The sequence below is a fragment of the Streptomyces umbrinus genome (assembly GCF_030817415.1).
Classification (GTDB): domain Bacteria; phylum Actinomycetota; class Actinomycetes; order Streptomycetales; family Streptomycetaceae; genus Streptomyces; species Streptomyces umbrinus_A.
In genome coordinates this window covers 6,246,750-6,304,420 of the sequence record NZ_JAUSZI010000002.1, presented here as the reverse complement: position 1 = coordinate 6,304,420, position 57,671 = coordinate 6,246,750, and the positions used below count along the sequence as shown (strand labels likewise).

Annotated in this window: 48 protein-coding genes and 2 pseudogenes (2 of these 50 cut by a window edge); 37 read left to right on the top strand and 13 right to left on the bottom strand. The window is 71.1% G+C overall.

The annotated features are described in order from the left end of the window. Both murJ and QF035_RS27655 read right to left on the bottom strand, forming a co-directional pair. Positions 1–22, bottom strand: the beginning of a protein-coding gene (gene murJ, locus QF035_RS27660; RefSeq protein WP_307523280.1) for a murein biosynthesis integral membrane protein MurJ. Its footprint begins 1,664 nt before the window's first position; 22 of the gene's 1,686 nt are visible here — the first part of the coding sequence; its start codon is at positions 20–22; its stop codon lies off the left edge, out of view. Beyond that, complete coding sequence (locus tag QF035_RS27655; protein ID WP_373466734.1) at positions 19–1,245, bottom strand: lipid II:glycine glycyltransferase FemX; 1,227 nt, start codon at positions 1,243–1,245, stop codon at positions 19–21. The genes murJ and QF035_RS27655 overlap by 4 nt, the downstream gene beginning before the upstream one ends. A gap of 242 nt (positions 1,246–1,487) precedes the next feature. On the opposite strand from QF035_RS27655, the gene QF035_RS27650 reads away from it, so the two are divergent. Further along, positions 1,488–2,723 (top strand): L,D-transpeptidase, encoded by a 1,236-nt coding sequence (locus tag QF035_RS27650; protein WP_373466980.1) that lies wholly within the window; start codon positions 1,488–1,490, stop codon positions 2,721–2,723. An 85-nt stretch (positions 2,724–2,808) separates the two neighbouring features. On the opposite strand, the gene QF035_RS27645 is transcribed toward QF035_RS27650, so the two are convergent. Further along, a complete protein-coding gene (locus tag QF035_RS27645) occupies positions 2,809–3,366 on the bottom strand; it encodes a hypothetical protein (protein WP_307523278.1) in 558 nt (185 codons plus the stop codon). A 35-nt stretch (positions 3,367–3,401) separates the two neighbouring features. Continuing rightward, a complete protein-coding gene (locus QF035_RS27640) occupies positions 3,402–3,848 on the bottom strand; it encodes a hypothetical protein (RefSeq protein ID WP_307523277.1) in 447 nt (148 codons plus the stop codon). Positions 3,849–4,092: 244 nt separating this feature from the next. Between QF035_RS27640 and QF035_RS27635 the strand changes: the two genes are divergently transcribed. Beyond that, complete coding sequence (locus QF035_RS27635) at positions 4,093–4,863, top strand: polysaccharide deacetylase family protein (RefSeq protein WP_307523276.1); 771 nt, start codon at positions 4,093–4,095, stop codon at positions 4,861–4,863. 781 nt (positions 4,864–5,644) lie between these two features. Here QF035_RS27635 and QF035_RS27625 read toward each other — a convergent pair. Next, positions 5,645–6,415, bottom strand: coding sequence for an SDR family NAD(P)-dependent oxidoreductase (locus tag QF035_RS27625; RefSeq protein ID WP_307523275.1), 771 nt, complete (start codon positions 6,413–6,415; stop codon positions 5,645–5,647). Between the two features lie 108 nt (positions 6,416–6,523). Here QF035_RS27625 and QF035_RS27620 point away from each other — a divergent pair, with 108 nt between their 5' ends. The 9 genes and pseudogenes from QF035_RS27620 to QF035_RS27580 all read left to right on the top strand — a co-directional run bounded on the left by QF035_RS27620 (position 6,524) and on the right by QF035_RS27580 (position 14,272). Further along, positions 6,524–7,174 carry a TetR/AcrR family transcriptional regulator gene (locus tag QF035_RS27620; protein WP_307523274.1) on the top strand — a complete coding sequence of 217 codons (651 nt, stop codon included), beginning with the start codon at positions 6,524–6,526 and terminating at the stop codon, positions 7,172–7,174. A gap of 246 nt (positions 7,175–7,420) precedes the next feature. Next, positions 7,421–8,563, top strand: a pseudogene (locus QF035_RS27615) (hypothetical protein); the annotation flags it as partial. 58 nt (positions 8,564–8,621) lie between these two features. After that, the gene (locus tag QF035_RS27610; protein WP_307532048.1) at positions 8,622–9,218 is read left to right on the top strand and encodes a hypothetical protein; all 597 of its coding nucleotides are present in this window, start codon (positions 8,622–8,624) and stop codon (positions 9,216–9,218) included. Positions 9,219–9,393: 175 nt separating this feature from the next. Next, a complete protein-coding gene (locus QF035_RS27605; protein WP_307523273.1) occupies positions 9,394–10,314 on the top strand; it encodes a helix-turn-helix domain-containing protein in 921 nt (306 codons plus the stop codon). Positions 10,315–10,725: 411 nt separating this feature from the next. Next, entirely contained in the window at positions 10,726–11,178 is a 453-nt protein-coding gene (locus tag QF035_RS27600; RefSeq protein WP_307523272.1) for a transposase family protein, read from the top strand. Positions 11,179–11,368: 190 nt separating this feature from the next. Next, positions 11,369–11,842, top strand: coding sequence for a nuclear transport factor 2 family protein (locus QF035_RS27595; RefSeq protein WP_307523271.1), 474 nt, complete (start codon positions 11,369–11,371; stop codon positions 11,840–11,842). A gap of 76 nt (positions 11,843–11,918) precedes the next feature. Next, complete coding sequence (locus QF035_RS27590; RefSeq protein WP_307523270.1) at positions 11,919–12,416, top strand: TetR/AcrR family transcriptional regulator; 498 nt, start codon at positions 11,919–11,921, stop codon at positions 12,414–12,416. A gap of 781 nt (positions 12,417–13,197) precedes the next feature. Beyond that, positions 13,198–13,524, top strand: a complete 327-nt coding sequence (locus QF035_RS27585; RefSeq protein ID WP_307523269.1) for a hypothetical protein — start codon at positions 13,198–13,200, stop codon at positions 13,522–13,524. Positions 13,525–14,005: 481 nt separating this feature from the next. Further along, positions 14,006–14,272: a hypothetical protein gene (locus QF035_RS27580; RefSeq protein WP_307523268.1), complete on the top strand. Its 267-nt coding sequence runs from the start codon at positions 14,006–14,008 to the stop codon at positions 14,270–14,272. Between the two features lie 223 nt (positions 14,273–14,495). Here QF035_RS27580 and QF035_RS27575 read toward each other — a convergent pair whose 3' ends face one another. Next, on the bottom strand, positions 14,496–15,530 hold the full coding sequence (locus tag QF035_RS27575; RefSeq protein ID WP_307523267.1) for a zinc-dependent alcohol dehydrogenase family protein: 1,035 nt from the start codon (positions 15,528–15,530) through the stop codon (positions 14,496–14,498). Positions 15,531–15,884: 354 nt separating this feature from the next. Between QF035_RS27575 and QF035_RS27570 the strand changes: the two genes are divergently transcribed. From QF035_RS27570 to QF035_RS27545, 6 genes and pseudogenes are all read left to right on the top strand, one after another. Continuing rightward, positions 15,885–16,502, top strand: coding sequence for a SigE family RNA polymerase sigma factor (locus QF035_RS27570; protein WP_373466733.1), 618 nt, complete (start codon positions 15,885–15,887; stop codon positions 16,500–16,502). Between the two features lie 2 nt (positions 16,503–16,504). Further along, positions 16,505–17,353 carry a hypothetical protein gene (locus QF035_RS27565; RefSeq protein WP_307523266.1) on the top strand — a complete coding sequence of 283 codons (849 nt, stop codon included), beginning with the start codon at positions 16,505–16,507 and terminating at the stop codon, positions 17,351–17,353. An 80-nt stretch (positions 17,354–17,433) separates the two neighbouring features. Continuing rightward, positions 17,434–18,381: a hypothetical protein gene (locus tag QF035_RS27560; RefSeq protein WP_307523265.1), complete on the top strand. Its 948-nt coding sequence runs from the start codon at positions 17,434–17,436 to the stop codon at positions 18,379–18,381. Continuing rightward, the gene (locus QF035_RS27555; RefSeq protein WP_307523264.1) at positions 18,378–19,979 is read left to right on the top strand and encodes a peptidoglycan-binding protein; all 1,602 of its coding nucleotides are present in this window, start codon (positions 18,378–18,380) and stop codon (positions 19,977–19,979) included. Before QF035_RS27560 ends, QF035_RS27555 begins: the two co-directional genes overlap by 4 nt. Then, positions 19,976–20,729: pseudogene (locus QF035_RS27550) on the top strand (ABC transporter ATP-binding protein). The gene QF035_RS27555 and the pseudogene QF035_RS27550 overlap by 4 nt, the downstream one beginning before the upstream one ends. Next, entirely contained in the window at positions 20,726–21,994 is a 1,269-nt protein-coding gene (locus QF035_RS27545) for an ABC transporter permease (RefSeq protein ID WP_307523263.1), read from the top strand. Before QF035_RS27550 ends, QF035_RS27545 begins: the two are co-directional and overlap by 4 nt. Before the next feature lie 148 nt (positions 21,995–22,142). Here the strand turns inward: QF035_RS27545 and QF035_RS27540 are convergent, their stop codons facing one another. The 3 genes from QF035_RS27540 to QF035_RS27530 form a co-directional block, all read right to left on the bottom strand. Beyond that, positions 22,143–24,083 carry a glycoside hydrolase family 5 protein gene (locus tag QF035_RS27540; RefSeq protein ID WP_307531459.1) on the bottom strand — a complete coding sequence of 647 codons (1,941 nt, stop codon included), beginning with the start codon at positions 24,081–24,083 and terminating at the stop codon, positions 22,143–22,145. A gap of 105 nt (positions 24,084–24,188) precedes the next feature. Then, entirely contained in the window at positions 24,189–26,834 is a 2,646-nt protein-coding gene (locus QF035_RS27535) for a SpoIIE family protein phosphatase (protein WP_307523262.1), read from the bottom strand. 224 nt (positions 26,835–27,058) lie between these two features. Continuing rightward, positions 27,059–30,532 carry a S8 family peptidase gene (locus tag QF035_RS27530; RefSeq protein ID WP_373466732.1) on the bottom strand — a complete coding sequence of 1,158 codons (3,474 nt, stop codon included), beginning with the start codon at positions 30,530–30,532 and terminating at the stop codon, positions 27,059–27,061. A 208-nt stretch (positions 30,533–30,740) separates the two neighbouring features. Between QF035_RS27530 and QF035_RS27525 the strand changes: the two genes are divergently transcribed. Next, on the top strand, positions 30,741–31,070 hold the full coding sequence (locus QF035_RS27525) for an antibiotic biosynthesis monooxygenase family protein (protein ID WP_307523260.1): 330 nt from the start codon (positions 30,741–30,743) through the stop codon (positions 31,068–31,070). Between the two features lie 539 nt (positions 31,071–31,609). On the opposite strand, the gene QF035_RS27520 is transcribed toward QF035_RS27525, so the two are convergent. Next, a complete protein-coding gene (locus tag QF035_RS27520) occupies positions 31,610–32,221 on the bottom strand; it encodes a phosphoribosylanthranilate isomerase (RefSeq protein ID WP_307523259.1) in 612 nt (203 codons plus the stop codon). Between the two features lie 371 nt (positions 32,222–32,592). Here QF035_RS27520 and QF035_RS27515 point away from each other — a divergent pair, with 371 nt between their 5' ends. The 5 genes from QF035_RS27515 to QF035_RS27495 all read left to right on the top strand — a co-directional run bounded on the left by QF035_RS27515 (position 32,593) and on the right by QF035_RS27495 (position 38,562). Then, the gene (locus QF035_RS27515) at positions 32,593–34,152 is read left to right on the top strand and encodes an alpha/beta hydrolase (protein ID WP_307531457.1); all 1,560 of its coding nucleotides are present in this window, start codon (positions 32,593–32,595) and stop codon (positions 34,150–34,152) included. A gap of 305 nt (positions 34,153–34,457) precedes the next feature. Continuing rightward, entirely contained in the window at positions 34,458–34,661 is a 204-nt protein-coding gene (locus QF035_RS27510) for a cold-shock protein (protein ID WP_055611897.1), read from the top strand. A 319-nt stretch (positions 34,662–34,980) separates the two neighbouring features. Then, entirely contained in the window at positions 34,981–36,495 is a 1,515-nt protein-coding gene (locus QF035_RS27505; RefSeq protein ID WP_307523258.1) for a DEAD/DEAH box helicase, read from the top strand. Between the two features lie 200 nt (positions 36,496–36,695). Beyond that, positions 36,696–37,031 carry an SCO5918 family protein gene (locus QF035_RS27500; protein WP_189843973.1) on the top strand — a complete coding sequence of 112 codons (336 nt, stop codon included), beginning with the start codon at positions 36,696–36,698 and terminating at the stop codon, positions 37,029–37,031. A 358-nt stretch (positions 37,032–37,389) separates the two neighbouring features. Next, on the top strand, positions 37,390–38,562 hold the full coding sequence (locus QF035_RS27495; RefSeq protein ID WP_307523257.1) for an RNA-guided endonuclease InsQ/TnpB family protein: 1,173 nt from the start codon (positions 37,390–37,392) through the stop codon (positions 38,560–38,562). Positions 38,563–38,622: 60 nt separating this feature from the next. Here QF035_RS27495 and QF035_RS27490 read toward each other — a convergent pair whose 3' ends face one another. Continuing rightward, positions 38,623–39,024, bottom strand: coding sequence for a hypothetical protein (locus QF035_RS27490; RefSeq protein WP_307523256.1), 402 nt, complete (start codon positions 39,022–39,024; stop codon positions 38,623–38,625). A gap of 514 nt (positions 39,025–39,538) precedes the next feature. Here QF035_RS27490 and QF035_RS27485 point away from each other — a divergent pair. After that, positions 39,539–39,877 carry a helix-turn-helix domain-containing protein gene (locus QF035_RS27485; protein WP_307523255.1) on the top strand — a complete coding sequence of 113 codons (339 nt, stop codon included), beginning with the start codon at positions 39,539–39,541 and terminating at the stop codon, positions 39,875–39,877. Here QF035_RS27485 and QF035_RS27480 read toward each other — a convergent pair. Then, on the bottom strand, positions 39,825–41,486 hold the full coding sequence (locus tag QF035_RS27480) for a PH domain-containing protein (protein ID WP_307523254.1): 1,662 nt from the start codon (positions 41,484–41,486) through the stop codon (positions 39,825–39,827). The two genes, QF035_RS27485 and QF035_RS27480, sit on opposite strands and share 53 nt — an antisense overlap. Positions 41,487–41,768: 282 nt before the next feature. On the opposite strand from QF035_RS27480, the gene QF035_RS27475 reads away from it, so the two are divergent. Further along, a complete protein-coding gene (locus tag QF035_RS27475) occupies positions 41,769–43,160 on the top strand; it encodes a S41 family peptidase (RefSeq protein ID WP_307523253.1) in 1,392 nt (463 codons plus the stop codon). A 61-nt stretch (positions 43,161–43,221) separates the two neighbouring features. Here QF035_RS27475 and QF035_RS27470 read toward each other — a convergent pair whose 3' ends face one another. After that, positions 43,222–44,628: an MFS transporter gene (locus tag QF035_RS27470; protein WP_307523252.1), complete on the bottom strand. Its 1,407-nt coding sequence runs from the start codon at positions 44,626–44,628 to the stop codon at positions 43,222–43,224. A 605-nt stretch (positions 44,629–45,233) separates the two neighbouring features. On the opposite strand from QF035_RS27470, the gene QF035_RS27465 reads away from it, so the two are divergent. The 12 genes from QF035_RS27465 to QF035_RS27410 form a co-directional block, all read left to right on the top strand. Next, positions 45,234–46,061, top strand: coding sequence for a 2-amino-3,7-dideoxy-D-threo-hept-6-ulosonate synthase (locus QF035_RS27465; RefSeq protein ID WP_307523251.1), 828 nt, complete (start codon positions 45,234–45,236; stop codon positions 46,059–46,061). Next, the gene (locus QF035_RS27460) at positions 46,058–47,332 is read left to right on the top strand and encodes a 3-dehydroquinate synthase II family protein (RefSeq protein ID WP_307523250.1); all 1,275 of its coding nucleotides are present in this window, start codon (positions 46,058–46,060) and stop codon (positions 47,330–47,332) included. The genes QF035_RS27465 and QF035_RS27460 overlap by 4 nt, the downstream gene beginning before the upstream one ends. Positions 47,333–47,433: 101 nt before the next feature. Beyond that, on the top strand, positions 47,434–48,798 hold the full coding sequence (locus tag QF035_RS27455) for a class I adenylate-forming enzyme family protein (RefSeq protein WP_307531456.1): 1,365 nt from the start codon (positions 47,434–47,436) through the stop codon (positions 48,796–48,798). A gap of 133 nt (positions 48,799–48,931) precedes the next feature. Further along, complete coding sequence (locus QF035_RS27450; RefSeq protein WP_189843965.1) at positions 48,932–49,207, top strand: acyl carrier protein; 276 nt, start codon at positions 48,932–48,934, stop codon at positions 49,205–49,207. Next, positions 49,204–49,533: an acyl carrier protein gene (locus QF035_RS27445; RefSeq protein ID WP_307523249.1), complete on the top strand. Its 330-nt coding sequence runs from the start codon at positions 49,204–49,206 to the stop codon at positions 49,531–49,533. Before QF035_RS27450 ends, QF035_RS27445 begins: the two co-directional genes overlap by 4 nt. Then, entirely contained in the window at positions 49,523–50,767 is a 1,245-nt protein-coding gene (locus tag QF035_RS27440) for a beta-ketoacyl-[acyl-carrier-protein] synthase family protein (protein WP_307523248.1), read from the top strand. The genes QF035_RS27445 and QF035_RS27440 overlap by 11 nt, the downstream gene beginning before the upstream one ends. Then, positions 50,764–51,648 carry a hypothetical protein gene (locus QF035_RS27435; RefSeq protein WP_307523247.1) on the top strand — a complete coding sequence of 295 codons (885 nt, stop codon included), beginning with the start codon at positions 50,764–50,766 and terminating at the stop codon, positions 51,646–51,648. The genes QF035_RS27440 and QF035_RS27435 overlap by 4 nt, the downstream gene beginning before the upstream one ends. Continuing rightward, a complete protein-coding gene (locus tag QF035_RS27430) occupies positions 51,635–53,314 on the top strand; it encodes a class I adenylate-forming enzyme family protein (RefSeq protein WP_307523246.1) in 1,680 nt (559 codons plus the stop codon). Before QF035_RS27435 ends, QF035_RS27430 begins: the two co-directional genes overlap by 14 nt. Next, on the top strand, positions 53,311–53,874 hold the full coding sequence (locus tag QF035_RS27425) for a hypothetical protein (RefSeq protein ID WP_307523245.1): 564 nt from the start codon (positions 53,311–53,313) through the stop codon (positions 53,872–53,874). Before QF035_RS27430 ends, QF035_RS27425 begins: the two co-directional genes overlap by 4 nt. 3 nt (positions 53,875–53,877) lie before the next feature. Further along, entirely contained in the window at positions 53,878–54,804 is a 927-nt protein-coding gene (locus QF035_RS27420) for an NAD-dependent epimerase/dehydratase family protein (RefSeq protein WP_307523244.1), read from the top strand. Then, positions 54,801–56,660 (top strand): FAD/NAD(P)-binding protein, encoded by a 1,860-nt coding sequence (locus QF035_RS27415; protein ID WP_307523243.1) that lies wholly within the window; start codon positions 54,801–54,803, stop codon positions 56,658–56,660. Before QF035_RS27420 ends, QF035_RS27415 begins: the two co-directional genes overlap by 4 nt. 5 nt (positions 56,661–56,665) lie before the next feature. Continuing rightward, positions 56,666–57,671, top strand: partial view of a class-II fumarase/aspartase family protein gene (locus QF035_RS27410; RefSeq protein WP_307523242.1) — the 5' portion only. It continues 476 nt past the right edge of the window; the window shows 1,006 of its 1,482 coding nt (coding positions 1–1,006); the start codon lies at positions 56,666–56,668; its stop codon lies off the right edge, out of view.

Here is a 57,671-nt window from a genome sequence, read left to right as displayed (position 1 = left end):
CCGTCGGTGTCGTCTGCTTCATCGGCGGTTCAGGTACGCCTGGAAGGCGCGGTGAAGCGCGTGGTTGGCACCGCCGCCCAATGCTCTCTCCCACTCCCCCAACGTCTCGACGACCTGCCCGCCGGTGCCGAGCTTCCACCGCAGCAGTCCGTACGTACGTTCCTCAGGATCGAGAGTGGAGGGTACCCCGCGCATGTCGTAGACGTCTGCGCCCAGAGCGTGGGCGTCCAGCAGCATCCGCCACTGCAGGGCATTGGAGGGCCGGACCTCGCGACGGTGGTCGGCCGAGGCACCGGTCTGGTACCAGACCCGGCGGCCCACCGTGATCATCGTGTGGGCGGCGAGGATCTCGCCCCGGTGCCGGGTGAGGTACAGCTTCATCCGGCCCGGTTCCTCGGCGTTGAGCACCGCGTACTGACGCTCGTAGTAAGCGAGCGAGCGGCCGAGCCGGAACCCGTCGCGTCGCTCGGTGATGCCCAACAGCCGGTAGAACTCCGGGAGTTCCGCCGCACTGCCCACCACCACCTCCACGCCCTCCTTCCGGGCCCGGCGCACATTGCGTCGCCACTCCTGGTTGAGCCCGGACCACAGGTCCTCGGCGGTGCGTCCGGCGAGTGGCACCTGGAAGACGTGCCGGGGCTGGGCGTCCCCGTCCCCACCGGTCCCGCCCCCTCTGGTCTCCTCCCCTCCGGTGCCGTCACCGCCGCAGCGGCGCCAGCCCCGGGCCCGCAGCCGCTCGGCGACGGCGGTGCCGAGCGGGTCGACCTCACTGGCGAGTACGTCGCCCAGGCGTCGGCCGGGGCCGGTGAGCGGCTTGAGCAGGGCGGCGTCCCAGCGCCGGTAGGCGGGCGACGGACCGATGCGCACGGCGAAGGCGCCCGCGCGGCGCAGGTGTTCGAGGAGCGGGCCGAGCCAGGCGTCGACGTCGGGGTCGTTCCAGTCGGCGACGGGCCCTTCGGGAAGGTAGGCGAAGTACTTCCGTGTGCCGGGAAACTGCCGCAGCAACACCAGGGCCACGCCGGTCAGTTGGCCCGCCTCTGGATCCGGCCCCCAGCCGAGCAGTTGGGCGCGCCAGCCCTCCTTGACGTCGGCCCAGGACGGGCACTGGAGGAATCCGGCGCCGAGGGCGGCGCCGGCGGGGGACGCGAGGAAGGCGCGGTACGTCTCCGCGGTGATGGTTCGCAGGGCCACGCCCGGGTTCCGTGGCTGGGGCACGCGGCTGGGCGGCACGAGCAGCGCTGACACAGTCCGTTCCTCTCCTTCTCCCCGGGCCTTTTCGCGGGCCTTTTCGCGGGGTCGCAAAGGATGCTCACAGCGGACCATGACCGCTCCGTCCGGCGAATGTGACCGGACCATGACCGTTCCTCACCAGTCGCCGTCACATAGCTCCATAGCGGCTGACCTCGGGTTTTCCGGCTCTAGAGTCACGACATCGCCGACTCTGGCCCACCTCGTTCCTGCCCTTCCCGGAGGTTCCGTTGTCCCGGTTGTCCCGGTTGTCCCGCACCCGCGTACTCGCCCATGCCCACGTCCGGGCCGCCGTCGTGGCCGCCGCCACGGCCGCGCTGCTGGCGCCGCTCGCCGCCTGCTCGTCGAGCGGCTCCGCCGACGGCCCGGACGCCAGGGCGGACAACAAGGTGAAGCCGGGCGCCGACGAACGCCCCGTCAAGGTCACCGTCACGCCCACGGGAGAGCGGGTCCCGGCGGGCGAGCCCGTGCGGGTAACGGCCGCGGGCGGCACACTCACCTCGGTGACGGTCACCGACGCCGAGGGCCGCAAACTCGCCGGGAAGGCCGCCTCCGACGGGCGGTCGTGGGTCTCCGACCGCAAGGCCGCACCCGGCGCGGCGTACACGGTGACGGCGGCGACCAGGACCGAGGGCGGAACCGCCAAGAACACCAGGGCCACCTTCACCACGGCCGAGGCGGACAAGGTCAACAAGGTCGACTGGCGGCCGGGCGCCGCCTCCACCGTCGGCGTCGCGCAGCCGATCTCCCTGGTCTTCGACAATCCGGTCAAGAACAAGACCGAGGTCGAGAAGCAGCTCAGGATCACCACCTCGAACGACACCGAGGGCTCCTGGGGCTGGCTGACCGACTGGTCGGGCCGGGACCGGGTGGACTGGCGGCCCAAGGAGTACTGGAAGCCCGGCACCAAGGTCACGCTCAAGGCCGACCTGAACGGCACCGACTCGGGCGCGGCCGGCGGCTGGTTCGTACGTGACTACACGACCACCTTCACCATCGGCGCCCGGCAGACGGTCAAGGTCGACCTCGACCGCCATCAACTCACGCTCGTACGCGACGGCAAGACGGTCCGGCGCATACCGGTCTCCGGTGGCACGCCCGGCGGTGACAAGCGGTCCTGGCGTGGAACCGCCGTGCTCATGGCCAAGGAGGGCACGATCAACATGAACTCCGAGACGGTGAACCTGGGCGACGCCTACAACAAGATGGTCGACTACTCGATGCGGCTGACCTGGTCGGGCATGTACGCGCACGCCGCCCCGTGGAACGCCCGCTACTTCGGCAACTCCAACCAGAGTTCCGGCTGCATAGGGATGAGCGACGCGAACGCCGCCTGGTTCTACGGGCAGGTGCGGCCCGGCGACCCGTTCGAGATCACCGGCAAGGACACCAAGGGCGTGGTCGCGCCCGGCAACGGCTTCGGCGCGTGGAACCTCTCGTGGACCGAGTGGCAGCGGAAGAGCGCGCTGCGCTGAGCCGTGGTCCGGGTACCTGCAGCAGCTTCCGCTCGACGGGGTGCGGGGGCCGGAATTACTCCGACCGGCCCCCGACCGCTCGGGGTTACTTCCTGACGTCCTTCACCGAGGTCGGCCCCAACTGCTTGGCGCTGGCGTACTCCGGCATCGACATGGGCTTGTCGAACAGGAAGAACGACTGGTTCGTGCCGACCGTGAACTCCATGTACGCGTTCGTCGTGGCGTCGAAGCCGTAGTAGGCGTTGCAGGTGGATCCCGTCGTGTACGTGCCGTCCATGCCTGGCTGCGCGAGAACCGCGACGCCGCTGTCGGAGTGCTCCACCTTCTCGGTCGGGGTGAGCATCTTGCAGCGCGGCACCGGCAGGCCCTTCATGATGAAGTACCCGTACTCACCATTGGCGTTCTGGATGTAGACGTACGAGAGTTTGCCCCGCTTCCCCCACGTCTTGACCCACTGGTTGATCGCCTCACGGGTCGGCGAGTACTCCATGCGGCCCGCCGGCTGCTGGGCCACCAGGTGGTCGTAGCCCTTCTGTTTGGCCTTGTTCTCCTTGTCCTGGCTGGAGTCGGTGCAGGACGTCAGGGCGAGGCCCACGACGAGCGCGACGACGGGAGCCAGGGCCATGCGTACGAACTTCCTCATGCGGTGCTGCCCTCTTCCCTGGGACGAGACGGGGATCAGTTGGTGCACGTCGTGCGCTCGGCACCGGCATCGAGCCGGTACGGCAGGTCCTTGTCACGGAAGGGCGCGCGGTGCTCCTGGGCGGCCTTCGAGTTGTATTCGTTGACCGACTCGATCCGCGTGGCCTTCAGCGCGGTGACCGACTGGTCGATCTGCGTCGTGCGGGTCTCCGAAGCGGCCTTCCGCTCCTCCTGGAGCACCTGGATCGTCCCTTCGGCGTTCTGCACGGACTCGCACAGATCGAAGAACTCCTCGTACGTGGTCTGCCGGAACTCGCCCGAGCCGACCGTGTTGTTGCGCTTGTCCGCCTCACCGCGGAACGGGGCGGTGATCCATCCCGCGCCACCGAAGGCGAACACCCCGATCACGTACACCACCGCCAGGCCGATGACTCCGACGACGGCCCAAGCCCCCAACCGTGCTCCCTCACGTACTTGCCCCATGGCCGGCCCCCTTCACAGGTGGATCCGCGGCATGGAACCACCCTCCGCCGAGGAGGACACGGCACCTGGCGAAACGGTTCCGCCGACTCAATTCCGGCCGTCTCCCGCTCAGTTGTCCGGGAACCACTCCGGGATTGTCCTTGATCGGTAACGGGCGGATCCGGTGGCCGCCGTTCCTCGTCCTTCCTGGTGGTCGCGAGTCGACCGGGGAAACGGCGAGGAACTGCGTGAAAGCGGGGCGGACATGGCGCGGCACAGCGGCGGGCGGGGCTGGTACGGCAAGGTGCTCGGCGCGGCGCTCGGGGTGGCGTTGGTCGCCGGCGGTGCCTCGACGTGGGCGGCGCAGGCCGGTGCCGTCGGCACCTCGTCGCCGAACGCGTCCTCGTCGGCCGAGCCGGGTGGTGCCAAGCCGGTCGCGGTGACCATCGCGCACGCCTCGGACAAGGGGGCGCGTGGCGTCAACATCACCATCGACGACGGCCCCGACCCCGTGTGGACCCCCCAAGTCCTCGACGTACTGCGGGAGTACGGGGTGAAGGCCACGTTCTGCATGGTGGGGACGCAGGCGCAGGCCCACCCGGACCTCGTGAAGAAGGTCGTCGCGGCCGGGCACCGGCTGTGCGACCACTCGGTGTCGCACGACACCGCCATGGACAAGAACTCCCAGGCCTACCAGTCGAAGCAGATCCTCGACGCCGAACGCATGATCACCAAGGCGTCCGGGGGCGTGCGCCCGATGTACTACCGGGCGCCCGGCGGGGCCTTCACCCCGTACAGCCGCAAGCTCGCCGCCTCGCACGGCATGCGCCCGCTGGGCTGGAACGTGGACAGCAAGGACTTCGAGCGGCCGGGCACGGACGCCATCGTCGCCACCGTCGAGCGGGAGGTGCCGAACGGGCCGACGCTCCTCTTCCACGACGCGGGAGGCGACCGCTCCCAGACCGTCGAGGCCCTGGGCCGGATCCTTCCCCGGCTCAAGGAGCAGGGCTACTCCTTCGGCTTCCCGGTGTGCTGACGTCCCGCGGTGTTCAGTCGACGGCCCTGACGAACTCGGGCCGCCCCATGCCGTGAAGGTTGCGGTAGGCCGCCCTGCGGGGTGAGGTCCAGCCGTCCAACAGGGCGGATTCGGCACGGTAGACCTCGATGCCGAGCGGGCGGCAGACGTCCAGCGGATCACGGGCGTCCGGGCCCAGAGGGGGACGGACAGATCGTCGAAGTCCTCGCCGGTGAGCATGCGGTTGACGTACGGGTCGCAGCGGGTGCCCAGCAGATCGTGGACGCGTCCGCCGTCGCCGTCCACACCGTAGTCGGCGAGGGTGTCGGCGGTGACGGTGAGCAGGGGCGGCAGCGCGGCGAGCTTCGGACAGGCGTCGACGCCGACCAGGTCGGCGCCATGCCGGCAGCCTGCTGTTTCTCCACGGTCCTGCGCTGGATCCGGGTGGAGCCCCGCCCCTATCGACCTGCGCGACCGCCTCGACAGCGCCCTCGACGGCATCCTCGCCCGGAACAGGGAGGGCGCACTTCCCGGGCGGCGAACCGGGCGGCCGGGGGGGGGAGTACGGGGTCGAAGCGGGCAGGTGGCAGCGGTCGGCCGGGCGCACGGTCACGGTCCGTCGCCCTCGCCCGAGCCCCGCGCCCGCCGTTGTGCGGACCGCGCCCACAGCGTGCCCGTACGGGCGGACGGCGAGGGTCGACGGCAACGCTGATCTGCGCTCCCTCGTTGTCCGGGCCGACGTTCAGGGCGGTCGCCACCGCCAGGGCGCACACGGGAGGATTCCGGCTACGCGCTCCGCGTCCTACGCCGCGATGACGGCGACGCCCGTCCTGCCCCCGTCGACATCCACGACGGTTCCGTGCACGAAGGCCGCCTCGTCGCCGGCCAGCCAGACCACGGCATGCGCGACGGCGTCCGGTGTGCCGACGCCGCCGGCCGGGGTGCCCTTCATCATGATCTCGCCCGGATGAGGCTCGCCGCCTTCCGGGGCCGGGGGAAGGATCACGCCCGGCGAGACGGCGTTCACGCGCACACCCATGGGGCCGAACTCCGCGGCCCATGCCCGCGTGAGCGTCTCCATGGCCCCCTTGGTGGAGCTGTAGAGCGCGCCGACGGGAACGCCCAGGCGCGCGATCCACGAGCCGAGGTTGATGACCACCCCGCCACCGGACTCCGCCATGGCCGGAACGACGGCAGCGGTGAGGAAGAACGGCGCCTTCACGTTCACTCCGAAGACCTGGTCGAAGGTCTTCTCGTCGGTGTCGACGGTTCCGGGGGCCGGGTAGATGCCGGCATTGTTCACCAGGATGTCGATCCGCCCGCCCAAGGTCTCACGGGCCCGATCGGCCAGGCCCTGGGAGGCCTCCGCGCTGCCGTCGAGGTCCGCCACCAGGAAATCCGCCCGGCCACCGGACACGCGGATACCTTCGACGACCCTTGTCCCCCGTTCCCGGTTCCGTCCGGACACGATGACGTGGGCCCCCTCGGCGGCGAACGCCTCGGCGATCGCCTGCCCGATATTGCTGGTCGACCCCGTGACCAGCGCCGTCTTGTTCCGCAGTCGTCCACCCATGACCTGATCTCCCTTGTCTCACGGTGTGCGGACCACTGTGCGTCGCAGAAAATGGACCAGCAAGTCCAGAATGGACGTACATTGTGATGCCCGATGAGAGGAGACCGGATGCCGCACGCTCCGACCCCACCGACCGCGCCGCATGCGCCGACCGCGCCGACCGCAAAGGGCCGTGCCACCCGCGCCCGCATCGTCGAGGGGGCGGCCGAGGTGCTGCGCGAGCAAGGCGTCGCCCTGACGACGCTCGACGACATCCGCGGCCGCACCGGCACGAGCAAGAGCCAGCTCTTCCACTACTTCCCCGACGGCAAGGACGAACTGCTGCTGGCGGTCGCCCAGTTCGAGGCGGACCGCGTCCTTGAGGACCAGCAGCCGCACCTCGGACGCCTGGACTCGTGGGAGTCCTGGCAGCGGTGGCGGGACGTGGTGGTGGAACGCTACGAACGCCAGGGCGACCACTGCCCGTTGGGGTCGCTGTTCCTCCAGGTCGGGCGGTCGCGCCCGGGTGCCCGGGCGATCGTGACGGAGCTGGTGCGCCAGTGGCAGCAGCAGCTCGCCCACGGCATGCGCGCCCTCCAGGCGAAGGGCCTGGTGTCACCGGCCCTCGATGTGGACCGGACGGCCGCCGCACTGCTGGCGGGCATTCAGGGAGGCGTGGCCATCATGATGTCCACGGGCGACTCGGCCCACCTCAGGGCCGCGCTCGACACCGGCATCGAGCATCTCCGCGCGACGGCGGACGGGCCGGTGCGGACGTGACGGGGTACGGGCGCGGCACGCGGCCGCCTTGATCCTGCCCGCAGGGCCCTGCCCCGCACCACTGCCCACCGCCGACCGCCCACTGCCCACCGCCCACTGCCCACCGCCGACCGCCCACCGCCCGCCGCCGACCGCCCGCCGCCCGCCGCCCGCCGCCCGGCCGAGTGCGGCCTCCGCCAACGCTGAACCCGGCGAGCGCGACATCACCGCGTGCCGCGTCCCACCAGGTGAGACGCGCTCCAGGGCGTGCACTTGCGGTGGAAGTTAGGCAAGCCTTACCGTTCCCATTCGCACCACTCAGGGCCCCGGCCGTCACACCGGGCAGCCCGCGGCGAGCGCTTCACCGACGCAGCCTGGCCGTCCTCCCCCCGTGCATCAAGGGCCTGGGAGGTACCCCCAGCCGGAACCCGCTCAGAGGACCCGCACTTGAAGCGCCCCACCTTCGGTCTGTACGACCCTGCCCGCGAACACAGCGCCTGCGGCGTCGGCTTCATCACCCGCCTGGACGGGGCACCGAGCCACGACGTCATCCGCAAGGGCGACGAAGCGCTCCGCGCCATCCCGCACCGCGGCGGCACCTCCGCCGAGGGTGTCGGCGACGGCGGGGGCGTGAGCGTCGACCTGTCCGTGGAGTTCTTCTCCGCGATCACCGGCGAAGAGCTCCGCGCCGGGCACTTCGGCGTCGCCAACTGCTTCGTGCCGACCGACACCGACACCGACATCGACGCCGACGCCGACGCGACCGACGGCGCCGGGCGCCGCGACGCCGCCGTCGAACTCGTCGGCCGCAGCATCGCCGAGCAGGGCTTCGACGTACTGCTCGTACGGGACGTACCCGTGGACCACAGCGTCGCCCGGCCTGCCGCCGAACAGCACCAACTACCCATCGTGCAGTGGGTGTTCCGGGCCCCGGCGGACTGGACGCGTGCCGACGTCGACACCGCAGCCAACCGCGCCCTGCTCGCCGTCGAGGCCGTCGCCTACGCCAATGACACGTACGCCGGGCTGTACCCGCTGTCGCTGAGCGCGCGGACACAGGTGCTCAAGGGGCGGCTCAACTCCGGCGAGGTCATCGGCTACTTCCGCGACCTCGTCGACCCCCGGCACTCCGTCCGCTCGCTGTACTTCCACACCCGGTTCTCGACCAACACCGAGCCGCACCCGACCATGGCCCAGCCGTTCCGCCTCATGGCGCACAACGGCGAGCTGAACACCGACCGGAAGAACCGGCTGAGCGACGAGGCCCTCGCGCGTGCCCGCACCCGGAGCATCGTGCGGCCGCCCGGGCAGTCCGACTCCAGTCGGCTCGACCAGACCCTGCAGAGCCGGGTGTTCGACGACGGCCTGGACCTCGTCGAGGCCGTCGTGTCGCTCATGCCGCCCGCCTGGGAGAACGACCGCACCCTGCCCGCCGCCGTCCGCGACATGCTGGAGTACTTCTCCCTCTATGGCCGAGGGGGACCGGCTGCTGGTCGGACTCGCGGGCACGGTCGAGGCGGGGGCGTCGGCCTCCGGGCCTCACGTGGTTCCCGACGGGCCGCCCATGGTTCCCGACGTACCGGAGCGCGTACCGGCGTGGGAGGGCGGCGACCAACTAGCGCAGCTCGACGCGGTGCTGGCGGACGGCGGGGCGGCCCGGCGCGAGGCGTTCCACCGCTACCGCGGCGAGCACCGGCCGATCGAGGCCGATGTCGTCCCCGCCGTCCTCGACCACGTCTGCTCCGTCGGGCTGCCGATCGGCCTCGCGGTGTTCGCCCCGGCGGCCATGCAGGCGTGCGGCGGCCGTGTCCACGTCACCGACCGGACCGTCGGCGGGCGGGTGTTCGCGGCGCTCGCGGAGAGCTCGGTGGAGATCGACCTCGCGGGGGTACGGGCCTGCCACCTCGTCCGCTCCACGGCGGCCCACGGCCCGACCTCGGCGCTCGAACTCGACGACGAGGACGGGCGCTGCGTCGCGGTCATCACGCAGTTCGGGATGGTCGGGGAGGACGTGCACGCGGCGTGGGAACATCTGGCGGCCTCGCTGCCCGGCATCTCAACTTGACGTCGTAGCACGTGAGTTCGGTGCGGCCACATGGGTACTGTGAAACACGCGGAACGGCGGAACGATCGGCTGCTACACCGGGCACGGGACAGCGGAACCGGACAGCGGACGAGGGTGCTGCGGAGCTGCCAGGCGGTTTGCTCGGGGCGGTCCCTCGGGGTGAGGGGAGCCTTTGGTGCTTCAAGGTGCACGGGGCGGCACGCTGCGTACGGGTGCGGTCGACGTCGCGCGGGTCGGTGGTCTGTGGCGGGTCACGCGGCCCTGGCACCCGGGGTTGCGGCCGTTCCTGCGCAGCTACGTCGGCTACTGGGAGGCGATGACCTCGCCGTACGAGGCGCGGTTGATGCCGTCTGGTCGTGCGACCCTGTTGATCAGCCTCGCGGAGCCGTTTTCGAAGGTCCGGCGGCTGGGCGTGCCGGGCGGGGACAGCGGGAGCATCGGTTCGCTGGTGGTGGGGATGGAGGACCGGCCCGCGATCTGTGTGCATCCCGGGGGCCAGGAGGCGATCCGGGTCGAGTTCACACCGCTGGGCGCGTACCGGCTGTTCGGCATGCCGATGAGCGAGTTGACGAACCTGGCGATCGAGATCCGGGACGTTCTGGGGTCCGGGGCCGGGATGCTGGTGGAACAACTGGCGTCCACCCAGGACTGGTCGGCCAGGTTCGACCTGCTGGACGAGGCGTTGCTGACCCGGCTCGGGGACGGCCCGGAGCCCTCGCCCGAGGTGGGCCACGCCTGGCGACTGCTGTCGGGCAGCGCGGGAGCGATCCCGATCTCCCGTATCGCCGCCGAAGTGGGGTGGAGCCAGGGGTACTTGATCCGGCGGTTCACCCAGCAGATCGGGCTGACACCGAAGGCGTCCGGCCGTGTGCTGCGCTTCCGCCACGCCGTGGCGATGCTCAACCGCGGGGCCGCGAGCCTCACCGAGATCTCGACGGCCTGCGGCTTCTACGACCAGGCCCACCTCAACCGCGAGTTCCGCGCCATCGCCGGCACCACCCCCGGCCAGATGATGGCCGCCCGCCGAGTGGAAGGCGCCCTGGCCGTCTCCACGAGGTCAAATTCGTCCAATACCCGTCCGGCCACCGCCCGATAACGTCCCCGTTCGTACAACCGATGGCCGGTCGGATGGCACGGGGGACTGTCCGACCGGCCGCGTGCCCCTGTCCGGGGAGGCGGGGGACGCCTTCGGTGGGATCCGCGGCCTACCTTGTTCTGGCCCGTTCCGCCTCGTTCTGCCTCGTTCTGCCTCGTTCCAGAGGTGCCACCACGTCCGGTACAGGCTTTCCGCCTCCAGGCACCCGGGGGGTTCTGCTGTCCGGTCCGGGGTCGGTCGGCAGTCGGAGCACCTCACACAGTGGTCGGAGAGAGCGACGAACGCGGACTGAGTGGTGTGCATCGTGAAGTCGCAGGTCGCGGGTCTGGTGTGAATGACGAGTGGGGTACTCGCGCCGGTCGGCGGCCGATGACCTTGGTGTAGATCATTGGGTGGTCCGGTTCCGGTGGGATGCCGGGTTCGGACTACTCCGGCAAGCACAAACACCATGGCCTGCTCGTGATCGCGCTCACCGACGACAAGGGTCGACTGCTGTGGGTCTCGGCGGCCCGGCCCGGACGTACCTCGGAGATCACCGCCTGCCGTCACGACCGGCTGACCGTCAGGCTGCGGGCGGCCGGCCTCGGAGCCATCGCCGACCTGGGATTCGTCGGGCTCGACGACAGCGGTCCCGACGCCGATCCGGCGGTGATCACCGGCTACGAGGCCGCCCGGAACCGGCCGCTGACGGGCGGGCAGAAGCTGTCCAACAAGGCCCCTGCCGCAGTACGGGCGCCGGTCGAGCACGGCTTCGCCCACCTGAAGAACTGGCGCGTACTCGGCAAGGTACGCACCGACCCGAAGTGGGCGACCACCCTGGTGAGGGCTCTGCTGGTCCTGACGAACCGCGAAGTCTCTCGGTGACCGACGATCTTCGCCGAAGCGTGACGGGCGCCGATGGCGCCGGCCGCCGCCCGCCGCCGAGGGGGTTTTCTGAACGCCATCCTCTGCGTGAACCGGACCGGGGTTCCATGGCGTCACCTCCTGCTCGACTACCCGCACAACGGCTCACGGCATGGTAGGTTATAGGTCGACCACTAACGTAGGAGGGAAAATGACAGTCAAGGAAGACGACGCCGCCCGGCGCGCCGCTGCCCAGCACGCCGTGGCCGAGCACCTGCGCCTCACCGCTGCCGGACACACCGAGGAGTGGGTGAAGCTGTTCGCCCCGGACGCGGTGCTCGAGTTCCCGTACGCGCCGGCCGGCGTGCCCCAGCGGGTGACGGGGCGAGACGCACTGCGCGCGCACATGAGCAACTTTCCCGAGACCTTTGACGTGGAGTTCGTCGGCCTGGTGTTCCACGAGACGGTCGATCCGAGTCTGGTGATCGCTGAATTCCGCTCGAAGGGCACGGCGCTGCCGACCGGCAAGCCGTACGAGCAGACGTGCATCTCCGTCGTCCGGACCGATGACGACGCGCGCATCACCCACTACCTGGACTACTGGAACCCGCTGGTGGCGATCGAGGCGCTCACGCCCCACGACGTACCGTCCGACTCCGACCGCAGCGTGGCTTTTGGAGGCTGAGGGGAGCCGTGTTTGACTGACGCCCATGCCTGCCGCCGGTACCAGCACGAAGAGCGACGAACGACGTCGGGCCATCGTGGCCGCCGCGGTCGACTGCTTCGCTCAAAAGGGTTTCTACGGTACGACGACGCACGAGATCGCAGACTGGGTCGGCGTCTCTCAGCCGTATCTCTATCGCCTGTACCCGAACAAGGAAGCACTGTTCGCGGCGGTGGTCGACCACGTGTCTGTCGTCATGACCGACACTCTGGTCGCTCACTCGCCGGCGTCGGGTGGGGCCGGGCCGGCGCCCGAGGCGGCGTTGGACGCGGCGCGCGGCGCCTACACCGCGCTCGTCGCGGACCGGAACATCCTGCGTTTCCTCATGCACGCGAACTGTGCCGTCGGCGAGCCGCTGGTGGAACAGGCCGTGCGCCGGTGCTACGCCAAGCAGGTTGACACCGTCCGGCAGTTGCTGGGCGACGACGAGGCCGTGCGGCGTTGGTTCGGCGCCGGAATGCTCGACAACGTGGTCGCCGTGCTGGGTCTGGCCGACATCGATGAGCCATGGGCGCACGTCCTCACCGCTCGATGACCCGACACCGGCAGTTCGGCGCCGACGGCCCCGAGTCTTCCTCGTAGGCCAACTCGGCCGATGGGACTCGGCTTCTTCAGCCGCGGGCAAGCTTCGTCCGGGTCAGCCTCCTCCCGGGCGGGCGTCGGGGCGACGGCCGCGGCGGCCTCCGGTCCGCTCCAGCTCCCGCATCCCCACGCTCGCCCGGCGTACCGGCCCGGCCCGGCCCCGGATCGTAAGAGCGGCACAGCGGTCGGCGCAGCACAAACCGAGGACGGCTCCGAACGACATGTCAGACGATCTTCGCCGTGGACACCGGCCGATGACCAGCGCGAGTAGCTCTCCCGACCCTCACACCAGATCCGTGACCAGCAACTTCACGATGCACACCACTCACAGATCGGTCAACGACTGCATGAGGACTGTCATGCAGGGGCTCCATGCCCTCGCAGACGACGCAGAGAGTGCACAGCTCCCAGATCTAAGAGACAGGTTCGACGAGACACTGAGAGTCGTCCACTCTCGTCTCCGAGACTTCACACAGGTCGCGCGGACAGCGATCCAACAGAGCTGAATCCGGGGCAGCCTCGTCTCAGTTTCCGTCTCATTCAGCACCGTTCAACGCAGTTCAGAGGGGACCACGTTGCAGACCCGCCACCCGGCCCGGACGCCCATGAACGCAGGTGAAGGCCCCTGGATGCATGGCGGTGCCCCACCACCACAGATGGAAAGCGTGTTGATGAGCGGATCCCATGCGGGCACAACGGGTGGGGTGTCAGACCTCGATGACGATGTGTGCGGCATGGAGACACCCACTGCCCCTGACAGCGGGGATGAGGAGCACGCCGTCATCGCGCACTTCCGGCTTGCCCGTGAAGGCTTCGGCGACGCTGGCCAGCGCGAGCGGATCTACGACGCTGAGCGGGTGATGGGGGCAGCGACCGAGAAGGCAGGCGTCGGGGAGATCGACGGGAACGAGTTCGGAGGAGGCGAAGCCGTCGTGTACGCCTACGGACCCGATGCCGATGCTCTGTTCGAGGTCCTGGAGCCGACTCTGCGCAGTCTGCCGTTCCGGCCAGCGCACGTCGTTCTCAGGCGGGGCGACAACGAAACACGTGTCACCCTCTAGCCCTGTCGAGCAACCCGAGGCGTCTGCGAACACACCGCAAGCGCACCAGTTGGGGCAGGGAACAGGGGGAAGCAGGGTGAAGGCCGCCAAGCCCAACGTGGCCGTACCGCAGGCTCTCGCCAAGATCGGCGACCGAACCAACTGCGGATGACCGCAGCTTCCCAAGCTGAGGGTCTTCACGACACGATGGGGCGACCCCAGGGGGTGTCATGGGAAATAGGGAGACGGAACAGGCTCCCCCAACCCGATACTCAATGGCGGTCGCACCATAGCCACCCGCACTGACATCGCGAGCGGCTCAAGTTCGTCCGCCGCCGTCCGCCGTCAGAGGGGTCCGGCAGTGCGCCACGAGCGCAGCTGACACGCACCGCATCCGGCTCGGTACGAGGAGTCGCCACCCCGTGCCGTCCTTCGGTGGCGGGTCCCGGCCTGGAAGAGGACGCTGGATGCAGGGGTGCGTGCGGGATGGAGAGGCGGCCCCATGGCTGAGACCGGTACAGATCACAAGGCGCATACGCCGTTCTTCTCGCGGCCCGGTGTTCGGCGGCTCGTGCCGTTCGTTCTGATCAGTGCGATCGCCCTGGTCTTCATCTTCGAGAACCGTCAGAGCGTCGAGATCCGCCTCCTGGTACCGGAGGTGACCATGCCGCTGTGGGGTGCCCTCCTGATCGCCTGGGGCCTCGGGATGCTTGCCTGCGCCCTCACTCTGCGCCGACGCCGGAACCGGCATTCACGACGGACACGGTAAGGGCTCTGTCGACGGCTCCTTGGCAATGCCGAGCCCGCCTACGCGTCGTAGCCACGACCTGACCTCTCCGGAGTACGACGTGATGGTCCGACTCGACCGGGACGGGGATCGGGATCGGGAGCCGGCCGAGGTCGACGCCGACGCCCAAGTCGCCGGGCGGGCGCCCCAGCGTCCCCGACGCGCCCGCGCACACGCCCGTACCCGCACCCCGTCAGCCCTCGGCTCACGGCTCGACCAGGACCTTCAGCGCCTCTCGGTCCGCCATCGCGCGGTAGCCGGCCGGTACGCCGTCCATGTCGACCGTGCGGTCGAAGACGCGGCCCGGCTCGATTCGGCCCTCCAGGACGTCGGGGAGGAGCTCTTCGATGTACGCGCGGGCCGGGGCCATCCCGCCGGTGAGGGTGAGGTTGCTTGCGAACTCCGGGAAGCCGAAGGGGACTTCGGGGTACTGGGGTGCGCCGACGCGGCTGATCGTGCCGCCCGCGCGGACCGCGCCGACCGACATGTGCAGGGCGGGCAGCGTGCCGACGCACTCCAGGACGGTGTGCGTGCCGTCGCCGCCGGTCAGTTCCCGTACGCGCTCGATGCCCTCCTCGCCGCGTTCGGCGACGACGTCGGTGGCGCCGAAGTCGCGGCCCAGGTCGGTGCGGCCCTTGTGCCGGCCCATCAGGATGATCCGCTCCGCACCGAGCCGCCTCGCGGCCAGCACGGCACACAGGCCGACCGCTCCGTCGCCGACGACGGTGACGGTCGTACGGGGGCCGACCCCGGCGGTGACCGCACAGTGATGGCCGGTGCAGAACACGTCGGACAGGGTGAGCAGGGACGGCAGCAGGGCCGAGTCCTCGGCCACCGGCAGCTTGACCAGCGTGCCCTGGGCCTGCGGGACGCGTACCGCCTCGCCCTGGCCGCCGTCCACGTCCTGCGAGGCCCAGAAGCCGCCGTGCCGGCAGGAGGTCTGCAGGCCCTCTACGCAGAAGTCGCAGGTGTTGTCCGACCAGACGAAGGGGGCGACGACCAGGTCGCCCCGCTTCAGGCCGGACACCTCGGAGCCGAGTTCCTCGACGATGCCGAGGAACTCGTGGCCGATGCGGTCCCCGTGCTCGGTGGCCTCCCGCGACCCGTACGGCCACAGGTCGCTGCCGCAGATACAGGAGCGCAGCACCCGGACGACCGCGTCGGTGGGCCGGTGGATCCTCGGGTCGGGGACGTTCTCGACGCGGATGTCGCCGGCGCCGTAGATCAGTGTTGCTCGCATGAGTGCTTTCCGATCGGGTGTCGTGGTTCGGCGGTGCCGCTCTTCTGTGCCCAGGCACCCGTCCGCGCCTCGGGCCTCGCCCCTGCCTGCGCCTCGTCCATGCCTGGGACTCGTCCATGCCTGGGTCTCGTCCATGCTTGGGCCTCGTTCCGACAATGTCCTTCTGGCAGGTGATCGCGCTCATCGCACTGGGCCGACCGGCGTAGCGGCGGGGCGGCGGGGCGGCGGGGCGGCGGTCATGGGTTCGCGAAACTTTCTCGGAATCCGTGACAACCTCCCTGGCCTCCCGGTCCGTAAGTACGGCATGAAGCACTTCTCACCGCGCGCCGCTGCGGTGCCGGGCGGAGGGGGCCTGTGATCCGGACGCCGGACGAACAGGACGTCTCCGACACCGGCGGCGCGGTCGAAGTCGGGCTCGACTTCGACGAGTTCGCGCGCAGCCGCCAGGCGCAACTGCGCCGTACGGCGTATCTGCTGTGCGGTGACTGGCACCTGGCCGAGGACCTGACGCAGACGGCACTAGCGAAGCTCTACGCGGCGTGGCGCCGGGTGCGGCTGGACAGCCCCGACGGCTACGCCCGAAAGGTGCTGTTCCGGACCTTCGTGGACGAGACCCGGCGGCGGCGCTGGTGGGAGCGGCCGAGAGCGTACGAGTTCGACATCGCGGCACCGGCGCGGGACCCGGAGCTCCGGCTGACGCTGCTGGCCGCGCTGCGGCACGTGCCCGCGCGCAGCCGGGCGGTGCTGGTGCTGCGGTTCTGGGAGGACCAGAGCGTGGAGGCGACCGCGGCGGCGCTGGGGTGCAGTGTCGGCACGGTGAAGAGCCAGACCTCCCGGGGACTGGCCGCACTGCGCCGGATCCTGGGCGACACGCCGCTGGCACCGTCGCCACCCGGAAGCGGTGGCGGTAGCAGTGGAGGTGGCGGTGCAGATATGGACTCGGGCAGCGGATATCTGAGGGCGGGGTGGTGAGCATGGCAGGGGAGTCCGGCGCCGGCGGGCGCGGGAACAGGAGCGGGAACGGGAGCGGGAACGGGAGCGGGAACGGGAGCGAGGACGCGTACGAGTTCGCCCTCGTCGACGCGTTGGGCAGGCTGAGTCCTGACGCGGAGCCGCCGATGCCGGATCTGGTGCCGGGCGCGACCGTGCGCGGCAGGCGGATCCGCCGTCGGCGCCGGATCGGGGTGGCGCTGAGCGCCGTGGCGGCGGTCGCGGCCGTGTTCGTCGGGGGGTCCGCCGTGATCCCGTCGCCGGTGGAACGTACGCCCCCGCCGCCTGCCGCGGAGCCGACGGTCTGGTACCCCTCGCTGGGGCTGCTGCGGTCGGTCGTCACGGCGAAGTCCGGCACGGTCGAGCCGGCGGATCCGAAGCGTCCGGACGGGGCGCAGCGCTACTTCCGCTGGGTCGACGCGTCCGGTCGTCCGAGCTATCTGTACGTGTCGGTCGAGCGGTCCACAACCGGTCAGTCCCTGCTCCCGTCGGGCGCCGTGGGGTGCCGGGACGGTGCCGGCCGCACACTCACGACCCCATGGGGCGGCCGGCTGACGAAGTGCTACGTCGTCCCCAGGAAAGAGGGAGACAACCTGCTGGAGTACTACGTGCGCCAGCAGGAGCTGCCCGAACCGAAGAGCGACGCGAGCGACGACCACGCGATGGGCGTCGCCTACGTGACCTCGGGCGGATGGACCGTGCAGGCGATCGCGAGCGAGACCGGCGAGAACCGCAGGCGCGGCCAGGAGTACTCGGATTCGGTCCGCCAGACGCTGTACCGGCTGGCCACCGACCCCCGGCTCTTCGACGCCGTCAAGGAGACCGGCGGCTGACAGGTCCGTAACCGTCAGGCAAGAACACAACCAGACCCGGCAAGAACAGAACCCGACCTGAATGGAGAGGTGTCATGGGCATGTCCAAAAATACCCTGCGCAGTCACCTGATCACGGCCCTCGCGGTCGGCATGCTCCCCCTGCTGGCCGCCTGCGGCGGTTCGGGCGACGAGGACGGCAAGAACAGCGGGAGTTCCGCGGCGGGCGGCGGCACGAAGAACGTCGACGGTGCCGTGCAGCTCAACATCCCGGAGGGCGTGAACGCCGAAGCCAAGAAGGAGTACGTCCGGGAGAACGCCATCGCGGCCTGCATGAAGAAGGAGGGGTTCACCTACTCACCGCACGTGGCGACGGCACCCACGGCCGACGTCAACTCCGACGGCGACGGCGAGGACTACGCGGCGGCGAAGAAGTTCCGCCAGAAGTACGGCTTCGGGACCTACGCGGCGGCCGCCTACCCCGACGACCCGAATGCCCCCTTCAGCAACGCGGGCGGCAAGGTCGGCGGAAAGACCCTCGACCCCGTGGACGACGACACCAAGGGGCTGACCCCGGCACAGATGAAGGCGTACGAGGCCGCGCTGTACGGTCCCCCGGCCAAGACCAAGGCGGAGGAGAAGGACGCCGGCTGCACCCTTGAGGGGAACACCGCGGCGTACGGGCCCCCGTTGAGCGCCGCGGCGGAGAAGAAGAAGCAGAACGCCAGGACCGAGGAGAACCGCCAGAACGGGCTGGCGCTCAACGGCGACACCCAACTGGTGCAGCTCGCCCAGCAGTACGCCACCTGTCTGAAAGCGCAGGGCATCCCGGTCTCCACCACCCAGCCGACCGGCATGGCCCACATGGTGCGGACCGACCTCACCAGCAAGCTCCCGGAAGACAGGAGCAAGTGGACCAAGGAGCAGGCGATGCCGCTGCTCACCGCGGACATCGACATCGCTCTGAAGGACCTGGAGTGCGGCAAGAAGTTCCGCGCCGCGTACTTCCCCAAGGAGAAGGCCAACCCGTACTGGGGTGACGGCGCGTGAAGCGGCTCGGCAGCCGCCGACAGCTGGGCGCCCTGGTCGGCGCGGTGGTGCTGGTCGGCGCCGGGGGCTGGTTCGCCGGTACGCAGGTGCGCTCGCCCGCCGACGCCGCCGCCTCGCACCGCGCGCCGAAGGCCGGCCCGGTGACCGTGGAGGTGGAGCGGCGGTCGCTCACCGCGACCGTCGTGGCGACCGGGACGGTGGCGTTCACCTCGCCCCGGCCGCTCTCGCTGGCCGGCTCGGTCGGCACCGGGGCCATCACGAGCCCGGCCGACGAGGGCGCGGAGCAGCGGGTCACCAAGGCACCGGTCGCCGGTACGAAGGTCAAGGAGGGCGACGTACTGATGACGGTCAACGGCCGCCCGGTGCTCGCGCTCGCCGGACCCGTACCGATGTACCGCGCGATGGGCCCCGGAGCCACCGGCGACGACGTGAAGCAGCTCCAGAAGGCGTTGCGGCGGCTCGGGTTCGATCCCGGGTCGGCCGGCGGCACGTTCGGCCGGGCCACGGCCACAGCGGTCACCAACTGGTACCGGAACAAGGGGTACGAGGCCCAGCAGCCGAGCGCGGAGGACCAGCAGCAACTGGGCCAGCTCCAGCAGGCGGTGTCCAGCGCGCAGGAGGCGCTGCTCACGACGCGGAGCGGGAACGCCGGCGACAGCGACGGCTCCGGCACCGGAGCGGGGACAGGGACGGGGACGGGGACGGGCGGGAAGGCGAGCACCGGTACGGAGACTGCTGCGGGCACTGGCACCGGTGCCGAGACCGCTGCCGAGGCGAGCGCGGGGACTCGTACGGACGCGCAGTCCAGCACCGACCGGCAGGTCCAGGCGATACAGCTCAGGTCCGCGCAGAAGTCCCTGGACATGGCGAACAGCGCCCTCAGCAGCTTCCAGGCCACCTACGGGACGAAGGTCCCGGCCGGCGAGGTCGTCTTCTTCCCCGAGCTGCCCGTACGGCTGGACAAGGTGACCGTGAAGACCGGCGACGCCCCCTCGGGCCCGGTCGGCACCGTGACCGGCTCCGAGCTGCTCGTGGAGGCGGCCGTGCCGGGTGAGGACGCCGAACTGCTGAGGCGCGGTATGCCCGTCGAAGTGACGACGACGGGCGGGGAGAAGGTGAAGGGCAAGGTGGAGGCGATCGGTTCCGCCGCCGACACGTCCGGTACGCAGGGCGGCGACGGCGACGCGGCCACCGGGGCGGCATCGGAGGGCAGCGGCACGGGAGCCGCCGACGCGTCCGACGGCGCCGCCGACACCGACGCCGTCGGCACGTCCGGTACGGACGGCGCCTCCGGGGCGAGCGGGCCGGGTCCGGTCCAGTTGCGGATCTCCATCCCCGATCCCGGCCCGCTGGCAGGGCAGGCCGAGGCCTCGGTGAAGGTGACCATCGGGGTCGGCGCCTCGGACGGCAAGGTGCTGACGGTGCCGCTCGCCGCGATCCGTACCTCGGCCGACGGGAAGGCCCGTGTGCAGGTCGAGCGCGACGGCGGGGTGCGCGACGTCTCCGTGACCGTCGGGCTCTCCGCGGCCGGCCTCGTAGAGGTGAAGCCGGTCGGCGGCACACTCGATCAGGGCGACAAGGTGGTGGTGGGCAAGTGACTCCCAACCCCTCCTATGGCCCCTCCCCTGCCCTCTCCGACACCCCCGGCTCGTCCGATGCCGCCGCCGTCATCGAACTCACCGACGTGCGGCGAACCTTCGACTCCGAGCCGCCCGTGCACGCGCTGCGCCGGGTGAGTCTGACCGTGCGGCGCGGGGAGCACCTGGCCATCGTCGGGCCGTCCGGCTCCGGCAAGTCGACGCTGCTCAACACCCTCGGCCTGCTGGACCGGCCCAGTTCGGGCTCGTACCGGCTGGACGGGGTGGAGACCACCGGGCTCGGCGACCTCGAACGGACCGCGCTGCGCGGCAGCCGGATCGGGTTCGTGTTCCAGGCCTTCCATCTGCTGCCGTACCGGACGGTGGACGAGAACGTGATGCTGGCGGAGGCCTATCGCAGGCCGCGCCCCGGTCGTGGGCGCGGCACCCGGCTCGCCCGGGCCCGTGAGGCGCTGGAGCGGGTGGGGCTGGGTCACCGTTTCGGGTTTCCGGCCCGACCGGTTGTCCGGCGGCGAGCGCCAACGGGTCGCCATCGCACGGGCGTTGCTCGGTGATCCGGCGCTGCTGCTCTGCGACGAGCCGACCGGCAACCTGGACAGCGAGAACACGGTCTCCGTGCTGGAACTCTTCGAGGAGTTGTGCGCCCAGGGCGTGACCCTGGTCGTCATCACCCACGACGAGGCGGTCAGCCGCCGGGCCGGCCGCCGCGTCCGGATCACCGACGGACGCCTCGCCGAGGAGACCGGGTGACACGCGCAGGGGCAGGGAGAAGGCGGTCGACCAGGCCGACGCGCGTCGAGCGGCCCCGGCTGGACCCCCGGGACCTGTGGACGGAAGCCCTGGCCGGCGTTCTCGCCCGGCCGGTGCGATCCGCGCTGACCACGCTCGGCACGGTGCTCGGGATCACCACGCTCGTCATCACGATCGGCGTGGCCTCCACCGCGGGCAACCAGATCGTCGGCCGGTTCGACGCGCTCACCGCGACCTCGGTGACCGTGACGGTGCCGCGGACACTTCCCGGCCAGGACGACACCGGCCCCCTGGTGGACTGGTCGGGAACCGGCGCGGTCAGGCGGCTGGCCGGTGTGGAGTCGGTCGCGGCCCTGGCCGACTCCGCCACGACCAACAGTGTCCAGGTGCGGTCCAACGACGTGACCGCGCCCGGCGACACCTCCAGCCAGACCCTCGGCGTGGTCGCCACGTCGGCCGGCCTGCCGGACGCCGTACGGGGTGCGATGACCGCCGGGCGGTTCTTCGACACGGGTGACATCGCCCGGCGCGACCAGGTGGCGGTGCTCGGCGACCAGGCGGCGGAACTTCTCGGCATCCGGCGGGTGGAGGACGCTCCGGCGATCTTCTTCCGGGGCCAGTCGTACACGGTCGTCGGCATCCTCGGCGGCATCAGGCGCGAGCGGCAGCTGTCCACGGCGGTGCTGCTCCCGCCCACGACCGCCGCGGACCGGCTCGGTCTGCGCGACGTCACGCGCGTCCTGGTCAACACCTCGCTCGGCGCCGCCCGGCAGGTGGCGCGCCAGGCGCCGATCGCCCTGGCGCCCGGGCACGAGGACGCGCTCACCGTCGTGGCGCCGCCCGATCTGTCCAAGTCCCGCGACGGCGTCCAGAACGACGTCAACGGCCTCTTCCTCGTCCTCGGTCTGGTCTCGCTCGTGGTGGGCGCGATCGGTATCGCCAACGTGACCCTGGTGACGGTGATGGAGCGGGTCGGGGAGATCGGGCTGCGACGGGCGCTGGGCGCGTCACGACGGCAGGTCGCCGGCCAGTTCCTCCTGGAGTCGACGACCATCGGCCTGCTGGGCGGCGTCATCGGGACGTCCCTGGGCATCGCCGTCGTGGTGTGCGTCGCCGTCGTCAAGGACTGGACCCCGGTCCTCGACCTGCGGCTCGCCCTCGGCGCCCCGCTCGCCGGAGCCCTGGTCGGCCTGCTCGCCGGCCTCTACCCGTCCCTGCGCGCCGCCCGCATGGAACCGGCCGACGCCCTCCGCGCACCGTCGTAGCCCCCGCGCCGGCCGAGTCACAGTGGAGGCGGCCTCACGGCCCGTTGAGGCCGGGGCCGCGACGCGGGAGACCGCCGGAGGCCCGGCCCAGCCGGTTGGCCAGGAGCGCAGCGTAGGCCGCGTTGGTTGAGGCGAACACCGACACGGGTCAGCCCAGTTTCCGGCAGTACAGCGCGTCCGGTGTCCGTGCCGAGCCGGCGCGGCCGGTGTACGCGATCCCGGCCGCGTACTCGTCAGTGGCGCACTGGCCCTTGTAGTGGCCGCTCGCGAAGTCGCCGCCCTTGGGGGCCGGGCCCCTGTCGTCGCCGCGGTCGAACCAGAGCGTGCGGCCGGCCGTGCCGAGCCTCCCCGCCGGGGCCGCCGCGCACAGGGCGGCCGAGACGGCGGAGCCGCGGACGCTGTAGCCGGTGAGGAAGTGGCCGTCGGGGCACTGGAGTTTGGTGTATCCGGAGGCCCAGTCGCCGCCCGGGGTGACGTACCGCTCGTCCCTGACCACCTCGTGTCCGCCCGCCGGGGCCCACAGAAGGCCGGCGGTCACGTCCGAGCACAGGCCCCGGTTGCCCGTGTGACTGAGGCCGAGGAGGCGCTGTCCGTCGGGGCAGGCGGCCTTGCGGGCGCCGGAGTCCCAGTCGGGGAGCGCGCGCATGCGTCGCGAGGCGACGAAGTCGCCGTGGTCGGGGCTGAGCATCGACCACTCCGTCACGGGGGCGACCTGGCCCGTACGGCCGGAAGCCCGGACGAGTCGGTTCCATGCCGCGGCCCGCCAGTCGTCACCGTCGTTCACGCCCATGCGGTTGCCCCCCGAGTCCCAGTGCAGCAGGGCCCAGCCGTTGCCCCTGCGGTTCTCGTGCCACCCGACGAGCGGCCAGTACGCGAAGTCGGCGTCGGTACGGACCAGTTGGTCGACGAAGTTCTCGAACCAGGCACGCGGCTTGGCGCCCGTCTCCTCGCGGCCGCCGACGCCGAACTCGCTGATCCAGACGGGGGCCGTGAAGTGCTGGTCCTGTTCCGCGGTGACGTAGAACGCCTGGCGGTTGAGTACGGCGGTCAGTTCGGCGGGGCTGAAGTCGCGGTAGCGGGGGTCGGTCGTCTCGCCCGTTCCCGTGGCGCCGCTGTGGTTGGGGCCCGTGTAGTCGTAGAAGTGGGCGGAGTACACGAGCTTGCCGGAGTCGACGAGGGTGTGCGAAAGCCGGCGTACGGGCTCCAGGGTGGGGCGTTCGTGTGCGAAGCCGTCGATGGGGATGCCGGTCCAGTTGATGCCCTCGACGATGATGAGGAGGTCCGCGTCGGCCTCCGTCAGGATGCGGTCGCCCACGCGCTGGGAGGCGGCGAACCAGTCGTGGTCGTCGCCGAGACCCCAGTTGGGGTCGTCCCAGATGTTGCGGCGGACCTCGTTGTAGAGGTCGGCGCCGACGACACGCTTGTTGTCCTTGTAGCGGCGGGCCATGAACAGCCAGTCGTTCTCCCAGGCCGCGGTGGACCGGCTCGCGTTCCAGCGTTCGTTGCCGTCGACTCCGCAGCACCAACGGGTGGTGTTGGTGTGGTTGTTGAGGATCACCGCGAGGCCCGCGGCGGTGAGTTCGCGTACCACCGCGTCGTAGACCTGGAGCGGGGTCATGCCGCGCAGGGACGGGTTCGCGGCGACCGCGTCGTCCGTGACGGGCACGCCGTCGTGGATCATCTCGTTGGAGAACGGGAGCCGGATGCTGTTGATCCCGATCTCCTGGAAACCGGCGATGATCTCGGCCATGGGGGCCCGGTCCAGGCCGAGGGGTGTCCGGCCGGAGTTCTCCCCCGCGTGGTGGTTGGCGTCCTCGTCCACGCTTCCGGCGCCGTTCCAAGTGCCGCTGGCGCCATGCCAGTTGCCGGACCGCAGCCTGAAGCGGTCGCCGTCCGCGTCGACGATCCAGCGGCCTCGCGTGCTGAGCGGCGCCGTCCAGTCCGCGGCGGCCGAGGTGGATTCTGATCGGGGAGCACTCTTGGCGGCGGACTCCTGCGGGGCCGCGGCCGCCGTAAGGGGTGTCAGGGGCGCCAGCAGGAGTGCGGCGGCCAGAGCCGCCCCGACGAAGGATCCGCGCACGGTCACCATCCAGAGGACGACGTCACCATGACAGACGTTTGTCATGGCAGCGTCATCATGAGGGATGGGGCAGCATTGGTCCAGGCTTACGGGGGCGGCTGTCGGACCCGTCGTTCACGTATCCGGACCCGGAAACGTGAACGACGTATCCGGGTCCGGATCCACGCTCTGTTCCGCCCAGATCGTCTTGCCCGTGGGGGTGGGGCGGGTGCCCCGGCGCTGGGTCAGCTGGGCGACCAGGAGGAGACCGCGGCCGCCCTCGTCGTACGTACGGGCGCGGCGCATGTGGGGCGCCGTGCTGCTCGCGTCCGAGACCTCGCAGATGAGGGTCCGGTCGTGGATGAGGCGCAGTTGGATGGGCGGCGCGGCGTGCCGGATGGCGTTGGTGACGAGTTCGCTGACGATCAGCTCGGTGACGAAGGCGGCGTCGGACAGGCCCCAGGCCGCCAGCCGGCCGAGCGCGTTCTTGCGGGCCTCGCCGACGGCGGCGGGGTCGGGGTCGATGTCCCAGGCGGCGACCCGGTCGGTGTCGAGCGCCCGGGTGCGGGCGATGAGCAGGGCCACGTCGTCGGAGGGCCGCCGGGGGAGCACGGCCGCCAGGACCGAGTCGCACAGCGCCTCCAGGGAGACCGCGGAAGCGGCGAGGGCGCGGCGCAGCCGGGAGGTGCCCTCGTCGAGGTCGCTGTCGCGGGACTCGATCAGGCCGTCGGTGTAGAGGGCGAGCAGGCTTCCTTCGGGCAGTTCGGTGTCGAGGGACTCGAAGGGCAGCCCGCCCAGGCCCAGTGGTGGCCCGGCGGGCAGGTCGAGCAGCTCCACCGTGCCGTCCGGGCTCACCACGGCGGGCGGGGGATGCCCGGCCCGGGCGAGGGTGCACCGGCGGGAGACCGGGTCGTACACGGCGTACAGACAGGTCGCTCCGACGTCTCCGCGGCTCTCCCCCTCGGTGACGGACCTCCCCCAGGCTCTCGGCTTGGCTCGATCAGGGGGGACCCCCACCGCGCCCTCCGTCTCGGTGGCGAGGCGGCCGACCAGGTCGTCGAGGTGGGTGAGCAGTTCGTCGGGAGGCAGGTCGATGTCCGCGAGCGTGCGTACGGCGGTACGCAGCCGGCCCATGGTCGCCGAGGCGTGGATGCCGTGGCCCACGACGTCGCCGACGACCAGCGCCACCCTGGTTCCGGACAGTGGGATCACGTCGAACCAGTCCCCGCCCACGCCCGCCCGGGCACCGGCCGGGAGGTAGCGGGAGGCGACCTCCACCGCGGCCTGCTCGGGCAGGCTCTGCGGCAGCAGGCTGCGCTGCAGGGTGACGGCCGTGGCGCGTTCGCGGGTGTAGCGCAGGGCGTTGTCGATGCAGACCGCGGCCCGGGCCGCCAGTTCCTCGGCCAGTACCAGGTCGTCCGCCTTGAACGGGTCGGGATGCCGGTGCCGGGCGAGCGCGACGACACCCAGGGTGGTGCCGCGCGCCGACAGGGGCACGGTCATCGCCGAGTGGAAGCCGAACTCGCGGATCCGGGCGGACCGACGCGGATCCTCGGCCACCCAGTCGGCGATCGCCTCCTCGGTCACCCGGTGCAGCACGGCCCGTCCCGTTCGCAGACTCTCCGCCGGCGGGGAGCCCTCCGGGTACGTGTCCACCTCGCCCAGGGCGACCACCGCCTCCGGGACGTCCGGAAACACGGACTGGTGGGCGATGCGCCGCAGCGCGAGAGAGTCGCCCGCCCTCAGCGGTCCCGGGGGCTGCTCGGGCAGGTCGTCGAGGGACGCCAGGAGGTCGACGCTGACGAAGTCGGCGAGCGCCGGGACCGCCACGTTCGCCAGCTCCTGCGCCGTCCGCGTCACGTCGAGCGTGCTGCCGATCCGGGTACCGGCCTCAGCGATCAGCTGGAGCCGCTTGCGGGCCCAGTACTGCTCCGTCATGTCGTGCCCGGTGGTCGCCACGCCCAGGACGCGGCCGTCCGCGTCCTCCAGGCGGTAGACGTGGACCGACCACGCGTGTTCACGGCCCTCGCCTGGAGCGAGCGCGTGGTTCTCGAGATACTGCGTCTCACCGGTCTCCAGGGCCCGCCGCATCGCCCCCTCGACCTTCTCCGCCACCGGATCGTCGAGCACGTCCGTCAGCCTCAGCCCGTGCAGGTCGCCGTCGCTCAGGCCCAGCACACCCCGCCCGGACTGCGTGGACCGGCGAAAGCGCAGATCCGTGTCGTACACGGAGGTCGAGCAGCACGGGGAATCGAGAAAACCCTGCCTGACGAGCGCGTCGTCGTCGGTCCGGGCCCGCGCGGCCCCGGGCACCGGTGAGACGAGGAGCCAGCCGGGCACCCTGCCGTCCGACGCCCGGTCCGGTGTTCCGTCCGCCACCCCGTCCGACGCCCGGTCCGGTGTTCCGTCTGACGCCTGGTCCGGTGTTCCGTGGGTCGTTCCGTGCGGCGCACCGCCCGGCACCCCGTCCGGTGTCCGGTGGTGTGCGAGAACCCTGGCCTCCACGCGGTGGCCGTCAAGGTGCCGCAGCACCAGCGTGCCGTGCCACCTCGGCAGCTCCGAGAAGGGCGGCAGATCCCCCGCCGTGGGCTCCTCGGCGAGCAGTGAGGCGGCGGCCCGGCCCAGGACCTGCGCCGCCGAGTAACCGAGAAGCCGTTCCGCACCGGCGCCCCAGCCGGTCACGACACCGTGTTCGTCGACGGTGGCGCGCGCCGTGAGTGCCCCGCCCGCGCCGTCGCGGCCCGGACTCGATTCCTGGTCGTCGACGGCACGCCGCTCCATGACCACTCATCTCGCTCTCGTTGCGCTCTCCACCTCGCGTGACTCTCAGCGCGTGGGCACGCTTCGCCTCGACAACCGAGACTCCACATCTCTTGGTCTGCCCTGTATTTTCACATTTCATCTCGTTTACGCCAGTCGTCGTACGCCTCACACACAGCTTCGCCCGGGGCAGTGTCACCACCACCCCGGGCGAGGCCGAGTGCAGGAACCAGAGGGCCAAAGGCCTACCGGGTCGTGTTGTAGGCCCGTTCGATCGTCTGGAGCAGGGTGTTGCCGGCGCGGTCGGTCAGCTTGGCTCGCAAGGAGACCGAGCCTGGCTTTGCCGGGTGCTTCAGGGAGAGGTGGGTGCCTCCGACGGCCTTGGTGGGGTGCCAGGTGGTGCCTTCGTCGTACGAGACCTCGAAGGCGAGCTTGGCGATGCGTTTGCCGGTGGCCGCGCCCTCGACGGTGAAGGGGACCTCGAACCGCTTGCCCGCCTTCGCCGTGCTGGACAGGGTCAGGTCGGGGGAGAAGCGGATCACCGACAGCGGGAGCGCGGTCGTGCCGTCCTCGGGGGTGGTGGCGGAGCGGAAGGTCCACTCCGTGCGGACACGGGTGCTGACCGGGAACACCGCGGGATCACGTGAGGCGTCCACGGTCAGTCTGTACGCGCTGTCCTTGGCGGGGACGGTGTACTCGGTGAGGTCGATCGGGGAGTAGCCGTAGTCGTCGGGGATCTCCTTGCCGTCCGCCTGGAGCGAGCTCGTCACCGAGGTGTAGTCGCTGAGGCCCCAGTGGCCGGAGCCGTCGCCGAACAGTGGCGTGTAGGCCCTGATGACGTTCCCGTACCGCACGACTCCGGGGAGTCCCCGCTCCGGTCCCTGGTCACCCGCGGCGGGCATGGTCGGGCCGAAGACGCCGGTGTTGAACCGCTCGGTGTAGCTCCGTCCGGCCTGCCAGGTCCTCGGCATCCGCATCAGGAAGTTCTCCGAGACCCGGTCGCGGCCCTCGCCGAACATCTGCCAGCTACGGAAGGACCACTTGACGCCGTTGTCGAGGACGTACTCCGTGGTGCTCAGCGGCAGGTCGGCGCGCAGGTCGTCGTAGCTGAGGACCAGGCCACCGTCGGGTGTGTGCGCGGACGCCTCGAACTGGACGCCTCTGCCCTCGACGGGCACGCCCACCTGGACGTCGACCTTGGCGAGCTGGTCCTGCCGGATGTCGGCGGTGAAGCCGTCAAGCCGGCCGTCGCGGTTCCAGGCCAGGTGGTAGGTGACCGGCCGGCCCGCGCCGTCCGTGCGGGTCCAGTCGCCGGCGAACACGGCGGACATGTCGCCCGCGGACTCGTCGGGTCCGAGCTGCCCGAACCGCGTGCCCTGGAAGGTCGGGACCAGGAACTGGAGGTTGCCCGGGCTCAGTTCACCGCCCCGCTCGTAGGTGTAGACGACCGTGGCCTCGGTGTTCTTCGCCGCCGCGTCGGGCAGGGTGATGTCCACCGGCCGCGCCTGCCGGGCGTCGACGGCGACGGTGGTGTCCTTGTCCACGTTCAGCATCGGCTGCACCAGCACGGCGTGCGTGGCGGCGTCGTACGCCGGGTGGATCACGCCGCTCAGGGTGTAGACGCCCTTGGGCACCCGTACGGTGAGCTCGCCGTCCTGCTCGTCGGCGAGGTCGGCGTAGAAGTCGCTGTGAATGGCGCTGAGTTGGGTGGCGGCGTCGCCGATCGGCTCGCCGTTCTCGTCGAGGTGCTTGACCGTCAGGTCGTACGACTCGACCTCGCGCTCCACGCCGACGGCGGAACGCACCTGGACCTTGCCGTCGGTGGAGGTGGCCTGCACCGAGCCGCCGAAGGTGCCGTCGGCACTGCCGGCGCGGGTGTCAGCGCTCACGTCGGCGGTCGCCTCGCCGCCCGCCGGGACGGTGAGCTGCCGCGGCGACACGACGAACATGCCCTCGGCCGCGGGCTTGCCGTCCACCGAGAACGCGTCGACGGACAGGTCCAGGGTGACCGGCTCCGTACCGAGGTTGCGGTACGTCAGCTTCTTGGTCGCCGGTTCGTCGTCGTTGTGCGGCCACTGCTGCTTGCCGAAGTCGATCGGCCCCTGCTCGGTGACGACGCCCTGCTCCATCGCCCGGACCACGTCGGTACGGCCGGTGCCCTGCTGGAAGGAGCTGTACGCGCCCGGCTTCGCGGAGCCCGTCAGGACCGCCTTGAGGCGCTCACCGGTCCAGTCGGGGTGCTGCTGGGCGAGGATCGCGGCGGCGCCCGCGACGTGCGGGGACGCCATGGAGGTGCCGTCGATGGTGAGGTAGCCGGGTATGTCGGAGGGGTACTGCTCCACCAGGATGCTGCCGGCGGCAGCGGCGGCCGTGATGGCGACACCGGGTGCGGTCAGGTCGGGCTTGACCCCGCCGTCGCCGACGCGCGGGCCGCGGCTGGAGAAGTCGGCGAGTTGGTCAGCCTTGTCGACCGCGCCGACGGTGAGCGCGGCGTCGGCGCTGCCGGGCGAACCGACGGTCCCCTCGCCGAACTCGCCGTCGTTGCCCGCCGCGACGACGAAGAGCGTGTCCGACTCGGCGGAGAGCCGGTTGACCGTCTCCTCCATCGGGTCGACGCCGAGCATGTCCGTGCCGCCGAGGCTGAGGTTGACGACATCGGCGCCCTGCGCCACCGCCCACTCCATGCCCGCGATGATCCCGGAGTCCGAGCCGAAGCCGTTGTCGTCCAGGACCTTGCCGTTCAGGAGTTTCGCGCCCGGGGCGACGCCCTTGAACTTGCCGTCGGACCTGGATCCCGTACCGGCGGTGATGGACGCCACGTGAGTGCCGTGGCCGAACTTGTCACCCGTGCCGGAGGAGCCGGAGAAGTCCCGCTCCTCGATCACCTGGCTCGCCAGGTCGGCGTGGGTGGTGTCGATCCCGGTGTCCAGGACGGCGACCTTGGTGCCGGTGCCGTCGAACCCGGCGGCCCAGGCCGTGGGCGCGCCGATCTGCGGGACGCTCTTGTCGAGGCTGGCCTTGCGCCTGCCGTCCAGCCACAGTTTCTCGATGGCGGTCGAGTCGGTGAACTCCGTCGTTCCGTCGCCCTGGCCAGCGGCGCCGGTGTCTGTGCCGGCGCCGGTCACGGCTTTCCAGAACTCGGCGCCGCGCTGCTTCACGGAGCGCATCGCCTTGCCGTTGACGACCGGGAGCGCCCGGCCCATCCGCGCCCCGGCCCCGGTGAACGGGCTCATCGAGGGCGCCTTCTTGCCCCGGAACGTGACGATCAGCGGCAGGTCGGACCGGCCGGCGTCGTCGTAACCGTCAGCCAGCAACTGGGTCACGTCGAACAGCCGGGTGTCCAGCTTGCCCTGCGCGAGCAGCAACTGCGCGTCGCCCGGCACCACTTGGGTGTGTCCGTCGACCACCCGGACCGAGAACGGAACCCGCTCCCGGCCCTTCGCCCGCTCCACCCCGGTGACCTGGCCGGCGCCGTCAAGACGGACCCGGTCGCCGGTGACCAGTGTCACCGTCCTCGTCTTCTGGGCCTTGCCGACGCCGCTCGCGCCCCCGGCCACCGACCCGGTACGCCCGTCGGCCGGGTCACCGGCAGGCGCGGCCTGGGCCGTCCCGCCCGGGACACCGGCCAGCAGAAGGACCGTCGAAACGGCCCCTGCCGCCACGACGGAACGTAAGGGTCTCGCACGTAACTCCACCTGAACTCCTGACACTTGGACCATCGGACAGGAGTCGTCCCGCGACACCGGAAACCCCGGCGCCTCACCCGTACGCCCAACGACTCGCCATAGAGACGGAGCGAGTTGTCATCAGGTTGTCAAGACATCCGATTTGTTTCTGACGGAGCGTCAGCATGTTGGTGGGGTCGGGCGCCGGGGTCGGGCGCGGCCCGCCATCGGCCGCCACGGTGGCTGCTGGAGAATGGGGGGCATGAGCATCGTCAAGATCAACGTACTCACGGTTCCCGAAGAGCAGCGCGAGACGCTGGAGAAGCGGTTCGCCTCCCGTGCCGGGACGGTGGACAGCTCGGACGGGTTCGAGTGGTTCGAGCTGCTGCGTCCGGTGGCGGGCACCGACTCCTACCTCGTCTACACGCGCTGGCGCGCCGAGGAGGACTTCCAGAACTGGATGTCCGGGCGCGGTCAGGCCGCACACCGCGACGGGGCCGCCGCCGGCGGCGAGCGACCGAAGCCCGCCGCGACCGACGCGACGCTGTGGACCTTCGAAGTGGTCCAGCAGGCCGCCCCCAAGCAGGGCTGACGCGGGCGCGGCGGCGAAGTCGGGACCGGTTGCGGGCGGCGCGGGTCGGGACCGGTTGGGCGACGCGGCGGGTCGGGACCGGTTGGGCGCGCCGCGAGTCGGGACCGGTTGGGCGCGCCGCGAGTCGGGACCGGTTGGGCGCGGCGCGGTTCAGGGCCGGTCGCGGGTGGCACGAGTCAGAACCGGCTGCGGGCCGCGCGGCACAGGACCGGCTACAGGCGCGCAGCTCAGGACCGGCTGCGGGCCACGCAGCACAGAACCGGCTGCGGGGCGCGCAGCTCAGGGCCGGCCGCAGACCACACAGCACAGAACCGGCTGCGGGGCGCGCAGCTCAGGGCCGGCCGCAGACCACACAGCACAGAACCGGCTGCGGGGCGCGCAGCTCAGGGCCGGCCGCAGACCACACAGCACAGAACCGGCTGCGGGGCGCGCAGCTCAGGGCCGGCCGCAGACCACACAGCACAGGACCAGTTGCGGGCCGCGCGCGTCAGGGCCGGTTGCAGACCACACAGCACAGGACCAGTTGCGGGCCGCGCGCGTCAGGGCCGGTTGCGGGCAGCCCTGATGAACGCCGTGATGAGGGCGGGGTCCTTGACTCCCCGGCTTCGCTCCACGCCGCTGGAGACGTCGACGCCCCAGGGCGAGGTGGCGTCGACAGCCGCGCGTACGTTGTCCGGGGTGAGACCGCCGGCGAGGAGCCACTTCTCCCCCGGTCCTGCCAGGGGCTTGCTGGACCAGTCCCAGGCGACGCCGGAGCCGGGCACGGGGGCGTCGAGGAGGAGGACGTCCTCTCCCATGTCCCCGTGGCGCGGCGCGGGTTCGCCGAAGGCAGCGGCGCGGATCAGCGTCCAGCCGCCCGCCGCGAGGTTGTCGTAGTAGCCGCGGTCCTCGGGCCCGTGCAGTTGGACGGCCCGGATCCCCGAGTCGGTGGCCAGGGACCGTACGTCCCGCAGGGGCTCGTCACGGAAGACACCGACCGTAAGGACGTTCTCCGGCACGCGGGCGCACAGCCGTGCCGCCGTGGCCGCGTCGATGCGGCGCGGGCTGGCCGAGAAGACGAAGCCGATCGCGTCGGCACCCGCCTCGACGGCCGTGTCGACGTCCCGCTCGGTCTTCAGGCCACAGATCTTGATGAAGAGGGAGCTGCTCACCCCCTCAGCCTGCCGTATCCGGGGCGGGTCGCGCGGCGCCGGGGTGCCGTCCCCGTACCGGGGCGGCCACCGCCGGTTGTGGAGATCCGGCCGAACGGCGGCGACATGATCCTCTCTTCTGGCCATTCCCTGTCCCGTTGAGCTAGAAATTCTCCGAACTCACATTGACCAGTGGGTTCTTGGTGTCACACCAGCCCGAGGGGAAGCACGCAGTGACAACGCACGATCATGTCCCGCCCGGCCGAGACGGCCGACCGACGCACCGGCTCAGATTCAGGTCCGGTTCCGGGACGCGGAAAGGCCTCACCCGCCTGAGGATCGCCGCGGCCGCGGTGACCGCACTCGTCGTCGCCGGGTCGGGGGCCCAGGCGATGGCCGCCCAGACCGACCCGACGACAGCGACGGCCTCGAAGGGCTCGCTGCCGGCCCCGCCGGTGCCGTCGCTCTCCTGGACCGACTGCCAGGGCGGCTTCGAATGCGCGAACGCCGATGTGCCGCTGGACTACCGGGCGCCCGAGGGCCGCAAGATCACCCTGGCGGTGATCCGTAAGAAGGCCGCCGACCAGACGAAGCGCAAGGGCACACTCTTCATGCAGCCCGGCGGACCGGGCAACTCCGGCGTGGACTTCGTCCGCGGCAACTACGACGACCTGCCGGCCGCCCTGCGCGACTCGTTCGACGTCTTCGGATACGACGTACGGGGCGTCGCGCGCAGCTCGGCGCTCGAATGCTGGGACGACACGCGGTACACCAAGGCCGTCACCGACGCGAAGGGCGCCCCGGGCCCCGACGCCTTCGGCCCGGCCCTGCGCGAGGCCGCCGAGTTCAACCAGGCCTGCACGGACAAGTCGGCCGACCTGCTGCCGTTCGTCGGCACCGAGTACGTCGCCCGTGACATCGACCTGCTGCGCCAGGCCCTGGGCGAGGAGCAACTCACCTACTACGGGCGGTCGTTCGGCACGTACATCGGTACGGTCTACGCCGCCCTGTTCCCGAAGCGGGTGCGCGCCCTGGCACTCGACGGGGCGTACGACCCGGTGCACTACGCCAACCAGCCGTACTCCTACGACAAGCCCCAGTACCTGGCCCTGGACGGCGCGATGAGCCGCTTCCTCGACTGGTGCAAGGCCGACCAGGCCACCTGCGGGTTCGGTGACGGCGACCCCCGGGCGGCGTTCGAGAAGCTCAAGCGCGACCTGGACGCCAACCCGGTGCCGACCGCGAGCGGCGGGCTGGCCAACGGCTACACCCTGGTCTACCGGCTGATGTTCAACATCAACTCGGGCAAGGTCATCTGGCCCTCGTTCGGCGAGGCCCTGCGCAAGGCCCAGCAGCGCGACAACACCTCGTTCCTGCTGCGGCCGCCGTCCCCGGGCAGCTTCGACTTCCTGGTTCCGAACGTGGTCGTCGAGTGCGTCGACAAGGACTACCCGCGTGACCAGGCCCTGCTGCAGCGGAACGTCACGGCCTACGCCAAGGCGGCACCGCTGCTCGGCCCGGCCATGGCCTTCGGCCCGCCGACCTACGACCACCAGCACGCCACGGCCTGCACCCAGTGGCCCGGCGAGCGCGTCAGCCGCTACGACGGCTCCTACCGCGCCAAGGGCTCCAAGCCGATCCTGGTCCTCGGCACCACCGGTGACCCGGACACCCCCTACCAGGACGCGGTGGCGCTGTCCCGGCAGCTCGACAACGCCTCGCTGCTCACGTTCAAGGCGGAGGGACACACCGCCTTCGGGCGGAGCGCCTGCGCGACGGACGCGGTCACGGGCTACCTGGTGGACCTGAAGGTCCCGGCCAAGGGCGCGACGTGCGCGGACGAGACCCAGCCGCCGACCGTCACGCCCAAGGTGGCCCCGCCCGGCACGACGCTCGGTGAGCTCCGCAACGGCGTCGACGAGCGCCTGGACCGGCTCGGCTCGCTGCGCTGAGCCACTCGGCAGACCTACGCCGACCGACATCGATCGACGCCAGGGGCGTCGGGCCCTTCCCGGCCCGGCGCCCCTGGCGCGTCAATATCTGTGCCCGCGAAGTAAGAAATGAACACGACGCGCGATGAACATTCCTTCCTCGACAGGCAGAGCAGAATTATCCTCCGCACACGCCCGACCGCAGCATGCTACTCTCGATCTCAGTTGCAGTTGTGGTTCCCGAAATCTTGAAGACGGGGCGATCATCATAGCGACTCGGATTTCACAAGTTGTGGATTCCGACGCACCCCCGAAGGAGATTTGACATGGCTGCAGGCACCGTGAAGTGGTTCAACGCGGAAAAGGGCTTCGGCTTCATCGAGCAGGACGGCGGCGGCGCCGACGTCTTCGCCCACTACTCGAACATCGCCGCCCAGGGCTTCCGCGAGCTGCAGGAGGGCCAGAAGGTCACCTTCGACATCGCCCAGGGCCAGAAGGGCCCGACGGCCGAGAACATCGTTCCCGCCTGACGCTGACGCGTACTTCGCAGCTGGGGCCCGCACCTTGGGGTGCGGGCCCCAGCTCGCTGCTTTCCAGAAAAACCGCTCCCACCCGCTCCTCGGGAATGCTCGGACCGACGCTCCGGTTGACATACTGCCGGACCCTCCCACACGGAATACCCGGCCCCACCGCCGGAATATCGCCCCGCACCTCAGCGACGTATCCCGCGAGCATTCCCCGCCGATCCGATTCGGCCCCCCATTCTCTTCGGCTCGTTCTTGCAATTCTCTGCGCTGCTCATTTGCTGCGGGAATTCCTTGATACGTGCCTCATCAAGGAAGGTTCCGCATGAACCGCACACGCACGAACGACCGCTTCTCCCGCACCCGTTCGGGAGGATCCACCCGCACGGGCGGCTCGGGCTCCGGAAGGGGCGGCGGCTACTCCGGTGGCTCGCGCCGCTCCGAGGGCTACAGCCGTCAAAGGTCCGCGCCGCAGGGCGAGTTCGCACTGCCGGTGACGACCACCCCCGCGCTGCCCGCCGTCGAGGCGTTCGCCGAGCTCGACATGCCGGCGCAGCTGCTGGCCGCGCTCGGCCGGGAGGGCGTAACGGTGCCGTTCCCGATCCAGGCGGCGACCCTGCCGAACTCCCTCGCGGGCCGTGACGTACTGGGCCGTGGCCGCACCGGCTCCGGCAAGACCCTCGCGTTCGGTCTCGCGCTCCTCGCCCGTACGGCGGGTCTGCGCGCCGAGCCGAGGCAGCCGCTGGCCCTCGTCCTCGTACCCACCCGCGAGCTGGCGCAGCAGGTCACCGACGCGCTCACCCCGTACGCCCGCTCCCTGTCGCTGCGGCTCGCCACCGTGGTCGGCGGAATGCCGATCGGCCGGCAGGCCGGTGCGCTGCGCGCCGGTGCCGAGGTCGTCGTCGCGACGCCGGGCCGGCTCAAGGACCTCATCGAGCGCGGCGACTGCCGCCTCGGCCAAGTCGCCATCACCGTCCTCGACGAGGCCGACCAGATGGCCGACATGGGCTTCATGCCCCAGGTCACCGAACTGCTCAACCAGGTGCGGCCCGAGGGCCAGCGGATGCTGTTCTCGGCCACCCTCGACCGCAACGTCGACCTGCTGGTCCGCCGCTACCTCTCCGACCCGGTGGTCCACTCCGTCGACCCGTCCCAGGGCGCGGTCACCACGATGGAGCACCACGTCCTCCACGTGCACGGCGCGGACAAGCACCGCACGACCACCGAGATCGCGGCGCGCGAAGGCCGGGTGCTCATGTTCCTGGACACCAAGCACGCGGTGGACAGGCTGACCGAGCACCTGCTGAACAGCGGCGTCCGCGCCGCGGCCCTGCACGGCGGCAAGTCCCAGCCGCAGCGCACGCGGACGCTGACCCAGTTCAAGACCGGGCACGTCACGGTGCTGGTGGCGACCAACGTCGCGGCCCGCGGCATCCACGTCGACAACCTCGACCTGGTCGTCAACGTCGACCCGCCCAGCGACCACAAGGACTACCTGCACCGCGGAGGCCGTACGGCCCGCGCGGGCGAGTCCGGCAGCGTCGTCACGCTGGTGACCCCCAACCAGCGCCGTGAGATGAGCCGGCTGATGGCCGCCGCGGGCATCACCCCGCAGACCACTCAAGTGCGTTCGGGCGAGGCGGAGTTGAACCGCATCACGGGCGCCCAGGCCCCCTCGGGCGTGCCGGTCGTCATCACCGCTCCGGTGGTGGACCGCCCGCGACGCGGTGCCTCCACCTCGTCCCGGGGCCGCCGGGGCCGTACGGGCGGCAAGGGCCGCTCCACCGGCGAGGCCCGCCGCATGCCCCAGCGCCCGTCCGCCACCGGTGCGGCGGCCTAGGTCCTGCTCTCACCGTCCCGTCGCTCGCCGGAAGGGCGCTCCGGGCGGTGTCCGGTACGCACTCCCGGCGGGCAGTGGGAGAGTGTGCCGGGCGTTGCCCGGCGCTCTCACGCTCTCCCGCTGACCGACCCCCGGCCGGCCCGGGTCCCCCTCGTCTTTCTTCTCCTCCCTCCCCACCCCTCCTTTCCCTGTGAGGCATCATGCGCTGCGTCATCGCCCGGTTCCCGTTCGACCTCGACAAGAGCGGGGTCCTGGACTCGATGAAGGGCGTCAAGCCCGAGGCCATCACGGGCGAGTCCGTGATCATCGGCCGCCGCCACTACCCCGTCAAGCAGGTCGGCGAGGTCATCACCCGGCAGGACCGCCGTGACTTCACCAGCGGAGAGGTCGTACGGGCCATGACCCGGCTCGGCTTCACCTGCCAGGCTGGTCCCGCCCCCGAGCCCGCCCCGGTCGCCGCCACACCGCTCCAGACCGCGTCGGCGCTGCTCGGCAGCCCGGCCCCGGCCCCCGCTCCGGCCCCCCTGGGCCTGTGACGACCGGCGGAAGCCGACACCAGTACGTACTGTTCCCCGGCTGACACCGGGAACAGCGATGAGGGCCCTGCCGACGCGCGTCGGCAGGGCCCTCATCGCTGTCCGGATCGCTCCGGTGAGGCGGTTCAGCGGGTTCTTGCGAGGAACCCCGGGCGTTCACGCCCGGGAGGAATCGCATCCCGTGGCTGCGACGCGGAGGTCGCAACTTCGCGGTTTTCGGGCGCGGAGCGCCTGGAATGCTGTCGGCGGAGCCGGAAGAATGCACGTGATTCGAATGCACGGGCTACGGTTCACTTGATCGAGTGGAACTCCCGTGCGAGTGGGTAGCTCGTACAACCGGCCGGTTAGGGTCGGCGTCATGAAGCTGGTTGTGCGGGTGAAGCTGCTGCCAACGCCCGTGCAGGCGGCGGCACTTGAGGCGACGCTGCATGCCTGCAACGAGGCGGCGACCTGGGCCGCCGAGGTCGCCTTCGAGAAGGATGCGCGGCGTCCGCTCACCTTGCGGAAGCACACCTACAACCAGATCCGGGAGCGGTGGGGTCTGGGGGCGCAGGCGGCCCAGCATGCGGTCAAGAAGACTTGCGACGCCAACACCACGCTGCGGGCGAACCTGCGCAGCGGCCGGTACGGGCGACCCGGCTCCACGCGTCACGCGCGGGCCTCGGGCAAGCCGGTCGTCTTCCGCCCTGAGGCGGCCCAGCCGTATGACGACCGGATGCTGTCCTGGCAGCACACCGAGAACACCGTCTCCATCTGGACCACTACCGGGCGGATGAAGGGCGTGAAGTTCACCGGGCAGGCCGACCAACTGGAAGTCCTGGCCGCACACCGCCAAGGCGAATCCGACCTGGTATGTCAGGGCGGGAAGTGGTTCCTGATCGCGACCTGCGAGATCCCCGAAGCCACCCTCAACGCCCGGCCGGTCGGGTTTATCGGGGTGGACCTGGGCATCGAGAACATCGCCGCCACCTCCGACGGCGTGCGCCACTCCGGCCGACAGATCAACCGGAAACGCGCGAACGACCGCAGGCAGCACACCAAGCTGCAGAAGAAAAACACCAAGTCCGCCAAGCGGCGGGCGAAGAACCGCGCGGGCAAGGAAGCCCGCCGCAACAAGGATATCAACCACAAAATCTCTAAGAGGATCGTGGCGGAGGCTGAACGCACCGGTCGCGGGATCGCCCTGGAAGAACTCACGGGCATCCGCGAGCGGGCACGGCTGAGAAAGCCCCAACGCGTCACGCTCCACTCCTGGCCGTTCGCCCAGCTCGGCGTGTTCATCGCCTACAAGGCCCGCCGAGCCGGAGTGCCGGTGGTGTACGTCGATCCGGCCTACACCAGCCAGGAATGCTCCCAGTGCCACCACACCGCACGCAACAACCGGCCCGACCAGGCCCGGTTCGCGTGCAGGTCCTGCGGCTTCGTCGAGCACGCGGACCACAACGCGTCCCACAACATCCGCCGCAGAGGGTGGATGGCATGGGTCTGCGGGGCCCAGTCAACGGCCCCAGAACTCACCCTCATCGCGTGAGCACAGGACGCAGCCGAAACCATCACAGCCAGTGATGACTAGAGCAGCAAGCCCGGTCGTTCACGACCGGGTAGTTGACTGGTCGGAGTAGCTGACGTCGCCCACGGTCCAGGCGCTGACGTCCTCGATCGCGACGCGGTACATCCCGCCCGTCTCGGGAATCCCGATGTTGCCCTGCAGAATCCGGGCGAGGTGGAAGTGCAGATACGCGGGTGGCGCGCCGCGGTCGCCGCCCTCTGGGCCGTCGCCCGCTGCCGGCCCGGCGCCGAAGACCGCTGAGAACGGGCCTAGGCGGTCCGAGTCGTTCAGGACCTCCGACACCCGCTCCCGCCACACGGCCTCCGGAGCGAGCCGGCCGGTGATGACGGCACCGCCGACCACCACGGTCAGCGACATCTGATTGCTCTGCCCGGACTCCACGAGGGCGGAGATGTCCACGAGGAGCCGGTCGGGGTTCGTCATGGAAGCCGAGTCTATTCAGTGGCTCGCCCGACCTCACCCGCACGGCCCCGCCCGCCTGCACCCCGACGTCACTGGGCGTTACCGGTCGTCACCCTGGACCGCAGAATACCTACGCCTCAAGCGAACCGAAATCTACTCTCGCCAGAGTAGACATTGGCCCGCGTCATGGTTAGTGTTTCTCTCGTAGACAAGGTCGAGAGAGACCCGGCAGACACGAACTGGCGGGTAGAAGACGACAGTTCCACCACAGATCCCGAGGAAGAACGGAAGGAGCAGACGCCATCAGGATCGCCCGGCCAGGGCATCATCCGGCCGGGTACCGCAAGACCCCGGAATGGAAGGTGGTCCCCGGTCACGCATTCGCGATCCCCGCATACCCGCCCGTCTCCCGGGCCGGACTGCGGAAACAGAAGGTCGGCGCAGCAGTAGAGCCGACAGATGGTGTTCAATTTCCTTCGGGGCCCTGGTGCCGTACGGCACCAGGGCCCCTCGACGCGTTGGTCAACGAGGTGACATGACAGCAGATACTCCGCTCAGCGGTCGTCTGGACGACGACGACTACCCCGCGTACACGATGGGCCGGGCAGCAGAAATGCTCGGCACCACCCCGGGTTTCCTCCGGGCCATCGGCGAGGCACGGCTGATCACTCCGCTCCGCTCCGAAGGCGGACACCGGCGGTACTCCCGCTACCAGCTACGGATCGCCGCCCGCGCCCGCGAACTCGTCGACCAGGGAACCCCTGTCGAAGCCGCCTGCCGCATCGTCATCCTTGAGGACCAGCTCGAGGAAGCACAGCGCATCAACGCCGAGTACCGCCGCGCCGCGAAGGAGACACCCGAGCCTCCCGCCTGAGTGGGTCGGAGGCCAGCTCTCGGAGGATGCGGGTCAGGTCGTCCGGAGCCGCCGCGAGACGCACGGGGGTGCCCGCGTCGTCGAGTTCGGCGATGTGCCAGCCGCTGGGGACGGTGTCGCCGTCGCCGCCCCGGACGCGCCGCACCTCCTTGACGACGAGCCGCTCCACCGGCACCGGCTTCGCCGCGAACCTGCCCGGACCGGGGTGGGGCGTCACCGCGAGCGGCCCGCCGCCGAGGACGACATGGGTGCCGAAGCCGTACGGGTTGTAGTCGGTGGACTCCAGAAAACGGGCGGCCAGGAACACGTCGTACTCCGCGTCCGTCTCCGTCTCGTCCGTCTCCTTCTCGTCCGTCTCCTTCTCGGCGAACCCGCCGCCCCCTCCCGTCGCTCCCATCACTCCCATCACTCCCGTAACTCCGGTCGCGGCGATCTCGCCAGGTGTACGGACCCGGGTGGTGCGCCACGCCCATACGAGGAAGGCCGCCGTGGCCGTCGAGCCCGCGGCCGCCCAGGTGATCGCCACGGGATCGGTGAGCAGGGTCGTGGGGTGGAGGTAGCTGAGCGGCAGCAGCCACAGGGCCGTGCCAACGAGCGCGCCCGCGAACGGCAGGGCCGACGGAAGGACCTCGTCGTCGGGCAGTCGGCGCCCGCGCAGCCGGAGCAGCACCCGGGCGCCGGGGTAGCCCGCGGCCAGCAGGCACACGGCCGCGACGACGGCCAGTTCTCCGGAGGCGGGGACGTGCAGGCGGAACACGTGACGTTCGCCGACGACCTCCCTCACCTCACCGCGCCAGACCGTGAGTTCGACGCTGTCGCCGGGCTCGAACATCCTCGCGCCGTCCGACGAGACCGCGAGCCGGTCCAGCGGCCGGCCGTCGACGAAGTACAGCCAACTGCTCTTGCTCCGGGACCAGGTGGCGTCGGTCCTTGCGATCACGGCGGTCAGGGTGGTCAGGCACTCGTCGCGCTCCGCGGCGGGCGTCCCCGCGGTGCACGGGGTGGCCGACCGCCACGCCCGCTCCCCCGACGCGGCGTTCGGCACGAACCAGGCGGCCAGGCCCGCGCCCCCGAGCAGCAGCAGGCACAGGGCCAGTGACCCGGCCCAGCCGCGCCCGGCGGTGCGGTACGAGACGACGGGGACGTGGTCCGACTCCGGTGTGCCGTGGAGCCGGTGCAGCGCACGGAACGCGTTCAGCTTCGCGTCGAAGTCCGGGTCGTCGTAGGACCGGCTCCGCGGCAGCGGCAGGAGCAGCTCGCGTCCGTCGCGCAGCAACAGGCTGACGCCACGTGTGTCCTGGACCCGGGGAGTGTTCGCGTACTTCAGGCGTACGCGCAGATCGGCGATGTCACCCCAGCTCACGCTCCGGCGGCGCAGCAGCGTCCAGGAGTGCACGCCGTACGAGTCGGCGCGCACCCGGGCGGTCGCCTTGTGGAGGGCGGCGAAGCCCAGCAGCCCGAGAAGCAGGCCGCCGCCCAGCCACCCGCCCGGCCCCCGGTACGCCGCCCGCACGAGAGCCGCGCCCGCCCCGGCCGCCGAGAGCGCGGCGAGGAACAGCAGGACGCGCTTTCCCGGCGGACGGCAGCTCACTTCCCGCACATCGGTCATGCCCGAACCCTGTCACCGCCCGCCGGGCGCGCGCCTGTGCCGGATGCGGCAGCGTTCGGGCCGACGACACTGCCGACCGGGGCCGCCCGCCGTGTGCTGGGGCCAGCCCCACCGCCGGTCCGCAGGCCAGCCCCATCGTGCGGTCCGCGTCCCGCCGACATCCTGGATACAGCCGAGCGGCGGGACTGAAGGACGAGGCAGGGCGGGGCGGCCGTATGCGCGACCCCCGCGCCCCCGTCGTGGCCGCGCAGCGTCGATTCGTACGACCAGGGGGAACCGACCATGCACTCACGCATCCTGACCGTCGCACTCGCGGCGTCCGCCGTACTCACCCTGACCGGTGTCGCCACGCCCGCGAGCGCCACCGCCGGGAGGGCCGCACCGTCGCTGGAGGGCGTCTGGCGGATGGACGGCTACGGCACGGCGGTCGCCGTGAGCGGCCGCCGTCTGACGACGTACGACACCACCGCCGTCAGCTGTCTGCCGGGCACCATGCAGGGCGAGCAGCAGGGGCGCACTGCCCCGGACGGCAGTCGACGCTTCCCCGTGTTCGGCGGGGCCGTCGACGTCACCGTCACTCCGCGGGGCGACGACACCGCGCGGCTGCGGATCGCCTCCAGTGCGGGGACCCGTACGCTGCACCGGATCGCCGCACTCCCCGACCGGTGCGCGAAGAAGCCCGCCGACGATCCGCGTGCGGTCTTCGACGTCTTCTGGCGGACCTACGCCGAGAACTACCCGTTCTTCGCCGCCAAGCACGTCGACTGGCAGGTCGTCCGCGACCGCTACCGGTCCCGCGTCGGCAAGGACACGACCGACGACGAACTCTTCGCCGTCCTGCGGGAGATGATCGAGCCCCTGCACGACGCGCACACCTCGCTGTCGGACGGGAAGGACCGGGAGTTCGGGGGCCTGCGCCCCGACACACCGCCGCACGGCCCCGAGGACCTCGCCCGGATCGACACGGCGGTCGCGAAGGCGGTCGGGGTGCCGCTGCGGCACTACGCGGGCGGAGCGCTGTCGTTCGCCCGCCTCCCGGAGGGCACCGGCTATCTGCGCATCACCCGCTTCGTGGGCTACACCGACGAGGAGTCGTACGCGAAGTGGGAGGCGGAACTGGACACGGCCCTGGACAGGATTCCGTGGAAGAAGCTGGCCGGGCTGATCCTGGACGTGCGGCTGAACGGCGGCGGAGCCGACCCGCTGGCGCTGCGCGTCATCTCCCGGCTGACGGACCGTCCGTACATCGCGTACACCAAGTACGCCCGCAACGACCCCCGGGACCCGACCCGGTTCCCGCCCGGGCAGCCGATCACGGTACGGCCGCACCACGGGCCCCGCTTCACCGGACCGGTCGCGGTCCTCACCGGCCCGCTGGCGGTCAGCGCGGCCGAGACCTTCACCCAGGCGCTGATGGCCCGCGGCCCGGAGCCCGTGCGGATCGGGCAGAACACCCAGGGCGTCTTCTCCGACACCATGGACCGCACCCTGCCGAACGGCTGGAGCTTCGCCCTGCCCAACGAGGAGTTCCGTACGGCCGACGGCACCACCTTCGACGGGCCCGGCATCCCACCGCACCACCGCACCCCGGTCTTCACCGAGGAGGAGTTCGAGCAGGGCCGCGACAGCGCACTGGCAAAGGCACGGGAACTGCTGCGCCGCCGGGACGGGTAGGCGTGACGGACCGGTGAGCCGTCCTGGATCCCACCGGTCCGTTCCCCTGATCGGAGCCCCGTCAGATGTCGAACTCCTGATCGCGGGTCTCCGGGAGGGCCAGTAGGCACAGGAGGCTCAGCAGGCAGAGGGTGCCGGTGTAGAAGCCGAGGACCAGTGGTGATTCCCAGTGGCTGTTCAGCCAGGTGGCGACGAGTGGGGCGAAGCCGCCGCCGAGGGTGTTGGCGAGGATGAAGGCCGCGGAGGCGCCGGTGTAGCGCAGCCGGGCGGGGAACAGCTCCGGGAGGAAGGCCGCCACCGGGGAGAACATCAGCGCCAGGAACATCAGGCCGACCGTGTAGGCGCCGGTGATCACCAGCCCGTTGCGCGAACCGAGGGAGGCGTACATGGGTACCGCCCACACCACGCAGCCGACGGCTCCGGTCAGCATCACCGGGCGCCGGCCGATCCGGTCGGACAGCCTGGCGACCGGGAGGGTGATGGCGATTCCGGCCGCCGCGCCGATACTGGCGGCCGTCAGCATCGTGTTCTGGGGGATGCCGAGTTCCTTCGGCCCGTACGAGATGCTGTAGACGATCGTCAGGTAGTAGACGGCCGAGCCGCCGATCGCCGCGCCCGTGCCGAGCAGCACCCGGCCGGGGTACCGCTTGAGCAGCGTGACCAGCGGGAAACGGGATGCCGACTCCGACGTCACTTCCGACGCCTTCGCCAGCGGCTGCGTCGTACGGTCCGCCGTCGTGTTGAACACCGGCGACTCCGAGACCGTCGTACGTACCCACAGGCCGATCACGACGAGCACGGTGCTGAGCAGGAACGGGATGCGCCAGGCCCAGTCGACGAAGCCGTCCCGGCCCACGATGTTCAGGATGGGCAGGATGACCGCGGTGGACAGCAGGAAACCGAGGGAGGGGCCGGCCTGCGGGATGGACGCGTACAGTGCGCGGCGGCCCGGCCGCGCGTGTTCCGCGGCGAGCAGCACCGCCCCGCCCCACTCGCCGCCCATGCTGATGCCCTGGAGCAGACGGAGCGTCACCAGCAGTACGGGGGCAAGGAGTCCGGCGGTCTCGTACGTGGGCAGCAGGCCGACGCCGACCGTGGCCACGCCCATCAGCAGGAGCGAGGCGACCAGGGCCCGCCGGCGGCCCAGCCTGTCACCGATCGTGCCGAACAGGACGACGCCCAGGGGGCGGGAGAGGAAGGCCGCGGCGAACGTGAGGAACGCGGCCAGCGAGGAGACGGTGGGGTTGCCCGAGGGGAAGAAGGCGGGGCCGAGGACGAGTGCGCTCGCGGTGCCGTACACCGCGAAGTCGTAGTACTCGATCGTGGTCCCGACCAGGCTGGCGACGGCGACGCGCGGAGCTTCGGTCTTCCCGGCGGACGTCTCGGTGGTCTTCGCCGTCGACGGTGGGGACGCGGCCGGTCTTGGACCGGCGGTCACGGGAGCGGTCTTGGACGGTAATTCGGGCATGGGGAGTCACTTCCGGTACGCCCGGGCCACACGGTCCGGGTGCAGATGGGGGGACGGCCTCGCATGAAACACGTTCCGGAGCGCGCCTGACACCCTAGGCCCGTAAATTCAATTTCGACAAGGAAGTCCGACAAAGAAGTCCGACAGAAAAGCCGCCCCGTCCGAATTATCGAACGCGTCGACTCGAACCCGTCGAACCCATCGAACGAGCCGAAGGCCGCGGGCTCTGGAATTGCCTGCCATTTACACGTGAAATCCGTAGGAAAGCGTCCGATGCGGCCACGTGCGGGGGCAGACCTCCTCAATGCGCATAGAGCGCATCACACCCGCCACCTCGCCATTTGCCGCCCAACACCCCACGAACAGCACCCTCCTGCGGCGTCAACCCCGCCATACCTGTCAAATCGCTGTCAATATTCATTCCCGCTCCCGCATAAAAATTTGCCGGTGATCACGCCTTGCCAACGGCCGATTACGCGTGAATGCTGATGCCGACTGAACTTGAAAGTTCTACGACCATCGTTTTTCGGACATGGAGACCGCAACAGGATGTCGCGGTTCGGCTTTCTTAAATGCGGCCTCCGGGCTGGGAAGGCGCATTACCCATGCTGAAAACTGGCAAGCTATTACGCTTGAGAAGACTTTCGCTCGCGGGTGACGACCGGCACCTGCTCGTACCGCTCGACCACAGCGTTTCGGACGGCCCGATCGTCCCCGCCGACAAGTGGGACGACCTGCTGCGCGCACTGGTGGCCGGCGGCGCCGACGGGATCATCGTCCACAAGGGGCGGGCCCGCGCCTTCGCCCCGGACATCCTCAGGAGCTGCGCCCTGGTGGTGCACCTGAGCGCCAGCACCGCCCGCTCCGCCGACGTCCACGCCAAGGTGCTGGTCGCCGACGTCGAGGAGGCACTGCGGCTCGGCGCCGACGCGGTCAGCGTCCACGTGAACATCGGCTCGGACACCGAGGCCCAGCAGCTCGCCGACCTGGGGGCGGTGGCCCGTTCCTGCGACGCGTGGGGCATGCCGCTGATCGCGATGGTCTACCCCCGCGGCCCCCGCATCGAGGACCCGCGCGACCCCGACCTCCTCGCCCATCTGGCCAACGTCGCCGCCGACCTGGGCGCGGACATGGTGAAGACCTCCGTCGCCCTGCCGATCGACCGCATGGCCGAGGTCGTGGCCAACAGCCCGATCCCCGTGCTCGCGGCCGGCGGTCCACCGGACGGCTCCGACCTGGTCGAGTACGGCGCCGCCGTGATGGCCACCGGCTGCCAGGGGCTGGCCATCGGCCGCCGGATCTTCTCGGCCCCCTCGCCCGCCGCGCTGGTGTCCCGGCTCGCGGCGGTCGTGCACGGTGTGCCCGGCGGCAACGGCATCACTGATGACATGCGCATGACTAACTATTCGACGATCGTGGCAGGAGTCGCATGAGGTTCGCATGGATCGATCTCCGTGAGGTCCCCCGTCCGCAGCTCCAGGCGGTGGTGGACGCGGCCGTCCACAGCCGGATGGCCGGAGTCGTGGCCACCGACGCCGAGCTGCTCGGGACGCTGCCGCCGACTGTCACCCGGGTGCTGGTCACGGGGGTCGCGGGCACGGCCGCCGCGAAGAAGCCCGGGGACAAGGAGGTGAAGGGTTCGGGGGGTGCGAAGGATGCCAACCTCCCTTCCGGGAAAGGCAGTTCCCCGGCCGGCTCCGGAACCGCCACGGGAACCGTCAGCGGAGCCGCGGCCGGAACCGCCGCCGGAATCGACCTCCTGCTGCGGAAGTTCGGCACCCAGGAGGAGTTGGACGCTCTCGCCGCGGACAACCGTGGCGCCGGGGGCACTGGCGATACCGGTGGCACCGGGGGCACGCCCGCCGCCGGGTTCATCGACGTACGGGACGACCGCACCCTGACACTGTCCTGCGCGGGCGCCATGGCGTTGCCGTACACCGTCATCCACTTCGCCGACCCGACCAAGATCCCGCTGGAGATCGTGCTGGCCGCGGCCGAGTCCGCCGAGGGCAAGCTGGTGACCGTCGTCGACGGTCTGGAGGAGGCGGCCATCGTCTTCGACGTCCTCGAACGCGGCTCGGACGGCATCCTCTTCACGCCCCACAGCGCCGACGAAGTCTTCGCGCTGGCCCGGCTGTTGGAGGCGACGACCCCCCAACTGGAGCTGTCCACGCTGACCGTGGAGAGCATCCGGCACGTCGGGCTCGGCGACCGGGTCTGCGTGGACACCTGCTCGCACTTCGAGGAGGACGAGGGCATCCTCGTCGGCTCGTACTCCTCCGGGTTCGTGCTCTGCTGCAGCGAGACCCACCCGCTGCCGTACATGCCGACCAGGCCGTTCCGGGTCAACGCCGGTGCCCTGCACTCGTACACGCTCGGGCCCGACAACCGCACGAGTTACCTCAGCGAGGTCGGTTCCGGCAGCGTTCTGCTCGGGGTCGGCGCCGACGGCCGTACCCGGCGGGTCGTGGTCGGCCGCGCCAAGCTGGAGTCCCGGCCGCTCCTGGAGATCCGTACCCACGCCGAGGACGGACGGCTGGTCAGTCTGACCGTGCAGGACGACTGGCACGTACGGGTGCTCGGCCCGGGCGGGAAGGTCCTCAACGTCACCGAACTGCGGACCGGCGACGAACTGCTCGGCTATCTGGCCACCGACAAGCGCCATGTGGGCCTGCCCATCGGCGAGTTCTGCAAGGAGGTCTGATGGGCGGCGGCCTGAGAGATCCGCTGAGAGAGCCACGGAGAGAGCCACTGGAAGGCCCGCTGAGGAACGGCCCGTCCGGTGGTCCCGTGGACGTCGACGGGATGGGCTCCCTGGTGCGGCGGCTGTTCGACGCTCGGGACGATGCCCTTCCCTATCTGACACATCAACAGGAGACCGTCACCCGGGGCGAGTTACGGGAGCGGGTGGCCAAGCAGGCCGCTGTCTTCGCCGGGTTCGGCATCGGGCCGGGCAGCGCCGTCGGGCTGCGGACTCCGCCCAGCTTCACCCAGGTCGAGGTGCTGCTCGCGCTGTGGCGGCTGGGCGCTCAGGTGATGCTCTTCGACTTCCGGCTCAAACCGGCCGAGGTGGCGGCGCTCTGCACGTCCTGCCGGCCGCAGTTCATGGTCCGGGCGGGCTCCAACGTGCAGGCGACATTCGGCTTCCGGCCCGAGTACGAGGTCGTCACCGAGTGCCGCGGAACGGGGCGGCCGGCTGCCACCGGGCACCGGCTGGTCCAGTTCAGCTCCGGCTCCACCGGGCGGCCCAAGGTGATCGGCAGGACCGCCGCCTCGCTCGCCGCCGAGGTGGACCGGTTCACCGGGATCAGCGGAATGCCGGGCGAGGGCGACCGCGTACTGCTGCTCAGTTCGACGGCGCACAGTTTCGGCCTGGTCGCCGGGCTGCTGCATTCCCTGGCGGCCGGCGTCTCCGTCGTCTTCGCGCCCCGGATCTCCGCCCGCGACCTCCTGCGGACCGCGGTGGACCACCGGGTCACCGCCCTGTTCGGTGTGCCGATGCACTACGAACTGCTCTCCGCCGCCATCGATCCCCCCGAACTTCCCGACCTGCGGGTCGCGGTGTCGGGCGGCGAACTGATGCCGCCGGACGTCGCCGCCCGGTTCACCGAGCGGTACGGGGTGCCGGTCGGTGAGTCCTACGGCACCACCGAGAGCGGTGTGGTCGCCATGGACGTCGGCGGCACGCTGCGGCCGTCGGTCGGCCCGGCCGCACCGGGCATGGTCGTACGGGTGCGGCGGGGCGAACTGGACGTCGCCCTCGACGAGTCGCCCTACCTCTTCGACTCCGGCGGTACGCAGTACGCGGACGGCTGGCTGCGTACGCGGGACCGGGCCTCGGTCGACGGCACCGGGGCCGTGCGGGTGCATGGCCGTGCCGACTCCCTTGTCGTGATCGGCGGTCTCAAGGTGGATCTCACCGAGGTCGAGAACGTGTTGCGGGGGCATCCTGCGGTTGAGCAGGCGGTTGTGGTTCACGAGGGCGTGACCGAGGCGTATGTCGTGACCGGTTCTGGGGCTTCCTCCGAGGAGTTGTTGCGGTGGTGTCGGGAGCGGCTCGCCGACTACAAGCTGCCTCGGGTGGTTCGGCTTTTGGATGCGTTGCCTCGTACGTCCAACGGGAAGCTTGTTCGCCAGCCCGCGTTGTTGCGTGAACGCGCCGTTGGGTGAGGCGAGGTATGAGCGGTCGTTTGTCGGCTGCCGGCCCGTTGTGGCTTGTCGCGCAGTTCCCCGCGCCCCTGAAGGGGCGCCCGCGTTGCGCCGGAATACACCTTTCACGATTCTTCACATGGAGACATCCATCATGAGTACGTCTGTCCTGGAAGACGAGATCCGTGAGTTCGTGCTCGGCACCGTCATCGACGAGATGAACATCCTGATGAGCCGTGACGGCATCACCGACGAGAGTCCGGTGACCGTCGGTGGGCTGGATCTGGACTCGTTGAGTCTGATCGAGCTCACGTTGCGGCTGGAGACGCGGTTCGGTGTGGAGATACCCGACACCGACATCGAGCCCCTCGCCTCGCTGACCCTCGGCTCCCTCGTCGCCGAGATCGTCCGACGCGGTGCGAAGGCATGAGTACGGGGGCCACGGCGAACGACGCACGCGAGGGGGAACCCGCGCTCTCGCCCCTCACCGTCGACACCGTCCGCGATCTGCTGGCGGACCGCAAGATCTTTCCCGGCGTGCCCGACGAGCTCGGTGAGGACACCGAACTGATCCTGGATTCCCTGGGGTTGGTATGGCTGCTGCACGTCGTGGAAGAGCGGTTCGGGCTGGTCGTGGAACCCACCTATGAGGACATCGCCGGGTTCACCTCTCTGCGGCGGCTCGCCGACTATCTGTGCGCCGCTCAGGCTGACCAGGCGGACCGCCCTGAAGGGGGTGGTCTCCGTGAGCGGTGAGGTGACCGTCACCGGGTTCGGTGTGCGTACCGCGTTCGGCATGGGGGCCGATGCCGTGCGGCGCGGGGTGTTCGCGGGGAAGCCCGCGTTCACGGCCACCACCCGGTTCGACACCGGGCCTTACCGTACGGCGATGGCGGGGGTCGCGCCGGACGGGCCCGAGGGTGTTGAGGGCTGGGCCCTGCGCTACGCGCTCGCGCGGTGCGGAGTGGAGGCCCTGGACATGGCGGGGTTGCGCCCCGGCACGGAGGCCGCCGTATTGCTCGGTGTGGCCGGGGATCACACGAGTGTGACTCGGTATTGGCGGGGTGTCGGGTCGGATGGCGGCCGCGGGTCGGATGTGGCTGGTCGCGCAGTTCCCCGCGCCCCTGACGGGGCGCCCATGTGCGGCACCTCCACCGACATGGAGCGAGTTGGCGATGCCGTTCCCGCTCGGCTGGCCGAACTGCTTGCCGGGGAGCTCGGGTTGACCGGACCCCGGCTCACCTTCACCAATGCCTGTGTCGCTTCCGCCGCCGCTCTCATCCATGCCTGTCGGCTGATCTCCTCCGGGCGGATCGACGTGGCCGTCTGCGGGGGCGGGTATCTGGTGGAGGAGGAGACGTTCGGAAAGTTCGACTCCGGGCGGGCGCTGTCGCGGGACGGGATGGTGCGGCCGTTCAGTGCCGACCGCAGTGGGCTGCTGCTCGGCGACGGTGTGGCGGTCGTCGTGCTGGAGTCCGCCGAGCATGCCCGGCGGCGCGGGGCCCGGCCGCTGGCGGGCGTGGTGGGCTGGGGTGCGGCCTCGGACGCCCACCACATCGCCCAGCCGCACCCGGAAGGTGTCGGGCTCGCCCGCGCGGCCCGGCAGGCGATGCGGCTCGCCGGCGATCCGGACGGGGCCGCCCTCGACTACGTCAACGCCCATGGCACCGGCACCAAGTACAACGACGGGGCCGAGACGCGCGGACTGCGGGCCGCCTTCCCCGAGCGGGCCGAGTCGATACCGGTCAGCTCGACCAAGAGCACCACCGGCCATCTCCTGGAGGCGGCGGGCGTCGTGGAGTTCGTGATCACGATGCTGGCCCTGACGGACGGCGTACTGCCGCCGACGGCCGGATTCACCACGCCCGACCCGGAGTGCGACCTCGACTACGTGCCGAACGAGCCGCGCCCGGCCGACCTCGGCCGGGCCCTCACCGTCAACGCCGCCTTCGGGGGCGCCAACACCGCACTCGTCCTGGAGCGGCCGTGACCCCGACCGAGAACAGCACGACCACGGCCGAGAACGCCCGTAAGACCGTGCTGCGTTCGCCCCTCGGCATCCTCTCCACGGCCACCGCCACCCACGGCACCGGGCGGGACGACGACATCCCGCTGCCGAGACTCCCCGGCTTCGTGGAGTCGGCCTTCAGCCCGCTCGCGTACGAGGCCGCCCGGCAGTGCCTCGCCGAACGGCCCGGGGACGGGTCGCGCACCGCGGTGGCACTGGCGAGTACAACCGGTGACACCACCACCGCGGACCTGGCCAGCCGGCGCATGGTCTCCGGGCGGGTCCACAACCCGCTGCTGTTCATGCAGGCCACCCCCAACTCCGTACTCGGCTATCTGAGCCGGGAGTTCGGGATCACCGGCCAGATGTTCAGCCTCTCCACCCTCGACGACCCGCTGACCGAACTGCTCTCCATGGCCGACCTCCTCCTGGAGGACCCGGAGGTGGACCGGGTCCTGGTGGTGGGTGTGGAACTGGGCGGCGGCGAGCGACTGGCCGCCGTGTGCGAGGAGTTGGCCGGTGACGACGGCCGTTCGGTCCCGGTCCCCGCCCTTCCCGCGGACGCCGGACTCGCGGCAGCGGTCCTGCTCGGCCGTCCCGGCACCGGAACACCGGTCTCGGTCCGGTCGGCCGAGGCGTACGAAAACGACGGCGACGCCAACGCCGATGGAACCGGCACACGCGCGCATCCCGGCAGCGTCCAGAGCCTGTTCGACCTGGTCGGACTCCACCGGCGGCTGCTGCGGGAGGGCGGGAGCCACCTTCTGGTGACCGACTCGCCCGCGCCCGCGTTCCTCCTCACCGCCGGCACAGAGGCAACGACCACCGCAAGGAACGAGACGGAGACCCATGCTCATCAGTAGACAGGAGCGGGCGCGCATCTGCTCCGACACCGAACTCGGCGCCGGCAACGTCCTGGAGCGCCTGACCGCGTACGGCCGACCGCTCGACGAACCCGTGCTGTGGACGGACGGCGGCTGGCGGGCGCCGGACGGCAGCCGGCCCGAGGTGCTGACGCTCGGGCAGTTGAACGAGGCGGTCGAGACGTACGCGGGCTGGTACGCCGCCCAGGGTGTGCGGCCCCGCGACCCGGTCGCCGTCCACTCCTACTCCAGCACCGAGTTCGCGGTGAACTTCCTGGCGCTGACGGCCCTCGGCGCCGTTCCGTCGTTCGTCAACGGCAATCTGCCCCCGGAGACCGCCCGGGAGTACGTACGACGGCAGGGAGCGGTCGGCGCCTTCACCGACCGCGAGCACCACGACGTGCTGTCGACGGAGTCAGCGGAGGGGGTGGAGGGACTCGGATTCTGCGTCACCGCCTCCGACATCCGCCCGGAGCACCGCGAGCTGCTCCCGCCCTCCTATCCGTACCGGCACGACCCCACCGACCCGGTGCTCATCTCGCACTCCTCCGGAACCACCGGTATGCCCAAGGGGGTTCCGCACACCCACCGGACGCTGATGTACGCGCAGGTGCACCGGCTCCGCTACTCCACCGGCACCGACATGGCCCGCACGCTGGTGGGGCTGCCGGGCGCGCACAACGCCATGGTGGCGACGCTGCTGTACTGCCTGCTGCTGCGCACGGACATCAAGCTGCTCTCCAGCCAGCGCGGCGCCCAAGTACTGGACGCCATCGAGGAGTTCGGGCCCACCACCGTGCTGGCCTTCGCCGGGACCTTCGGCGAGATGGCCGCCGAGGCGCTGGCGGACCGTGACCTGTCGAGCGTGCAGGTGTGGTTCAACACCGGGGACGCGGCCCACGAGGCGCACATCCGGGCCCTCGTCCAGCACGGCAGCCACCAGACGATGGGCAAGGACCTGCGGCGCGTACGCGTCGAAGGCTCCGTCTTCGTGGACGGGCTCGGCTCCTCGGAGGCCGGCTACTCCGTCTTCCACAACCGGCACACCAAGGACACCTCGGCCTACTCGCGCTGTGTCGGCAAGCCCATCAGTTTCGCCGAGGCCGCCGTGCTCGCCGAGGACGGTACCCCGCTGCCGCCCGGGCGGATCGGCCGCCTCGGCCTCAAGTCGCCCACGCTCACGCCCGGTTACTGGAACGACTCGCTGACCTGGAACCGGATGCGGCTGGGCGGCTACTGGCTCACCGGGGACCTCGCCCAGCAGGACGAGGAGGGCAACTTCTACCACCTGGACCGGGCCCCGGACGCCGTCCGCACCCGCGACGGGATTCTCTTCAGCACCCGCACCGAGGAACTCCTGCTCCGGGAAGTGCCCGAGCTGGCCGACTGCACGGTCGTCGGGGTCGCCCCCGAGGGCGTACGGGCCGACTGGGACGGCGACGGCGAGGCCGAGGCGTACGCGCTGCTCCAACTCGTGGACGAGACCGCCGAGGACGACGGCGACGAGGTGTGGACCGCGCGGGTCAACGCCGTTCTCGTACGCGCCGGATTCCCCCCGGTCACCCGCGCCCTGCGGATGAAGCCCGACGACGTCGCCAAGGGCGCCACCGGCAAGGTCCTCAAACGCGTGATGCGCGACCGGTTCGCCGCCAGGGGGCAGGTGTGAGTGCCGACGAGGTCAACCAGCGCGCGCAGACGGTGGAGGCGTACCGGCTGTGGTGGCAGCACGACGCCCACTGGTACCAGGGGGTGGCGAGCCGGTTCGGGCAGCAGGCCGCGAACGAGATCAACGCCGAGGCGCTGCGCAAGGTCGCCCTGCACGTCGGGCAGCGCGTCGGCCGCCGGTCCGGACCGCTCCCCGACAGCGGTGACAACGGCAAGGACCTGGAGGAGCTGCGCCGCCGCTACGACGAGTGCGGCGACCGGATGTTCCCCCGGGAGCTGCGCAACGCCTCCACCGAGGTCGAGGGAGAGGGCGAAGGCGCGGGCCTGATCGTGCTCACGCTGCGGCGGAACTTCGCCATCACCATGGTCCGGATGGCCGGTTCGCTGGAGGGCTACCGGTGCCCGTGCACCGACATCCACGCGGGCTGGTCCGAGGGGCTCGGCGTGACCCTGACGGAGAACCGGGCCGAGAGCTGTCTGCGCGACGGCGACAAGGCGTGCCGTCTGCTGATGCGGGTCGCCACTCCGCTCGCTCCCGTCTCGACCACCACGGAGGGCTGAGCCGTGCGCGTACTTGTCGCCGGGGCCACCGGAGTGGTCGGACATCCGCTGGTGGGCGCGCTGCGGGCGCGGGGCCATGAGGTGAGCGCGCTGGTGCGGGCGGAATCGCGGGACCGGGCTCCGGAGGCCGACGCTGTGGTGGTCGCCGACGCCCTGGACCGGGAGGGCCTGCTGTCCGCGGTGTCGGCCGCCCGGCCCGAGGTGGTCGTCCACCAGATGACGGCGTTGCGGCTGCTGCCCGCCGATCCCGTGGAGGCCTTCGCGCTGACCGCGCGGCTGCGGACCGAGGGGACCGCCAATCTCGTCGCGGCGGCCCGTGCGGCCGGTGCGCGGCGGCTGGTCGCGCAGTCCGTCGCCTTCGCCGCCGCCCCGGCCGGGGGCCCCGTCCTCGACGAGGACGCACCGCTGTACGTGGACGCCCCGGACGCCGGTTGGGCCGCCACCGTACGGGCCGTCGCCGAGCTGGAGCGGCAGGTCCTGGGCGGAGGACCGGATCTCGCGGGCGTGGTGCTGCGGTACGGCACCCTGTACGGGCCCGGGACCGGGTACGCCCGTATCGGCGGGACCGGCCAACGGGTGTTGACCGGGAAGTTCCCGCTGCCCGAGGGCGGATCCGGGATCACCTCGTTCGTGCATGTGGTGGACGCCGTGGGGGCGGCCGTGGCGGCGGTCGAGTCGGAGGCCACCGGCGTCTTCCACGTGGCCGACGACGATCCGGCCCCGGCCGCGCAGTGGCTGCCGCACTTCGCCCGCACGCTGGGCGGCCCGCCCCCGCGGACGATTCCGGCGGCACTCGCGCCCCGGCTCCTCGGCTGGTTCATGACCCACCAGCTCACCGCGGCGCGGGGCGCGGCGAACGACCGGGCCCGTACGGAACTGGGCTGGAAGCCGCTGCGGCCGAGCTGGCGCGACGGGCTGGGCCGGGAATGACCGGGCCCGGTGACGCCATCGGCCTGTGCGTGATCGGCGCCGGTCCGCGGGGCCTCTCGGTCCTGGAGCGGATCTGCGCCAACGCGGACCGGGTCGCCCGCCCGGTCGCCGTCCACCTCGTCGACCCGTACCCGCCCGGCGCGGGCGCGGTGTGGCGCACCGACCAGCCGGGCGAGCTGCTGATGAACACGGTCGCCTCCCAGGTGACCCTGTTCACCGACGACAGCGTGGCCTGCGCGGGGCCGTCGGTGCCGGGCCCGAGCCTGTACGAGTGGGCGCGCGCCCTGGGGCCCGAGGCGTACCCGGACCGGGTTCTGGAGGAGGCGCGGCGGCTCGGCCCGGACACCTATCCGACCCGCGCCTTCCACGGCCACTACCTGGAGTGGGTCTTCCGGCATCTCTTACGCACCGCCCCTCCCGGGGTGACGGTCCACACGCACCGGGCGACCGCGGTCGCGCTGGCGGACACCCCGGACGGGCGGCAGACGGTGACCCTGGCGGGTGGTGATCAACTGACCGGGCTGGACTCGGTGGTGCTGGTGCTCGGCCACGGCGATCTGACCCCGAACGCAGAGGAGCGTGCGCTGAGTTCGTTCGCCGAACGGCACGGCTCGCTCTACGTGCGGCCCGCCAACCCGGCCGACGCCGACCTGAGCCGGATCGCACCGGGCACGCCGGTCGCCCTGCGCGGCCTGGGGCTGAACTTCTTCGACTGCGTGGCGCTGCTCACCGAGGGCCGCGGCGGCACGTTCAAGGAGAGCCAGTCCGGCCTGGTGTACCTGCCGAGCGGCAACGAGCCTGTGCTGTACGCCGGTTCGCGACGCGGAGTCCCGTACCACGCACGCGGCGAGAACGAGAAGGGCGCGCTCGGCCGCCACCACCCCCGCTTCCTGACCCCCGAGGTCATCGGCACTCTGCGCCGGCGGGCGGACGACGGGCACCCCGTCTCCTTCCGCGACGACATCTGGCCGCTGATCGACCGGGAGGTGCGGACCGTCTACGACGAGGCGTGGACCGACCTCTCCGGGGTGCCGCCCGCCGAGCCGTGGGACTGGCGGAGGATCGAACGGCCTTATGCCGAAAGGGACTTCACCGGTCGCGACGACTTCCGGCACTGGCTGCTGGAGCACCTGCGGCGGGATGTCGCCGAGGCCCGGCTGGGCAATGTGAGCGGGCCCATGAAGGCCGCGCTGGACGCCCTGCGGGACCTGCGCAACGAGATCCGGCTCGTGGTCGACCACGGCGGGGTGTCCGGCGCGTCCTACCGGGCCGAACTGGACGGCTGGTACACGCCGTTGAACGCCTTCACGTCGATCGGCCCTCCGGCCTTCCGTATCGAGCAGCTGATCGCGCTGATCGAGGCCGAGGTGGTCCATGTGCTCGGCCCGGGGATGCGCGTACGGCCCTCCGCGCGCGACGGCGGTTTCCTCGTGGACGCGGAGCAGGTGCCCGAGCCTCCGGTACTGGTCCGCGCGCTCGTCGAGGCGCGGCTGCCCGTCGTCGATCTGCGGCGCAGCGCCGATCCCCTGCTGCGGGGGCTGCTGGCGGCCGGTGACTGCGTCCCGTACCGGCTGGGCGGCCGGGAGACGGGCGGGCTCGCGGTGACCAGGAACCCGCCCCGGCTGGTGAACGCGGCCGGCCGGGCACACCCGCGCCGGTTCGCCTTCGGGGTGCCGACGGAGGGGGTGCGCTGGGTGACGGCGGTCGGCATCAGGCCCGGCGTCGGCTCGGTGACGCTGGAGGACTCGGACGCGATCGCTCGGGCGGCGCTGTTGCTGCGGGACGCAGAAATACCGCTATCCACACGTGATGTGACGTTGCGTCAAATATCAGGCGAAGGAAGTCGAGGAGCGTGAACGTGATGTCCGTGGGTACCGACGCGGGCCTGCTCGCCCCCACCTGGGCGGGTACGCCCGCGGCCGCCGAGGTGACCGACGAGGCGTGGCTGCAGGCCATGCTGGACGCCGAAGTGGCCCTGGCCCGGGCCCAGTACGCGGTCGGACTGACCCCCGCCGCCGCGGTGCGGGCGATCGCCTCGGTGGCCCGCGCGGACCGGCTGGACCTGGTCGCCCTGGCGCACGCGGCCCGGGCCGCGGCCAACCCGGTGGTCGCGCTGGTGACGGCGTTCACCGAGGTGGTCGCCGCCAGGGACGCGGCCGCCGCCGAGTACGTACACCGGGGGTCGACCAGCCAGGACATCCTCGACTCGGCGGCCATGCTGGTCGCCCGCCGGGTGCTCGGTCTGATCGCCGCCGACCTGGAACGCACCGGCGCCGCCCTGGCCGCGCTGGCCGACACCCACCGCCACACCGTGCTCGCCGGTCGCACCCTGGCCCAGCACGCGGTGCCCACCACCTTCGGTCTCAAGGCGGCGGGCTGGCTCCAGTTGGTCGGCGACGCCCTGGTCCGGGTGCGGGCGGTCGCCTCCGCGCTCCCGGCCCAGCTGGGGGGAGCGGCCGGGACGCTCGCCGCGTACCGCGAGTACGCCCTGCTGGACCGCGGAGATCGCGGAGATCGCGGAGATCGCGGAGATCGCGGAGAGGACGGGGAGGGCTGGGACGGTGGCCGGAATCCGGTCGGCGGCGAGGGCGGAGTCGAGTTGCTCCGTCCCTTCGCCGAGGCGCTGGGGCTGGCCGAGCCGGTGCTGCCGTGGCACACCGTGCGTACGCCCGTCGCGGAGGTGGGGGCGGTGCTCCAGCTCGTCACGGGCGCGCTCGGCAAGTTCGCGCTCGACGTGCAGACCCTGTCCCGTACCGAGATCGGTGAGGTGTCCGAGCCCGCGGCCGACGGGCGCGGGGCCTCCTCGGCGATGCCGCAGAAGCGCAACCCCGCGCTTGCCACGCTGATCGTGTCGGCCGCCCGGCAGG

Excerpts from the sequence above, each read along its gene's own strand:
- QF035_RS27530 (WP_373466732.1), bottom strand. The coding sequence starts at position 30,532 with ATGGTCCAAGTGTCAGGAGTTCAGGTGGAGTTACGTGCGAGACCCTTA.
- QF035_RS27585 (WP_307523269.1), top strand. The coding sequence starts at position 13,198 with ATGGAGACACCCACTGCCCCTGACAGCGGGGATGAGGAGCACGCCGTC.
- QF035_RS27475 (WP_307523253.1), top strand. The coding sequence starts at position 41,769 with ATGCACTCACGCATCCTGACCGTCGCACTCGCGGCGTCCGCCGTACTC.
- QF035_RS27495 (WP_307523257.1), top strand. The coding sequence starts at position 37,390 with ATGAAGCTGGTTGTGCGGGTGAAGCTGCTGCCAACGCCCGTGCAGGCG.
- QF035_RS27450 (WP_189843965.1), top strand. The coding sequence starts at position 48,932 with ATGAGTACGTCTGTCCTGGAAGACGAGATCCGTGAGTTCGTGCTCGGC.
- QF035_RS27625 (WP_307523275.1), bottom strand. The coding sequence starts at position 6,415 with ATGGGTGGACGACTGCGGAACAAGACGGCGCTGGTCACGGGGTCGACC.
- QF035_RS27465 (WP_307523251.1), top strand. The coding sequence starts at position 45,234 with ATGCTGAAAACTGGCAAGCTATTACGCTTGAGAAGACTTTCGCTCGCG.
- QF035_RS27445 (WP_307523249.1), top strand. The coding sequence starts at position 49,204 with ATGAGTACGGGGGCCACGGCGAACGACGCACGCGAGGGGGAACCCGCG.
- QF035_RS27470 (WP_307523252.1), bottom strand. The coding sequence starts at position 44,628 with ATGCCCGAATTACCGTCCAAGACCGCTCCCGTGACCGCCGGTCCAAGA.
- QF035_RS27560 (WP_307523265.1), top strand. The coding sequence starts at position 17,434 with ATGTCCAAAAATACCCTGCGCAGTCACCTGATCACGGCCCTCGCGGTC.
- QF035_RS27515 (WP_307531457.1), top strand. The coding sequence starts at position 32,593 with ATGGCCGCCCAGACCGACCCGACGACAGCGACGGCCTCGAAGGGCTCG.
- QF035_RS27455 (WP_307531456.1), top strand. The coding sequence starts at position 47,434 with ATGGGCTCCCTGGTGCGGCGGCTGTTCGACGCTCGGGACGATGCCCTT.
- QF035_RS27460 (WP_307523250.1), top strand. The coding sequence starts at position 46,058 with ATGAGGTTCGCATGGATCGATCTCCGTGAGGTCCCCCGTCCGCAGCTC.
- QF035_RS27500 (WP_189843973.1), top strand. The coding sequence starts at position 36,696 with ATGCGCTGCGTCATCGCCCGGTTCCCGTTCGACCTCGACAAGAGCGGG.
- QF035_RS27580 (WP_307523268.1), top strand. The coding sequence starts at position 14,006 with ATGGCTGAGACCGGTACAGATCACAAGGCGCATACGCCGTTCTTCTCG.
- QF035_RS27480 (WP_307523254.1), bottom strand. The coding sequence starts at position 41,486 with ATGACCGATGTGCGGGAAGTGAGCTGCCGTCCGCCGGGAAAGCGCGTC.
- QF035_RS27505 (WP_307523258.1), top strand. The coding sequence starts at position 34,981 with ATGAACCGCACACGCACGAACGACCGCTTCTCCCGCACCCGTTCGGGA.
- QF035_RS27415 (WP_307523243.1), top strand. The coding sequence starts at position 54,801 with ATGACCGGGCCCGGTGACGCCATCGGCCTGTGCGTGATCGGCGCCGGT.
- QF035_RS27575 (WP_307523267.1), bottom strand. The coding sequence starts at position 15,530 with ATGCGAGCAACACTGATCTACGGCGCCGGCGACATCCGCGTCGAGAAC.
- QF035_RS27610 (WP_307532048.1), top strand. The coding sequence starts at position 8,622 with ATGGCCGAGGGGGACCGGCTGCTGGTCGGACTCGCGGGCACGGTCGAG.
- QF035_RS27640 (WP_307523277.1), bottom strand. The coding sequence starts at position 3,848 with ATGGGGCAAGTACGTGAGGGAGCACGGTTGGGGGCTTGGGCCGTCGTC.
- QF035_RS27635 (WP_307523276.1), top strand. The coding sequence starts at position 4,093 with ATGGCGCGGCACAGCGGCGGGCGGGGCTGGTACGGCAAGGTGCTCGGC.
- QF035_RS27525 (WP_307523260.1), top strand. The coding sequence starts at position 30,741 with ATGAGCATCGTCAAGATCAACGTACTCACGGTTCCCGAAGAGCAGCGC.
- QF035_RS27595 (WP_307523271.1), top strand. The coding sequence starts at position 11,369 with ATGACAGTCAAGGAAGACGACGCCGCCCGGCGCGCCGCTGCCCAGCAC.
- QF035_RS27430 (WP_307523246.1), top strand. The coding sequence starts at position 51,635 with ATGCTCATCAGTAGACAGGAGCGGGCGCGCATCTGCTCCGACACCGAA.
- QF035_RS27620 (WP_307523274.1), top strand. The coding sequence starts at position 6,524 with ATGCCGCACGCTCCGACCCCACCGACCGCGCCGCATGCGCCGACCGCG.
- QF035_RS27645 (WP_307523278.1), bottom strand. The coding sequence starts at position 3,366 with ATGAGGAAGTTCGTACGCATGGCCCTGGCTCCCGTCGTCGCGCTCGTC.
- QF035_RS27485 (WP_307523255.1), top strand. The coding sequence starts at position 39,539 with ATGACAGCAGATACTCCGCTCAGCGGTCGTCTGGACGACGACGACTAC.
- QF035_RS27535 (WP_307523262.1), bottom strand. The coding sequence starts at position 26,834 with ATGGAGCGGCGTGCCGTCGACGACCAGGAATCGAGTCCGGGCCGCGAC.
- QF035_RS27540 (WP_307531459.1), bottom strand. The coding sequence starts at position 24,083 with ATGGTGACCGTGCGCGGATCCTTCGTCGGGGCGGCTCTGGCCGCCGCA.
- QF035_RS27490 (WP_307523256.1), bottom strand. The coding sequence starts at position 39,024 with ATGACGAACCCCGACCGGCTCCTCGTGGACATCTCCGCCCTCGTGGAG.
- QF035_RS27565 (WP_307523266.1), top strand. The coding sequence starts at position 16,505 with ATGGCAGGGGAGTCCGGCGCCGGCGGGCGCGGGAACAGGAGCGGGAAC.
- QF035_RS27510 (WP_055611897.1), top strand. The coding sequence starts at position 34,458 with ATGGCTGCAGGCACCGTGAAGTGGTTCAACGCGGAAAAGGGCTTCGGC.
- QF035_RS27600 (WP_307523272.1), top strand. The coding sequence starts at position 10,726 with ATGCCGGGTTCGGACTACTCCGGCAAGCACAAACACCATGGCCTGCTC.